Here is a 55808-nt window from a genome sequence, read left to right as displayed (position 1 = left end):
CCGCGTGCGCTGCCGCCTGAATCGCTCACATCCGGACTCGCCTTCCACCGGCTGGTGTTCGCGCGCCGCCGCACCGGATGGTGGACGCCGCTGGTCGTCGGTGCGCTGGGGACCGCCTTCTACTTCGCGATGGTGACGCTCATCGCGGTCGGCGTCGGGGTCGCGACGCTCTGGGACCCGACGCTCGCCGACGCGGTGCTCCGCTTCGATGCGGGTGAGGCCTTCGACCTCACCGACCCCGGTCGCCTCCTCGTCGCCCTCGGCACGATCGCGCTCATGCTGCCGGCGTACCTCCTCGCGTCGCGGATCGTGAACGGCCGCCGGCTCGGCCTCGTCTCGTCCGCGGCGGGGCGGCTGCGGTGGCGCTGGATGCTGCTGTGCACCGTGATCGCGGCGATCATCGCCGTCGCCCTCTCGACGCTGTCCCTCCTGCTGCCGGCGGAGGAGGGCGCCGGAGACGGCGTCGTCGACCCGGCCGCCAACCCGATGCTGTGGGCGAGTCTCGCCGTCATCCTCGTGGCGGTGCCGCTGCAGGCTGCGGCCGAGGAGTACGTCTTCCGCGGGTACCTGCAGCAGGCCGTCGGCCGCTGGCTCCGGCATCCCGCGTTCGCGATCCTGCTGCCGGTCCCGCTCTTCGTGATCGGGCACCTCTACGACCCGCTCGGCCAGGTGACCGTGGGGCTCTTCGCCATCGCCACGGGCTGGCTCACGTGGCGCACCGGCGGCCTCGAGGCGGCGATCGCGCTGCACGTGGTGAACAACCTCACGGCGTTCCTGCTCGGGCTGTCCGGTCAGTCCGACATCAACGAGACCGCGCCGAGCTGGTTCAGCATCGTGTTCTCGGTCGTCATCGTCGTGGCGTTCGCGGGCGCCGTCGAGTGGCTGCTGCGCCGTCGCCCGCTGCCGCGGACGCTCGTGCTGACGCCGCCGACGTCCGTACCCGCTTACGACGCGGGCGCGAGGCTGTCGGCATCCAGGATCGTGTAGCTGTAGCCCTGCTCCGCGAGGAAGCGCTGCCGGTTCTGGGCGAAGTCCTGGTCGACCGTGTCACGGGCGATGAGCGTGTAGAAGCTCGCGGTGTGACCGTTGGACTTGGGTCGCAGGAGCCGTCCCAGGCGCTGCGCCTCCTCCTGCCGGGAGCCGAACGATCCCGACACCTGGATGGCGACGGACGCGTCGGGCAGGTCGATGGAGAAGTTCGCGACCTTCGAGACGATGAGCACCGGCACCTCGCCGGTGCGGAACGCCTGGAACAGCTCGGCACGCTCGTCGACGGGGGTCGCACCGGTGATCTTCGGGGCGCCGAGCGCGTCGGCGAGCACGTCGATCTGGTCGAGGTACTGCCCGATCACGAGGATCTGCTCGCCGGGGTGGCGCTCGATGAGCTCGCGCACGACCCCGATCTTCGCCTCTGCAGTGGCCGCCAGCCGGTAGCGCTCGTCGTCGGCCGCCGCGGCGTATTCCAGACGGTCGGATGCGGGGAGGTCTACGCGCACCTCGTAGCAGACGGCCGGGGAGATGAAGCCCTGCGCCTCGATCTCCTTCCACGGTGCGTCGAAGCGCTTGGGGCCGATGAGGCTGAACACGTCGCCTTCGCGGCCGTCCTCCCGCACGAGCGTGGCGGTGAGGCCGAGGCGGCGGCGGGCCTGCAGGTCGGCGGTCAGCTTGAAGACGGGCGCCGGGAGCAGGTGCACCTCGTCGTAGACGATCAGCCCCCAGTCCAGCGCGTCCAGCAGTGAGAGGTGTGCGTACTTCCCCTGCCGCTTGGCGGTGAGGATCTGGTAGGTCGCGATCGTGACCGGCTTGATCTCCTTGACCTGACCGGAGTACTCGCCGATCTCTTCGGGAGTCAGCGACGTGCGCTTGAGCAGCTCGTCGCGCCACTGCCGCGCCGAGACGGTGTTGGTCACGAGGATGAGGGTGGTCGTCTTCGTGTCGGCCATCGCCGCCGCGCCGACGAGGGTCTTGCCGGCGCCGCAGGGGAGCACGACGACACCCGATCCGCCCTGGGTGAAGATGTCGACGGCCTGCCGCTGGTAGGGGCGCAGGGTCCAGCCGTCCTCGTGCAGGTCGATCTCGTGCGGGGTGCCGGGCGTGTAGCCGGCGAGGTCTTCGGCGGGCCAGCCGATCTTCAGCAGCTCCTGCTTGATGTGGCCGCGCGCCCACGCGTCGATCTCGTGCGCGTCGGGGGAGGGACGGCCGATCAGCAGCGGCTGGATGCGCTTGTTGCGGGCGACTTCGGCCAGCACGGCGGGGTCGGAGCCGCGCAGGATCAGGCGATCCTCGTCGTCGCGTTCGATGACGAGCCGGCCGTAGCGGCCGACCGTCTCGCGGATGTCGACCGACACCGACGGCGGCACCGGGAATCGCGACCACCGGTCGAGGGTGGCGAGCATGTCGTCGGCCTGGTGTCCCGCCGCCCGCGCGTTCCACAGCCCGAGGCGGGTGATGCGGTAGGTGTGGATGTGCTCGGGTGCGCGTTCGAGCTCGGCGAAGATCGCGAGCTCGTGACGCGCGTTCTCCGCGTCCTTGTGCGCGACTTCGAGCAGCACGGTGCGGTCGCTTTGCACGATGAGGGGGCCGTCAGCCATAACGGACGAGTCTAGCCGCCGTGGCCGAGGGTGGCTCCCGGCGGTCAGGCCGGACGCAGGCCGGTGATGCTCGAGACCGGGAGGGTGCGCTCGACGTCGGCCGCGCGGTCGCGGCCGCGCAGGCGTCCGCCGCCCATGCCCGCCGCCTCGACGGTGAACTCGCGCTGCGAGCCGTCGGGCAGCTGCACGGTGACGACGATGGTCGCGCGGGAGCGCACCGCGAGTTCGAGCTCCCGGCCGAGCCATCCGGCGCCGGTGTCCTGTTGCTGCGCGGCCTGCAGCCGTGCGATGAGCGGTCCGTGGTCGACCGAGACCTGCGAGGGTCCGTCGTCATCGGCGAGGCGGTGCCGGTCGAGCGTCAGCCGCGCGCCGTCGCCGTCGACCGCGACGACGGGGTAGCGCGCGTCGGCGAGCATCCAGAACGTCGTCTCGCTGCCGGCGCGGGAGGCGAGCTCGTCGCCCTCGAAGCGCAGCCCCAGGGGGCGCAGCGCCTGGTCGACCGCGATGGTGCGCAGCAGGTCGGGGTCGGCGCTGGCGACGCGGGCACCCCCGGCCTCGCCGGGACCCACCCGGATCGTGCCGTGCCGCGCGGCGGCGCGGTCGATCTCGTAGGCGAGAGGTTGCGGAAGCCCGGTCAGCGACAGCGCGGTGAGGAACTCGCGCAGCGACTGCGCCGACTCGCCCGCGTTCAACGCGGCGTTGAGCGTCTCGGACGTGAAGCGGTAGCTCGAGGCCTGCGCCCGCGACTCGCGGCGCGACATCGCCCGCAGCCGCAGGTCGAGGGCGGGCAGCAGCGGACCCGGCGCGATGGCGGTCAGGTCGTTCTGTAGGAAGACGCGGTCGACCTCGGGGGGCAGCAGGGCGCCGAGAGCCTCGAGGTCGGCATCCGCGCCCCGCGAGAGTGCGGCGGCGAACCCCGCGGGCCGGTCGCCGTCGCCCAGCAGCGCCCATCGGCGGAAGAGCGCGCGCAGCCGCGCGGCCTGCGGCGGCCAGAGCGGGTCGTACGGGAAGGCCGCGGTCCAATCCTCGGCCGGGATCCACCCGCCGTCGGGGGAGCGCAGCGCCGCGGGGAGCGCTTCGCGCAGCCGCCGGGCCACGTCGTGCCAGCGCGTGAGGGTCGCGCTGGCGAGCCAGTCGCGGCCGGCGGGGGTGACCAGCCACAGCCGGTCGGCCGCCGCAGCGAGTCCCGCCGTCACGGCGATGCCGAGCAGGTCGTCGGCGGCGTCGGCGTCGTCGGCGGCGCCGGTCTCGACGAGGCGGCGGCGGTCGGCGGCCCCGAGCGCGCCCGACCCGATGCGGGCCAGCGGTGCGGTGAGGGCCGTCTGCAGGATGTCGGCGAGCGAGGCGGAGGCCGCGAACGCGCGCTCCGCGGCGTGCGCGTCGCTCTCGGCCGCGGGGTCTTCGGCGGGCGTGTTCCCGGCGGCCGTGCCGACGGCATCCGGGTGGGCGGGTGCGGTCGCATCGGTGGTGGTCGTGGCAGTGACGCGCGGGAGTGCGGCGAAGGCGTCGAGCACCGACGCGAAGGGCCGTCCGTCGGCGTCGAGCAGCCCTGCGGCGGCGAGGTCGCCGCGGGCGGGCTCCGTCACGGGCCTGCCGGATGCCGATGCCGCCGTCAGTGCGTCGGCCTCGGCGGCGCTCAGCCGCGACAGATGCCGGGTGAGGGATGCGGGCTCGAGCAGTGCCTCGGCGGCGTCGAAGAAGTCCGGCCAGGGCGCGGACGCGGGGACGCGGCGCAGTGTGAACAGACGGGTCAGAGCGGCGTCGTCCGCGGCCGCCAGCTGTTCGGCGAGGGCGCGCGCGTCCGAGGCTGCCACGACTCAGCGGCCTCGGCCGGCCCGCGCCTTTCGGATGAAGGTCATGATGAGCACGGTCAGCAGCATCGCGAAGGCGAGGATCGGTGCGAAGTAGACGACGACGCCCACCGCGGGCCACATGCCCGAGGCCATGTCGGCGCCGGACGAGGACCCGATCATGATCGCGAGGAACGCGACGATCGACAGGACGAGCAGACCCAACGACATGAACGCGAGGATGCGGTCGATTCGGCGGACGGGGAGGTCCTCACCGGGGGGCTGAGTGCTCATCCGTCTCAGCCTAGTGCGTCGCGTCGGTGCCGTAGGCTGGATGCCGGGGCCGGCGTGGCTCCGGTATCACCCTGCCCGCGGACGCGGGCGTACTCCAGCGAGGTTCTCAGATGCCCACCGGCAAGGTCAGGTACTACGACGAGGCGAAGGGCTTCGGCTTCATCACCGCCGAGGACGGTCAGGACGTGTTCCTGCATGCCACGGCGCTCCCCGCCGGCGCGGTCGTGAAGACCGGCACCCGTCTGGAGTTCGGTGTCGCCGACGGTCGCAAGGGGCCGCAGGCGCTCTCGGTGCGCGTCATCGAGGCGCCGGTGAGCCTGGCCAAGCGCAATCGCGCGAAGGCCGACGACATGGCGATCATCGTCGAGGACCTCGTGAAGCTGCTCGACGGCATCGGCGGCGACCTGCGCCGAGGGAACTACCCGCAGGGCGCGCAGGCGAAGAAGGTCGCCGCGATCCTGCGCAAGGTTGCCGATGACCTCGACGCCTGAGACTCCGGAGTCGCTCGAGGCGCCCGATCAGCGCCTGCTCGACGCGCACGACCTCGCGCGCGCCGCGCTGCGGGAGATCACCGCCGACGCCACGGTCGGCGATGTCGCGGGTCACTCCGTCGAGCCCGACGGCGTGGTCTCGCTGCGCTTCCACAATCGTCTGCCGGCCTACCCCGGCTGGTTCTGGACCGTGAGCCTCGCCGTCGTCGAGGACGCCGAGCCGACCGTGCTCGAGGTCGAGCTGCTCCCCGGCGAAGGTGCGCTGCTCGCGCCCGAGTGGGTGCCGTGGGCGGTGCGTCTGGCCGACTACCAGGCCGCGCAGGCGGCGCTGGCCGAGTCGGCCGACGACGAGGACGCCGACCTGGACGACGACGAGGGCGACGACCTCGACGAGGCGGACGACGACGGCGACGATCTCGACGACGTGGATGCCGAGGACTTCGACGAGGACGGTTCGCCGATCCTGCACGCCGGAGACCTCGACGGCGTCGACATCGACGAACTGGACGAGGACGCGAACGACGACACGGACGACGACACCGAGGACGACGACGCGGATGCGGACGACGACCTCGACGAGCTCGACGACGACGCCGAGCCCGATGACACCGACGACGACGAGGCCGGGTCCGACGAGGAGTGACCCGCCGGACCCGCGCGCTCAGGCCGTGATCTCGAATCCGGCGGCCAGCAGCGCCTCGTCGCGCGAGGACGGCCCGACCAGCAGGTCGAACGCGCCCGGCTCCACGATGCGCTCGCCGCGCGCGTCGACGATCGAGCACGCCCCCGTCCGTCACCCCTCGGCTGAGCCGAGCGGCCCGGCGCGGGGCGGGCGTCAGCCCTTGAGCGCGTCGACCGTGTACTCGATGCAGCGGATGAGCTGGCGCACGTCGTCGGGCTCGATGGAGACGAACGTCGCCACGCGCAGCTGGTTGCGGCCGAGCTTGCGGTAGGGCTCGGTGTCGACGATGCCGTTGCTGCGCAGGCTCGCGGCGACCGCCGCCGCCTCGACCGTGTCGTCGAAGTCGATCGTGGCCACGACGGGGGAGCGGTGGGCCGGGTCGGCGACGAACGGCGTCGCGTACGCGGTGCTGTCCGCCCACTCGTAGAGCGCCGACGAGGACTCGCGCGTGCGCGCCGACGCCCAGCCGAGGCCGCCGTTGTCGTTGATCCACTCGAGCTGCTTGTCGAGCAGGTGCAGCGTCGCGACGGCCGGAGTGTTGAGCGTCTGGTTCAGGCGGGAGTTGTCGAGCGCGTTCTTCAGGCTCAGGAACTCCGGGATGTAGCGTCCGGATGCCGCGATCCGCTCGATCCGCTCGATCGCGGCGGGGGAGACCGCGGCGAACCACAGCCCGCCGTCGGAGCCGAGGTTCTTCTGCGGGGCGAAGTAGTAGACATCGCACTGCGAGACGGAGAAGTTGATGCCGCCGGCTGCGCTCGTCGCGTCGATGACCGTCAGGGCGCCCTCGTCGCCGGCGACCCGCTCGACGGGGGCGGACACGCCGGTGGAGGTCTCGTTGTGCGGCCAGGCGTACACGTCGACGCCCTCGACCGGCTCGGCGGCGACGCGCGAGCCCGCGTCGGCCTTGCGCACGTCGGGGGCCTCGAGCCACGGGGTCTTCGCGGCGGCGGCGAACTTGCCGCCGAACTCGCCGAAGACGAGCGCCTGCGCGCGGGTGTCGACCAGGCCGAAGGCGGCGGCGTCCCAGAACGCCGTGGAGCCGCCGTTGCCGGCGATGATCTCGTAGCCCTCGGGCAGGCGCAGCAGGTCGGACAGGCCGGCGCGCACCTGGCCGACGAGGCTCTTGATCGGCGCCTGGCGGTGCGACGTGCCCATGAGCACCGAGCCCGGACCGGCGAGCGAGGCGAGCTGCTCCGCGCGGATCTTGGACGGGCCGCATCCGAAGCGTCCGTCGGCGGGCAGGATCTCGCGGGGCAGCGTGATGTGGGCCATGTCCCGATCCTAGGGGGCGCGACCCGATGCGCACGGCCGCGCGGCCGTTACAAACGATAGGCTGGGCGGGCTGTTTCGCGACCCCTATCGAGGCCTGAGATGACCGATCTGATCGACACCACCGAGATGTACCTGCGCACCGTCCTCGAACTCGAGGAGGAGGGCATCGTCCCCCTGCGCGCACGCATCTCCGAGCGCCTCGGCCACTCCGGACCGACCGTGTCGCAGACCGTCGGGCGGATGGAGCGCGACGGGCTGATCATCGTCTCCGACGACCGCTCGCTCGAACTGACGGATGCCGGCCGGCAGAAGGCCGTCGACGTCATGCGCAAGCACCGCCTCGCCGAGCGCCTGCTCAGCGACGTCATCGGCCTGGACTGGGCATACGTCCACGATGAGGCGTGCCGGTGGGAGCACGTCATGAGCGAGCACGTCGAGCGCCGGCTGCTCGAGCTGCTCGACCACCCCACCGAGTCGCCCTACGGCAACCCGATCCCCGGACTCGACCAGCTCGGCGACGCGCCGGCGCGCACGTTCGACGAGGGCGTCGTCGGACTCGTCCGGCTGCTCGGCACGCTCGACGGTCCGGTCACGGCGACCGTGCGCCGCCTCGCCGAGCCGGTGCAGGTCGACCCCGAACTGCTCGGGCAGCTGCGCACCGCGGGCATCGTGCCCGGCGGCGTGGGCACCTTCCAGTTCAGCGAGGGATACGTGCTGGCGCGGATGGACGGCGGCGACGAAGGGCTCGAGCTGCCGGTGGAAGTGGCATCCCACATCTTCGTGGTCGACGCGCGCGCCGAAAACTGAGGATCCGCGCAAAGAGCTCTGGGCAACACGAACGTAACGTGACTTATTCGTTACCTTCGGGTAGCCTCGGGGAAGTCCGTCGGCGAGAAGCCCGCCACAGGACCGCCACCCGGATTGCCTCATCGGTTCGTCGTTCGCGTGGTGAAGCCCTACGCCTGTGCCCCACACAGTGCGACACACATAGTGCCGACGAACCAGCGCCTGACCGGTGCGGAGGCGCCGGAGGAACTATTGGCTGAACAGTACGACCCGTCCGAAGACGCACCCGAAACGTCGACGACGGTCCCCACCCGACGCGATCGCGCGCGCCGCGCCCCCGTCCGCACGACGGCAGCGAAGACGCCCGCGACGACCGCGCCCCCCGCCCGTCCCTCCTCCCGCGGCGTCAAGCATCACGCGCGCAGCTTCTTCACCGTCGCCGCCGTCGCGGGCCTGGTCGCCACCGTCGCGATCCCCGCCTTCGCCGCGACCCGCACCGATCCGGCCGAGGCCGTCACGATCCAGCAGGTCGCCGCCGACAACGCGCAGTCGCTCGTCGTCGCCTCCGAGGCCTCGCCGGCCGCCTTCGACCGCGGCGGCTACAGCGCGACGACCCCCGAGGAGATCGCGAAGACCAAGGCCGAGGAAGCAGCCAAGGCCGCCCTCGCGGCACGTGTCGCCTCGAACGCCGCGTCGTCGGCCGCCTACACCGGAGCGATCGCGCAGTCCATCGCCGCCTCCGGCGAGGTCGTGCGCCCCCTCACGCACTTCGACAACTTCGGCGCTCCCTACGCCGGCCACAAGGGCATCGACTACATGGTCGGCCGCGGCACCCCGATCTACGCCATCGCCGACGGCGTCGTGGTCGCCTCGACCGAGAACGGTCCGGGCTGGGGCGTCTACGTGAAGATCGCCCACAACATCGGCGGCACCTCGGTGACCTCGCTCTACGCGCACATGCTCTACGGCAGCCGCACCGTCCAGGTCGGCGACACCGTGACGGCGGGCCAGCTCATCGGCCAGGTCTCCGACACCGGTCGCGCCTACGGCACCCACCTCCACCTCGAGATCTACGTCAACGGCGCGTGGGCCAACGCGGAGTCGTGGCTGCAGGCCAACGCCCGCTGACCGCCCGCCTCTGATCGCACGGATGCCGCGTGCCCGCACTCGCGGACACGCGGCATCCGTTCATCTGTCGTTGGGCCCCGGTGTCCGCGGCGTGCATTAGCCTGTTCCCGACGCTCGCGTGAGCCGAGGGGGAGCCGACATGGACGCACGACCCCGCATTCGAACCCTGGATGCGTTAGGCCGTCATGTCCTCCGGCATCGTGTGCACGGAACCCGCGACATCCGTCGTGGTCATCAAGGCGCTGTCATCATGACAGCGCCTTTTTTCGTGCCTGCGCCTGGGTTCGCGCGTCGTCGCAGTCGGACAACCGCTGAAGCCGTCACGGCCGTTCGAGAGGACACCCATGCGCACTCTGGTGCTGAACGCAGGATATGAACCGTTGGCCATCGTGTCGTTCAAGCGGGCCCTCGTGCTCGTCATGAACGACAAGGCCACCGTCGTCGAACGTGTCGACGGCGATCCCGTCTGGGGGACGCGGGGGGCGCACGACCGCCCCGCCGTCATCCTGCTGAGCCGTTATGTGCGCGTGCCGGGAGGCAGACGCGTGCCGGTGACCCGTCGCGGCGTGCTCCGCCGCGACGCTCACCGCTGCGGATACTGCGGCAAGACCGCCTCGACGATCGACCACGTGCTGCCGCGCTCGCGCGGCGGGGCGGACTCCTGGGAGAACCTCGTCGCGTGCTGCCTTCGCTGCAACAACGTCAAGGGCGACCGCACCCCCCAGGAGATGGACTGGGAGCTGCGTTTCCTGCCGCAGCCGCCGCACGGTGCGCACTGGACGGTGCGCGGCACCGAGCGCAGCGATCCGGCGTGGGAACCCTACCTCTCGCTCGCAGCCTAGGCGTCAGCCGGCCGGAGCGCGTTCAGCCGGGGAGGGTCGTGCGTGCCCAACCCGCCTCTTCGCGCGTGTACGCGATGCGGCGGCTCGCGGCATCCGGGTTGGACACCCAGAACACCAGCCGATGGGGCGTGACGGCGAATCCCACCCATTCCTCCGGGGGCGTGAACACGGGCTGCTCGGCACCGCCGTGCGCGCTCAGGAAGTTCCGCCACCGCGCGCGCCGCTCGGCGAGTGGCCGCTGCGCGAACTCCGCCGTGTTCTGCCAGGCGAGCTGCTGCAGATACGGAGAGCGGTGCCGGTAGGCCGCGTCGGATTCGGTGCGAGGCGAGCGCCGCGCCGTTCCCTGGACGATGAGTTGGCGCGTGACACCGGGCCACAGGATGGTGAGAGCGACCCCGGGTGAGGCGGCTAGCTCGGCGACCTTGCGGCTGTTCGCATCGGTGTGGAAGAAGAAGCGCTCGCCGTCGTAATCGCTGAGCATCGTGGTCCGAGCGTCGGGAAGGCCGTCGAGGCCCACGGTCGACACCGTCATCAGCATGCGGTCCTCGCCGGGCCCGGGCAGCCACGCCGCGGCGAGGGCGAGGGGGTCGGCCGCCGGTGTGTCGGACTGCACAGGATCGGTGTCGTGATCGATCACGACGGCGGTGGGCGGAATGCCGGGGGAGTACGAGGCGGTCACCTGAACACGAACCCGTCGATCTCGGCCAGCGCCTCGCACACGAAGTCCACGCCTCGCTCGTAGAGCGTCTCGCCGTGGACGGCGTTGGCGCCGGTCGCGTCGCCGATCACGCCCTCGGGGCCGAAGTCGTCGCTGGTCCAGCCGAACATGACGGGTTTGCGGTTGAAGCCGACGTGGGTGAGACCGGCGATGTGCTCGGGGATGTTCCTGGCCGGCATGTCGGGCGCGACCAAGTGCGGCGCCAGGTGCATCACCAGCGAAGTCTCGGAGAAGCCGCCGTGGATGCCCTGCCCCATCTCGTCGGGGCGTCCGTCCCGACCGTCGCCGGAGCCGGAGGCCGTGGCCGGCATCGAGAACGTGCGCAGGCCGAATCTGCGGCGGAGCTCCCGGTTGGCCCACCCCAGCAGCATGACGTTGCCCCCGTGACCGTTGACGAAGACGACCGTTCGCGCGGGGGTCGCCGCGATGGACTGACCGATGTCGACGAGCGTGTCGAGCACCGTGGTGCCCTCGAGCCACACGGTGCCCGGTGCCCAATGGTGTTCGTCCGACTTGGCGTAGCTGATCGTCGGCAGCACCCAGGCATCGATCCCCTCGGCGGCGACCCTTTCCACCGCCGCGGTGGCGATCGCCTCTGCGACGAGGGCGTCCGTGCGCAGCGGCAGATGGGGGCCGTGGTGCTCGATCGCACCGATGGGTACGATGGCGATCGAGCGTTCCGTGAGGGCCGCCGTGAGCGCGGGCCCGGACAGGTCGGCCCACTGACGGGACCGGGGCGTGAACGGGGGCGTGAGCGGCGCCGTGGTCATCGGATCGCTCCCTTCACCGGACCGGCGTAGTCGGGGTTGAGCTTGCCGGGGTTCAGAAGACCCCGAGGATCGGTGCGGCGGGCGAGCTCGATCGTCTCGGGCAGGCGAAAGTCCACGTTCCACTGGTGGGGGCTGTGCACTCCCACGCCGAGGTCGGTGAGTGCCGCGATGCCGGCGGCGACGCGTTCCGGGCTCTCGTAGACACCGGCGAGCATGCCGATGGGGCGAAGCCCGGACGCCTCGATGTGCAGGTGCGCGCCCGAGTAGACGGCCATGACCTCGTCGTGGCGATCGATGAGGGCGTCGCCGCCCACCTCGACGTGGAAATACACGCCCGGTTCCGACTTCTGCAGCCACTCGATCGGGTGGTTGTAGCTGAGTACCGAGATCGCGGCCGACACCTGGGGCCCTTCGCGGACGTCCTCGACGCGCCCGCCGGCGGCGGTGATGATCTGCGACGCTTCCGCGATGAGGCTCGCGTCGATGATGGTGCGCAGAGAGCTGCGACCCTCGGGGAAGGCGGGGTCCGGCGGGAGCTGGGCCGACACGTGCGGGTCGTCGGCGGAGACGAGGCGCGGCGTCGGGCTCAGGGCCGCGAGGCGCTGCAGGACCGACATCGAGCCCGCGAAGTCCTCGAACGACGCGTAGAGGCCCCGCCAGTCGTTCGCCGGCTCGAGCCGCACCGTCGCCCGGGCGATGATGCCCGCGGTGCCGTAGTTGTGGACGTACCCGAGCGCATCATCGCCCTCGACGTGCAGGAGCGCGCCCTCGGATGCCGGGGTCACGACATCGAGGGCCAGGACGAAGCCCTCGTGGTTCGAGCCGTGCGCGATGGATCCCGTGCCGCCGGATCCGCCGGACAGGAACCCGCCGAGGGTCGAGTGGACGGTGGAGGGGTACATCCACAGTTGCTGGCCGTGCCGGCGCGCGGCGAGCTCGAGCGTCGCCATCGGCGCCCCCGCCTCGGCGGTGATCCAGCCGTCGCCGACCTCGACGACAGCCCGGGCGCGTGAGGTGTCGAGCACGAGACCGCCGGGCATGGGGATCGCCTGGCCGTAGTTCCCGGTGCCCTTGCCGCGCGGCGTGACCGACGCGCCGTGGGCGACGGCGATGCGTACCGTCTCGGCGATCTGCTCGGCATCCGCGGGAAACGCGACGAGATCGGCGACACCGAGCGGGAGCTGCTCGGCGATGATGGGCGACATGCGCGCGCCGTCGACCGACGCCTTCTCGCGCTGACGCGGATCGGCGGAGACGCCGCGGGGGCCCAACGCCGCGGCCAGCGCGGCTTCGAGGGCGGCGTAGTCAGGGCCCGGTGCGGCATCGGATGCCGCGGGCTCGAGGATGTCGGTGGGAGTCGCGCCGGTCATCTCGGTTTCCTTTCGTGTGTCATAGTCTTCAGTCATGTCCGATGCCGTCTCTTCGCGCCGTGGTGGCGCGGCGGCGAGCGCATCGGGGGTCGAGCGGGCGGACGATGGGCCGGCCTCGGCGTCGCGTGCGCTGGGGGCGAGGATCCGGGCGCTGCGGCAGAGTCAACGGCTCACGCTCACCCAGGTCGCGACGCAGGCAGAGCTGTCGCACTCGTTCCTCAGCCAGGTCGAGCGCGGGTTGGAGCGGATGAGCATGACGTCGCTGTTCCGCGTCGCGCAGGCGCTCGGGACCACGCAACAGGCTCTTCTCACCGACGACGCCGACACCGAGCCGCGGGGGGCGGGCACGTTCCACGTCTTCCGGGCGAGCGAGGCGACGCCGCTCGATGCCGGCGGAAGCCCTCTGAGAGTGCTGGCCCGCGACCACCCTCGGTTCGTGCCCATGGTGATGTCGGGGAGCTTCACGGAGGACCTGTGGTGGGTGCACGACGAGGAGGAGTTCGTCTACGTGCTCGAGGGGCGCCTGACCGTCGTGTTGGATGCCGAGGAGTTCGTTCTCGACGTCGGCGACGCCGTGTATTACCAGGGAGGCATACGTCATCGCTGGCGGACCGACCCGGATCGGCCCGTCCAGGTGCTCACCGTGAAGGAAGGTCGTGCGGGGGCCCACTGAACGGCCGCTCACGATCCGCCTCCGAGCGCGCGCGCGACCGTGGCGAGGTCGGCGGCATAGGCCGCTTCGCCGCCTGGACGCGCGCCGCCGGCGATGACCACCCCTCCGACGACGCCGGTCTCGATCAGGGCCCTGCCGTACTCGACAGCGAGCCGAATGCCCTCCGCCCGCACGTCCCGCGCGGCGAAGAGTCGATCGATGAACCCGGAAGGGAGCTTCGCGGCGTGGAACGAGGCGAGTAGCCGAGCGCCCTCTCGGTCGACGACCAGGGGCACGCCCGGAAGGACCGGCGCGGTTGCGCCGGCTCGGCGGCACAGCGCGACGAAGGCGGCGACCTCCTCGGCATCCCCGGCGTACTGCGTGAGGCACATCCGGCCACCGGCGCGCTGTTTCTCGGCGACCCGGGCGCCGCGCTCGGCGAGCGGGGGAGCCGCGGGGGACTCGGCGAACGAGGTCAGAATCCCCAGGCCGGCGGCGCGCGGGAGCGTCGTGGTGGACTCGAGGTCGAATACGGGGCGGGCGTCGGGTCGATCGCCCGTCTGGGTGTGATCGCCCGTGACGCAGTGCACGCCAGCGACCCCCAGCGCGCGCAGCGACCGAAGCTCGCGCTCCAGCGCCGTGCGGTTGCGGTCACGGGTGTTGAAGCCCATCCACAGGCGCAGACCGGTCGCGCCGATCAGCGCTGCGCGGTACGACGGCGGGAACTGCACACGCGCGCGTCCGGCGTCGCCAGACAGGACGGCGTCGGTGCTTCCGGTCAGCGCCTCGGCCGACGGCCCGACGGCATCGGATCGCAGAGCGCGAACGGGAAAGCCGGTGAAGACGAGCGGGCGCTTGGCCGCGATCGCCGACAGCTCGCGTCCCGCCGTCGTCGCCACCTCGGCCGGGCCGCCGGCGGGGGGCTCGGCGGACCAGCGGATGGGGAGGTCCCGGTGCAGGAAGACACAGGGGGTCGGGTCGACTTCGCACGTGCCGTCTCCGTTGACGCCGCCGCAGGGGCCGTAGGTCATCGACTTGGGGCACCCGGCGATGCGTGTCGCGGGGAGCGAGGGCGTCCTCTCCTGGGTGTGCACGCTCATGCTGCCCCCGCCTCGTCGGCGCGCGACCCGATCCCGGCGCGCAGACGGGCGGCCGTGGTGGCCACCGCGTCGACGGCCGCGAGTCCCGAGGCGTCCGCCCCGGCCGTGCCGTGATCGGAGATCGCCGAGAGGTGGATGCCCGCGACGCCCGGGATCGTGAGTGCCCGCCGTGCCCAGGCGACGGCGGAGCGGATGCCGGCCTCGACCGGATCGTCCGCACTCGTCACCGCCGCGACGATGTCGGCTGGAAGTGCGGCGCCCGGAAGGGCGGCGAGCCGCCGCGCGGCGGCCGCAGAGATGACCACGGGCACCGATGCCAAGACAGGTATCGGTGCTGCGGTCGCGGCGACGGCGGCGGTGAATCGCGTGATCGCGGAGATGTCTCCGCACAGGTTGAGGATGCCGAGCTCTGCGCCGGCGCGCGCCTTCACCGCGAGGCGGGCCGGCCGGTACTCGACCGGCGGCGCGGTCGGTTGCTCGGCGACGGCGACGAAGAGGCCGGCGCGACGGGCGAGGGCGGCCAGGCGGGTCGCGTCGAGGTCGAACACCGGGCGGGCCTGCGGCAGCGCGGTCGATGCGGGATGGTCGCCCGTGACCGCGAGCACGCCGGAGACGCCCAGATCGGCGAGGGCGGCGAGCTCGCCTTCGAGTGCGACCCGGTTGCGATCGCGGCACGTCAGGCCGGCGAGCACGCGCGACCCGGCGGTCGTGAGCAGAAGCGCCTTGTGCGTGGGGCTGAGGGCGTCGCGGAGACCCGGCGGCTCTCCCGCGATCACGGCGGTCAGCTCCCGCAGGCGAGCGCCGGCCTCGGTGATCACTGCGGGGTCGGCCGACCGGATCGGCAGATCGGCGGTGATCACCCCGCCCGCCTCGACGAGCACCGCGAACTCGTCAGCCGCGGCGGTGCGTGGCCGGGCATGGAGCATGTCTCCGCTGTCATAGGCGGCAGCCGGGGCCTGCACGTCGTCCGGCGAGAACGCGAGGCCGTTCAGGGCGGCGGCATGGTCGACGAACGAGCAGCGGATGCCGGGGACTTCACACCCTCCGTCGAGCGTTACGCCGCCGCACGGACCGTACACCATACTCTTCGGACAGCGCTGCGTCGCGTCCCGCAGGGGGAGAGGAGCGGTCATGGGTATTCCTCTCGCGCTCATCAGGACCGTCGGGCATTGTTGGCCTCACCAACAATGCCACTGTAGGAGGCCACCGTTTCGTCAGTGTTACGGTCGCGTGTGCGTCGATGTCGCCGTGGAAATCCACGGCGGGCGCGACCCTAAAGTGGGGCCATGCCGACGCCCGATTTCGCCCTCGCCCCACTCGACGACTGGTTGCAGCGGCTCTCGGCGCCCGTGCCGGACCCGGGTGGTGGAATGGCCGCCGGGGTCGTGGTGGCCACGGGCGCGGCGCTGGTCGCCATGGCCGCCGGCTACGCGCAGGCGGAGGGTTCGGCCGACGTCGTCGCCGCGGCGACACGGGTTCGCGACGACGCGCTGGCGGCAGCGGAGCACGACGGTCGTATGTCCGGCTTGCTCGTCGCCGCCTTCCGGCGCCCCCTCGCCGACCCGGGCCGCGGAGCCGCGTTGCGCGCGGCGACCGTCCAGGCGGCCGAGGCCGGCGTCGTCCTGGTCGCGCTCGCGGCATCCCTCGACGGTCACCTCCGCTGGCTGGAGAGGTTCGGCGAACCTCGCCTGGCCCCGGATGTTGCCGTCGCCGGGCGCATGCTCGCCTGCGGCATCCGTTCGACCGCCGTCAACATCCGGGGCAACACCGCGAGCGCCGCCGAATCGGGCGCCGACGCCCTCACGGTGCATCGCCTGCGCGATGCGATCGGCGACGCGCAAGATGCCGCCGCGCGCCTCGACGCGCTGGCCGAGCGCGTCACCGCTTCCTTGTGACGACGTAGCGATGCCCCGACTCCCGCGAGGAGTCAGGGCATCGCCGGGACCGTGAGTCAGTTCATCTTGATGGAGGTGTCGATGAACTGGTTCGTGTAGAGCTCGGACGGGTCGATCGCCGATGCCGCATCCTGCGTGATGCTGCCGGCGCTGACGAGGATCGGCGCGAAGTCCGACACGATCGATGACATGCGGTCGGGGTCGAACTGCCCGAACACACCCGACGCCTTGTCGTTGGCGACGAGGCCGAGCTTCTTCTGCTGCTCGACGGAGAACTGCGCCACGCCCTCGGAGTAGGTCCAGCCGGTGTCGTACTGCTCGACCAGGTCGAGGATCACGGAGTTGCCGTGCTCGGGGGAGTCGAGGAAGTCGATCTGCGACTGCTGCATGATCGGAACGAGCTTCTTCAGGCAATCCGCCTGGTCGGTGACGTCGGCCTTGCGCACCGCGAGCGGCTCGGGGTAGACGCTGTAGCCGAGCTCGGAGAGCAGCTGGTAGCCGACGTCCTTGCCCCACTGCGAGATCTCGTTCTTGTAGATGTAAGGCTCCGCGGTGGCGAAGCCCTGCTGCAGGATCTTCGGGTCGGAGACGAAGCGCTGGGGAGTGCCTTCGTAGCTCGTGTCGATCTGCGACGCCGTGATGATGCCCTGCGACAGCAGCAGGTTTGGGATGACGTCGCCCGAGGTGACGATCGGGTCGCCGCCGGCCGCAGCCGCTTTGATCGTCGTCGCGCCGTCGTGGCTTGCCGGATCCCACATGAGGATCTGTGGGCTGTAGGTCAGCTGCGAGGTCACCGCGACGGTCGGTTGATCGGCATTCGCCACGATCGCCGCGTCGGTGTTCACGGCGCCGATGAGGATGTCGGGGTCGAGGTACATCAATGCCGGCACCGGCTGGAAGTTGACGGCGGGCCCGCCGGAGCGGACCTCGATCTTCACCCCGGTATCCGTGCCGTCGACGACGAGCGGGCCGGTCACGGTCTTCTTGTCTGTGTCGACGGTGTAACCGTCGCCGACGAGGTTGTACATGGCGCCGTGCTCCGATTCGGGCTGCCAGTCCTGCTGCATGACGATCGTCGCCGGGCAGACGCTCGCAAGGTCGAGCGGACCACCCTTCTCTGCCACGGCGGCTGTCGAGGTGGTCTCCGGCGCCGCGGCGTCGGAGCTGGAGCATCCCGCAACGGCGGCGACGGTCGCGGTGAGCGCGCCGACCGCGACGGCTCGTGCGATCATCCGGCGGGAGAGGGAAGCGGGCTGTGACACGGTGTCCTCCTTGAGGGCTTCGGGTGCGATACGGGACAAACGGGTAGTGCGTGTTGTGTGGTGCGGGCGGGGAAGAAGAGGTCGCTCAGCGTGTGGCGACGCCGAACAGGCGACCGACCACGACACGGTCGAGCGTGGCGAAGATCGAGAAGACGATCACACCGAACAGCGCGGTGAAGATGATCGCGAGGAACAGCGGCTCCATGTTCAGACGCAGCGTGTAGGTACGCAGCAGTCCGCCGATGCCCTGGCTGCCCTGCTGGAAGAAGAAGTCGCCGACGATCGCTCCGATGACGGCGAGGCCCGCCGACTGACGCAGACCGGTGAAGATCGACGGGATGGCGGCCGGCAGCATGAGCTTGGTCATCCGTTGCCACTTGGTCGCCTTCTGCAGCGTGAACAGATCGTGGGCGGCGGGGGTGGCCGATTGCATGCCGAACAGCGTGTTGGAGATCATCGGGAACACCGCGATGATGACGCAGACCACGATGCGAGCGGGCAGTCCGTAGCCCATCCAGATGCCGATCAGCGGCGTGAGGGCGAGGATCGGGATGGTCTGCAGAATGACCGCATACGGGTAGAGGATCTTCTCGGCGAGGACCCACTGCGACATGACGATCGCCCACCCCATGCCGATGACGACGGCGATCGCGAGGCCGATGAGGGCGACGGTGATGGTCTGACCGAGCGCGGCGATCATCGGTCCGATCACCTTGTCGTTGCCGATCGTCTCCGCCAGCACCTGGTGCGGCGGCGGCAGCAGGAACCGGCGACTCTCGCTGAGCAGCAGATACGACACGGCGTACCAGATCGCGATGATGCCGACGAGCGCCGCCAGGATCGGCATGGCCCGCGCCCAGGCGCTGCGGGCGACCGACCCGGCACTGCGGGTGCGAGGGCGTCGCGCGGCCATCGCAGCGGTCGTCGTCTCGGTGGATGCCGCGGTGTTCACCGTCCCGGACGAGGGCGTGTCGGCGAGCGACGCGGGGGCTTTCAGGGCGAGGTTCTGACTCACGAGTGGGCCTCCAAAGCGTGCGAGAGGTGTCCGACGATGCGCCCGAACTCGGGTTCGTAGCGCAGCTCGGGTGATCGGGGGTAGGACCAGGGGAGCTCGATGTCGTCGACGATGCGGCCGGGCCGTCCGCTCATCACCAGAACGCGGCTGGAGAGGTACACGGCCTCGGAGATCGAGTGCGTGATGAACATGGCGGCGAACCCCTTGAGCTGGAAGAGGCGCTGCAGTTCCGTCTGCATCTTCAGACGGGTGATCTCGTCGAGCGCGCCGAAGGGCTCGTCGAAGAGGGCGAGCTGCGGCTCCGCCACGAGAGCACGTGCGATCGAGACGCGCATGCGCATGCCGCCGGACAGTGCGCGAGGGTGCTGATCCTCGAAGCCCTTCAGCCCGACGAGGTCGAGGGCCTCAGAGGCGCGTCGGCGTCGCTCCGCCGCCCCGACGCCGGCGAGCTCTCCGACCAGTTCGACGTTGCGCTGGGCCGTCCGCCACTCGAGCAGGGTCGCCTCCTGGAAGACGAAGCTCGTCGTGTCGGCGTGAACGTCGACCACGCCCTCGGTGGCATCGTCGAGCCCGGCGGCCAGCCGGAGCAGCGTCGACTTGCCGCAGCCGGATGGACCGACGACGGACACGAACTCGCCCGGACGGACACCGAACGAGATGTCCTCCAGCGCGCGTGTGCCGGTGGCGAACACCTTGGCCACGTCGGTGAAGGCGAGGGTCGGCGCCGGGGTGGCGCCGACCGATGTCGACGCCGTGGCCGGCGCGGTGGTGTCGATCGTGGTGCTCATATCAGTGCTCCCTCGGTGGTCGGGGTGGAGGGCGGGGCGGGCAGGGCGGAAAGGTCGAGCACGCTGTCGACCACGCGGCGGCGAACGGCGACGACGCGCCCGTCGCGGATCACGATGCGGTCCGGTGCCCGCTCGGCGAGCGCCTCGGCGACGTGGGCGGCGCGGACGAGCACGACATCGGCGACATCGCCGACACGACCCCGTGCGGGCGGCAGGCCGAAGGCGGCGCGTCCCCCGCTGGAGCTGACGTGCCATGCCTCGGCGGGGGTGAGGTGACCGGCGATGACGAGTTCGGAGGCGACGTCGACCATGTCGGCGTTGCCGAGCGGGTTGAACGGGTCCTGCACGTTGTCGCCCCCGGCGGCGAGCGTGACGCCGGCTGCGATGATCTCGCGCAGGGGAGGGATGCCGCGGGGGGTGGCGACCGGGTGCTGCCAGCCCTGCAGATACAGGTTGGTCAGCGGGTTGGTGATGATCGAGATGCCTGCGTCGGCGACGGCGGCGAGCGTGCGGCGGCGGGTCTCGGCATCCTGCGTCGACAGGCTCACGCAGTGCCCGGCGGAGCGGATCACCTCGGCGGGCCAGTGGCGCGTGCGGGCGGCGAGTTCGGCGAGGCCCATGGATGTCGGATCGAGCGTCTCGTCGGTGTGGAGGTCGATGCCGAGACCGAACTCCTCGGCGAACGCGGCGGCGCGCTCGAGGTCGGCACTCGGATCGTCGGCGAGGTGGGGGAAGCCTCCGATGAGATCGACGCCGAGGGCCACCGCTGCGCGCCCGAGGTCGTCGGGGCCGTCGGACGCGCCGGGGCTCGCGACGATCTGCAGGTCGACGACGCCGGCGAACTCGGCGCGCAGCTCGACGAGCGCGCGTACGCCGCGGAGGGGATCGTCGCCCAGGTGGTAGTTAGTGTGCGAGCGGACGGCCGTGACCCCGGCATGCAGCGCAGCGATCAGGTGTCGTCGGGCGCCGACCTTGATGTCGTCGGAGGAGTGGTTCTCGCCGTGATCGATCCAACAGGCGATCGCGTCGTCGAGGGATCCCTCGGGCTGGCCGAACGAGGTCCAGGTATAGCCCTTGTCCAGGTGCGCGTGCAGATCCGCGAGCGGTGGCAACGCGATCCAACCGGACGCGTCGACGGTCTCGCCGAGAACGTCGCCGGTGGACTCCGACGCGGCCGCATCGACGACGAAGCCTTCTTCGAAGGCCAGGCTCTCGCCGATCTCGCCGCTCGGGGTGAGGCCCGTCAGGGCGGCGATGCGCTGGCCGGGCTTGAGGAGTTCGGCATCCATCGGGTCGTCCTCCTCGTGCTCTGTCGTGTCGCGGGGTGTTGTTGGTATGGCCAACATCGGGTGAGAATCAGTAAACGCTCGACGTGTTTCCTGGCAGGCCTGTCGGGATTGCGGCCGTGTTAAATCCGCGCAACGAGTGCGGCCGACCGGCGCCCCCGCGCACGAGGACGCCCTGCGAGCGGAGAGAGTGGGATCTATGAGCTACTTCAGTGACGTCGAACGCGACCTCGTGGTCGCTGCCCGTACCGAATTGGCCCACGGCGTCGTGGCCCTGGACCTCGTCGCGCACAACGGTCGCGACTTGCCCGCCTGGGAGCCTGGATCGCACGTCGATCTGATCTTCTCCGACGCGCGCACGCCGGCGGCCGAGCGTGTGGAACGTCAGTATTCGCTCTGCGGTGATGCCGCCGACCGCTCGACGTGGCGCGTCGCGGTGTTGCGCGAGGACGAGGGGCGCGGCGGTTCGGTGCGCGTGCACGACGAGGTGCAGGTCGGGAAGCGGCTGCGCGTGCGCGGACCCCGCAATCACTTCAGCTGCGAGATCGTCCCGGGAAAGACGCATCGATTCGTCGCGGGCGGCATCGGGATCACGCCGATTCTCGGCATGGTCCGCGCCGCCGCACACGCGGGCGTGGACTGGACGCTCGACTACGCCGGGCGGTCGCTGTCGACGATGGCGTTCGTCGATGAGCTGCGCGCCCTCGATGCCGGCCAGGGGCGAGTGCGCCTGTATCCCGCCGACGCCGGTGCGCGCCTCGATGTGGCTGGGGTGGTGGATGCCGCCGGTGAGGGTGACCTCGTCTACGCGTGCGGGCCCGCCCGCCTGATCGCCGCGCTTGAAGAGGGTTTCGCGGACGCCGGCCGCACTGAGGCGCTGCGGGTCGAACGGTTCGAGGCGATTGAATACGGAGAACCGGTCTGGCCGGATCCGTTCGAGGTCGAGCTCGCCCTGTCCGGAGACGTCGTCACCGTGCAGCCCGGACAGTCGGTGCTCGAGGCGATCGAGGAGCAGAGCCCGGCGACCATGGTGCTCTCCAGTTGCCGTCGCGGCACCTGCGGCACCTGTGAGGTGCCGGTCCTTGAGGGGCAGATCGAGCACCGCGACTCCGTGCTCACCCCCCTCGAGCGCGAGCAGAGCGCGAGCATGATGGTGTGCGTGTCGCGCGCGGCGTGCGCGCGCATCGTGATCGACGCCTGACCGTCGTCGTCGCGGTATGGCGTCGACCGCGGGTGGAGTGGGCGTGCGATCAGCGGCCGACGCGCTCCCGGAGGGCGGCGGTGAGGGCGGCCTCGTCGGCGGTGATGAGCCGGTAGTCACGGACGACGACGCGCCCGGCGACCACCACGTGCCGGGGACGGCGCCCCGGATGGGCCCACAGCAGCCCGGCGACCGGGTCGGCGACGCCGGCGTCGGCGACTCCGGAGACGTCCCAGACGCAGAAATCGCCCGCGCTTCCCGGCGACAGGATGCCGAGGTCCGCGCGGCCGAGCCCGGCACCCCCTCCGGAGGTGGCCATGGCGAGCACGTCGCGTGCGGGGAGGGCGGCTCCGACCAGGCCCGACACCTGCATCGCGAGGCGGGCGTCGGCGAGGAGGTGACCGGCGTCGTTGGAGCCGCCGCCGGAGGTGCCGAGGCCCACGTCGATGCCGGCCTCCTGCAGTCGGCGCACTGGTGCGATGCCCCACCCCATCGGCACGTCGCAGCCCGGGGCATGGGTCGCGGTGACGCCGGCGGCGGCGAGTCGCATGACCTCCTCGTCGGTGACGTCGCAGAGGTGCGCGATCGTCACACCGGGCTCGAGCCAGCCCCATTCTGCGAGGAGGTCCAGGGGGCGGCGGCCGTAACGGGTCAGGGCTATTTCGGTGTCGACCTGCTCGTTCGCCTGAGTGCGCCGTCGCAGACCATAGCGCCGGGCTACCTCGGCGAGGGCGCGGAAGGTCTCCTCCGTATCGGAGTGCACGCCCGCAGGGCCGACGGCCAGCTGCAGCATGCCGTCGGCGCTCGTGCCTCCGGGTGAAGACGCCGCGTCGGGCAGCAGAGCGCGCACGATCTCCTCCGCGCTCGCCGCCGCGGCATCCGGGGCGTCGCGTGCCGAGCCGCGCACGAACACGAGTCGGGCGCCGAGGGTGGATGAGGCAGCGGCGACCGCGCGCGCGATGGCCACGGTGTCGCCGACCGGATCGTCGCTGGTCGTCGGGTCGGGCCAGTTGAGCTGGTGATCGGCGACCGTGGTCACCCCGCAGAGCAGCGACTCGGCGATGCCGACCCCTGCGGTCGCGCCGGCCAGCGAGGCCTCGATGCGGGCGGCGGCGTACGCGGTCGCCATCGCGGGCAGCCAGTCGCGCATCGGTACGCCACGGGTTCCCGGCAGCGTGCGGAACCCTGACTGCAGCAGGTGGTGGTGTGCGTTGACGAGGCCGGGGGTGACGATGCCGCCCTCCGCGTCGAGGATCGTAGGGGTGCCCGTGTCGTCGGCGTTGGTGACGACCCGTCCGTCGCGGATCAGGAGGTCGCCGCCGCGGTCCCCCGTCGGATCGTCGAAGCGTTCCACGATGCGCGAGGCGCCGGTGAGGGTGAGCGAGCCGGTCATGCTGTCCGTCCTATCAGCCGCATGTTTCGGGTAGATGTGCGCGGTGGTGAGCAATGTCCTAGGGCAGCCTTATCTTCGAGAAAGCGCATTGAAGTAATCGAATGAATATTCTAATCTGTCGAGATGAGGTCGATCATGGGGAACGTCGCCGTCGCTGACGTCGCGGGCACCGTCGACGCTCTGCGCGCACAGGTGGAACGCCTGCAGGGTCGCCGCATCGAGGGTCCCGTGCTGCCCGTGCCGTCGGCCCTCGCGAACCTGCTGCCCGGCGGCGGGCTGCGCCCCGGGGCGTCGTACTCCCTCGGGCGATCGATGTCGCTGCTGTTCGCGCTGTTCGCCCGTCCCTCGCAGGACGGCGCCTGGTGCGCGGCGGTGGGCATGCCGCACCTCGGCGCCGAGGCGGCCCGCGCGGCGGGCGTCGACCTGTCGCGGCTGGTGCTGATCCCCGAGCCGGGCGAGCGCTGGCTCGCGGTGACCGCGGCGATCGCCGACGTGCTGCCCGTAGTCGCCGTGCGCCCGCCCGCGCGCGCGAAGGACGGCGACATCGCCCGCCTCGCGGCGCGCATGCGCGAACGCGAGGCGGTGCTGCTCGTGCAGGGGCCGTGGCCGCAGACCGAGGCGATGATCGACATCGGCGATCCGTCCTGGACGGGGCTCGGTGACGGCTGGGGCCTGCTCGAAGAGCGCGAGCTGACCGTCACCGTGACCAGTCGTCGGCACCCCGCGCCGCGGACGGGGCGCGTGCTGCTGCCGGATGCCCGGGGAGGGGTGTCTGCGGCGACCGTCACTGTGCCCGCGGCCCTGCCCCTGCGGGCGGTGGGCTGACCCGTGGCTGCGTCTCGTGGGCATCCTCGGCGTTCCCCACTCCCCGACTTCTGCATCGGAGCGCACGCCGCCATGGCCGGGCATCGACTGCTCACCCGTGATCGCGGACGCTATGCCACCTGTTTTCCGAGTATCGTCGTCATCACCCCGGAGTGACAGGACGTAGATCATAGATTCGATTCTCGCCTTTCCTTCATAGAACAAAAGTTCTAAAGTGAAGAGATGGGTACGAAGGTCGGGGTTGCGCCGCGCAACCTCGTGGTGTGGCTGCCGGACTGGCCGATCGTCGCCCTCACCCGCGACGGCGACGATCCGCTCGATGCGGCGGCGCCGATCGCCGTGTTCGCGAAGAACGCGGTCGTGGCGTGCTCCGCGGCGGCGCGGGCAGAGGGGGTGCGTCGCGGGCTGCGGCGACGTGACGCCCAATCGCGCTGCCCGCAGCTGATCGTCGTCGAGGCAGATCCGGTGCGCGATCAGCGTGCCTTCGCGCCCGTGATCGCCGCCGTCGAAGAGGCGGCGCCCCGGGTGCAGCTGATCCAGCCGGGTCTCGTCGCGCTGCACGCGAAGGGGCCGGCGCGGTACTACGGCGGCGAGGCGGCCGCCGCGACGGTGCTCTCGGGCGTCGTCGCCGCGCTCGGGATCGACGACGTGCGCGTCGGCGTCGCCGACGGCACGTTCACCGCCGAGCAGGCGGCGCGGGTCGGCACCCGCGCGGCCGATCCCGTGCGGGTCGTGCCGGCGGGTGGTGCCGCCGCCTTCCTCGCGCCGCTGTCGGTGTCGGTGCTCGAGGACGAGACCGTGGGGCTCTTCGCGCGTCTGGGCGTGCAGACGCTCGGCCAGGTCGCGGCGCTCGGCCCGGATCGACTCCGCGAGCGCTTCGGCGCCCGCGGCACGAGGCTGCACGCGCTGGCATCCGGTCACGACCCCCGCCCCGTGACGGCGCGGACGCCCCCGCCCGAGCTGCACCGCGAGGTGTCGTTCGAACCGTCCGTCGCCCTGGCCGACCAGGTCGCGTTCGGGGTGCGCGTGCCCGCCGAGGAGTTCACCGCGCGCCTGGGCGCCCTCGATCTGGTGTGCACCGAGCTGCGCGTCGTGCTGACGGGGGAGCACGGGGAGCGCACCGACCGCGTGTGGCTGCACCCGGACGCGTTCGATGCCGCCGCCGTCGTCGACCGGGTGCGCTGGCAGCTCGCCGAGCAGGGCGGCGCGGGCCTGCGCAGCGCCGTCGCGCGGGTGCGGATCGAGCCCGCGGGGGTGGATGCCGCCGCGCACCACACGGCGCGGCTGTTCGGGTCGGGCCCCGAAGAGCGGGTGCACCACGTGCTGTCGCGGGTGCAGGCGATGCTCGGCCACCAGGGGGTGCTCGTGCCCGAGGTGGGCGGCGGGCGCTGGCTCGCCGAGCGGCAGCGCCTTGTTCCGTGGGGTGACCGGGTCGACGCGGGGGCGTCTGCCGACCGTCCCTGGCCGGGGAGCCTGCCCGGGCCGCTGCCGGCGACGGTGTTCCCCGCCGGGCTGCCGGTCGCCGTGCTCGACGACGACGGCGACATGGTGGCCGTCGATGCCCGCGGCGAGCTGACCGGAGACCCGGCGTGGGTCACGGGGCTCGGCGCGCCGGGGTCGTCGGCGGCACGGCGGCGCCGCGGCATCCGCTCCTGGGCAGGACCCTGGCCCGTCATCGAGCGGGGGTGGGATGCCGAGCGCGCGCGTCACGCGCACCGCTTCCAGGTCGTCGACGAGACCGAGCGGGCGTGGCTGCTGGTGTGCGAGGCGGGGGGCTGGCTCGCCGAGGGGGTGTACGACTGATGGGCTTCCACAACCCGTCGGTGACGTGGTCTGAGATGGAGCGGCTGCTGAGCGGTCGTCAGCGCGAGCCCGACGGCGGCGACGGGCCTGCGTTCTCACGCAAGCGCGGCAAGTACGAACCTCCCCCGATCACGCGCCCCGATGGCGCCGTGCCGTACGCCGAGCTGCACGCGCACTCGTCGTATTCGTTCCTCGACGGGGCGTCGGCGCCGGCCGAGCTCGCCGAAGAGGCGGAGCGGCTCGGCCTGCACGCCCTCGCGATCACCGACCACGACGGGTTCTACGGCATCGCGCGGTTCGCCGAGGCGGCCGAGCAGCTGCACGTGCGCACCGTGTTCGGGGCGGAGCTGTCGCTGGGTCTCGACGCGCCGCAGAACGGCCGGGCCGACCCGGTGGGGTCACACCTGCTCGTGCTCGCGCGGGGGGAGGAGGGCTACCACCGGCTCGCGGCGGCGATCACGCACGCGCAGCTGAGCGGCGGTGAGAAGGGCCGCCCCCGCTACGACCTCGACGAGCTGGCCGAGCGGGCGGGCGGGCACTGGGCGATTCTGACCGGGTGCCGCAAGGGGGCCGTGCGGCAGGCGCTGGCGGTCGGCGGCGCGGCGGGAGCGCGCGCTGCGGCGGAGGAGCTCGACCGGCTCGTCGCACGGTTCGGGGCGGATGCCGTGAACGTCGAGCTGATCGATCACGGCGGGCCTGCCGACTCGCGCGACAACGACGTGCTGACCGCTCTCGCCCGGGAGCGCGGTGTGCCGATCCTCGCGACGAACAACGTGCACTACGCCGTGCCCGAGAAGATGCATCTCGCGGCGGCGGTCGCGGCGGTGCGGGCGAATCGGGGTCTCGACGAGCTCGACGGCTGGCTGCCAGCGCACGGCAGCGCCCACCTGCGGTCGGGCGCCGAGATGAGCCGCCGCTTCCGCCGCCATCCCGGGGCGATCGCCCGCACCGTGACGCTCGCCGACGAGCTGGCCTTTCCGCTGCGGCGCGCGAAGCCCGCCCTGCCGAAGCTGCCGGTGCCCGAGGGGCACACGCCGATGTCGTGGCTCGAGAAGCTCGTGTGGGATGCCGTGCCGCGCAAGTACCCCGACGCGACGGACGCCGACCGGGCGCGCATCGAGCGGGAGTTGTCGGTGATCGCGCAGAAGGACTTCCCGGGGTACTTCCTCATCGTGCACGGGATCGTCGCCGAGGCCCGGCGCCGCGGCATCCTGTGCCAGGGGCGCGGGTCGGCGGCCAACAGCGCCGTCTGCTATCTGCTGGACATCACCGCGATCGACTCGATCTTCTACAAGCTGCCGTTCGAGCGGTTCCTCTCCGCGATGCGCGAGGAAGAGCCCGACATCGACGTCGACTTCGACTCGGACCGGCGCGAGGAGATCATCCAGTGGGTGTTCCAGACGTACGGGCGCGAGCGGGCGGCGCAGGTCGCGAACGTCATCCAGTACCGGCCCAAGAACGCGGTGCGCGACATGGCGAAGGCCCTCGGGCACTCCCCGGGCCAGCAGGACGCGTGGTCGAAGCAGGTGGAGCGGTGGGACGGGCCGGTCGCGGGGGCGCACGACATCCCCGATCGGGTGCTCGAGTACGCCGCGGAGCTGATGAAGGCGCCGCGGCACCTCGGCATCCACTCCGGCGGCATGGTGCTGACCGAGCGGCCCGTCGGCGAGGTCGTGCCGATCGAGCACGCCCGCATGGAGGAGCGCACCGTCATCCAGTGGGACAAGGACGACGCCGCGTGGATGGGGCTTGTGAAGTTCGACCTGCTGGGGCTCGGCATGCTCGCCGCGCTGCAGTACTGCTTCGACATGATCGCCGAGGCGACGGGGGAGCGGTGGGAGCTGGCGACGCTGCCCAAGGAGGAGCAGGCCGTCTACGACATGCTGTGCCGGGCGGATTCGATCGGGGTGTTCCAGGTCGAGTCACGCGCGCAGATGGGCCTGCTGCCACGCCTGCAGCCCCGCCGGTTCTACGACCTCGTCATCGAGATCGCCCTCATCCGTCCCGGCCCCATCCAGGGCGGTGCGGTGCACCCCTACGTGCGGCGCAAGCTCGGGCACGAGACGGTCACGTACGCGCACGAGAAGCTGCGACCGGTGCTCGAGCGCACGCTCGGCATCCCGGTGTTCCAGGAGCAGCTCATGCAGATGGGCATGGCCGTCGGCGGGCTCAGCGGTGAGGATGCCGACCTGCTGCGGCGGGCGATGGGCTCCAAGCGTGGCATCGAACGGATCGAGTCGCTGCGCAAGAAGCTCTACGAGGGGATGGCCGAGCACGGCCTCGTCGACGAGGTCGCCGACGACATCTACGCGAAGATCCAGGCGTTCGCGAACTTCGGCTTCGCCGAGAGCCACTCCCTGTCGTTCGGGCTGCTGGTCTACGCGTCGTCGTGGCTGAAGCTGCACTATCCGGGCGTGTTCCTGGCGGCGCTGCTGCGCGCCCAGCCGATGGGCTTCTACTCGCCGGCGACGCTCACCGCCGACGCCCGCCGGCACGGGGTGGTGGTGCGCCGCCCCGACATCCACGCCTCCGGCGCCGACGCCGTGATGGAGCCGCTCGACGCGGATGCCGCCCCCGGCGCCGACCGCGGCCCCACCGGACTGCAGGCCTGCACCGCCCTGCACCAGCCGCCGGTGCCGCCGTTCGACCCGGCCGCCCCCGACGAGTCGGCCGCGCACCGCCGCGACGGCGCGTTCGCGGTGCGGTTGGGGCTGGCCACCGTCACCGGTGTCGGCGCGGCCCTCGCGCAGCGGATCGTCGACAGCCGTACCGCAGACGGCCCGTTCCGCGACCTCCGCGACCTCGTGCGTCGCACCGGGGCGACGGCCGCGCAGGTCGAGGCGCTCTCGACGGCGGGGGCGTTCGAGAGCATGGGGATCAGCCGGCGCGAGGGGATGTGGCTCGCGGGCGACGCCGCACAGGACCGGGCCGAGTTCCTGCCCGGCACCCTCGTCGCCGTGCAACCGCCGCTTTTCGGCGACCAGTCGAGCTACGACATCCTCGCCGCCGACCTGTGGGCGACCGGCATCTCCGCCGACGACCACCCGCTCACCCACTTCCGGGCGCAGCTCGACGCCCGCGGGGTGCTGACCTCGCGGGAGCTGCGCAGCCACGAGACCGGGCGGCGGGTGGAGGTGGCCGGGCTCGTCACGCACAAGCAACGGCCGGCGACGGCATCCGGGGTCACCTTCGTCAACCTCGAAGACGAGCACGGGCTCGTGAACATCATCTGCTCGGTGGGGGTGTGGAACCGCTATCGCCGGGTGCTGCGCGACAGCCCCGCGCTCATCGCGCGCGGCATCCTGGAGCGCTCGCCGGAGGGGGTGACCAACCTGCTCGCCGATCGCTTCGACGATCTGCGCGTCGGCGTGCAGCACCGCTCCCGCGACTTCCGCTGAGGCGCGAGGCGAGGGATACAGAACGACGGCGCCCCGGGGCACGAGGTCCCGGGGCGCCGTCGCGCGTGTGCGTGAGGCTCAGCTCTGCTGGGCGAGCGCGAAGCCGATGGAGCCGTCGCCGTCGACGCGTGCGTCGAGCACGCGGTCGTCGAGCTGCACCGTGGCGACCGGGTCGACGAACACCCGGGCACCGCCTTCCTCGACGACGACGTCGCCCTTCTCGGGGGCGGGGGCGAGGCTCACCGCGTAACCGGCGCCGGGCTCGGCCGCCTCGCTGATGCGGAGGCCGCCGGTGTCGGTGGGGAGCTGGGCCGTCAGGTTCTTGACGGCGGTCGTGGCGTTCTCGGTGAGTGTGAGCATGGCTCTTCCTTCCGTGGATTGCTGCGGACCGGCCACGATTCCGAGAATCCGGGGCGCATGCAACCTGCGACACGGCGTGGCCGGGGACTCACACCGGATACGGAGGTTCGCGCTGTCAAGGGCCGAGACCGGGCATCGGGCTCGGCGTAGCGTGAGGGCATGGCCAACGTCGCAGACTTCTTCATCGACACGCTCACCTCCGCCGGGGTCACCCGCGTCTGGGGGCTTCCGGGGGATTCGCTCAACGCGTTCACCGACGCGCTGCGCCGTCACAGCGACAGACGCGGGGGCGGCGGCATCCGCTGGATGCACATGCGACACGAGGAGGCGGCGGCCTTCGCGGCGGGCGCGGATGCCGAGCTCACGGGGCGGCTGGCTGTGGTCGCCGGTTCGTGCGGTCCGGGCAACCTGCACTTCATCAACGGACTGTTCGACGCCAACCGGACGCGGGTCCCGGTGCTGGCGATCGCCTCGCATATCCCGAGCGAGGAGGTCGGGAGCTCGTACTTCCAGGAAACGCATCCGCAGGAGCTGTTCCGCGAGTGCTCGGTGTACTGCGAGCTCGTGAGCGACCCGGCGCAGCTGCCATGGGTGTTGGAGATCGCGATGCGCACCGCCGTCGAGCGTCGCGGGGTCGCGGTCGTCGTCGTTCCCGGCGACGTCTTCTTCCAGGACGCACCGGAACGCCGTCCGTCGGCGCCGATCATCGCGTCGCGGTCGACGACGCTGCCGGATGCCGAGAGTCTGGCCGAGGCGGCTGCGGTGCTCAACGGCGCCGAGAACGTCACCATCCTCGCCGGCGCCGGCGTGGCCGGGGCGCACGACGAGGTGGTCGCGCTCGCCGCGAAGCTGCAGGCGCCTGTCGTGCACGCGCTGCGCGGCAAGGAGCACATCGAGTGGGAGAACCCGTACGACGTCGGGATGACCGGGCTGCTCGGCTTCGCGTCGGGGTATCGGGCGATGGAGCGGTGCGACGCGCTGCTCATGCTGGGCACCGACTTCCCGTATCGGCAGTTCTATCCCGCGAAGGCACGCATCGTGCAGGTCGACATCCGCGGGGAGCAGCTCGGCCGACGCACTCCGATCGATGTCGGCCTCGTCGGCGGGGTGCGCGAGACGGCGGCGGCGCTTCTGCCGCTCATCGACGAGGGGCGGGATGACAGCCACGTCACCGACAGCGTCGAGCACTACCGCAAGACGCGCCGGAACCTTGACGAGTTGGCGGTCGACGACGGCGAGGAACCGATCCATCCGCAGTATCTCGCGCGGCTGCTCGACGAGCTCGCCGCCGACGACGCGGTCTTCACGGCGGATGTCGGAAGCCCCGTGATCTGGGCGTCGCGCTATCTGACCATGAATGGGAGGCGGCGGCTGCTCGGTTCGTTCCTGCACGGGTCGATGGCGAACGCGCTGCCGCAGGCGCTCGGCGCTCAGGCGGAGGACGGCGGCCGCCAGGTCGTCTCGCTGTCGGGCGACGGCGGACTCGCGATGCTGATGGGCGATCTGCTGTCGATCCGGCAGAACGACCTGCCCGTGAAGATCGTCGTCTTCGACAACTCGTCGCTGAACTTCGTCGAGGTGGAGATGAAGGCGGCCGGCATCGTGAACTTCGGCACGGAGCTGGACAATCCGAGCTTCGCGGCGATCGCGGAGGCCGTCGGCATCACGGGCATCCGGGTGGATAAAGCCTCGGAACTGCGTCCGGCGCTCGAGCGGGCGCTCGCCGCCGAGGGACCGGTGCTGGTCGATGTCGTGACGGCGCGGCAGGAGTTGTCGATGCCTCCCGCCATCACCGCGGCACAGGCGAAGGGCTTCACGCTGTGGGCGCTGCGCACGGTCATGTCGGGGCGCGGCGACGAGCTGCTCGACCTCGCCGACACCAACCTGTGGCGGCGCCTGTTCCACTGACGCGCGCCCGGGGGCGACCGTGGTCGCCGGCGATCGTGACACCTTCGGTCGGAGCTCAGAATGGTGGCGGATCCGCGTCGAGTTCGAACCCGGTCGGACTCGTCCAGCTCAGGCGACCCTCGTCATCGCGGTTCATTGCCCAGGGTGTGCCGTCCTTGACGGAATGGTGGCGCTCGCAGAGCGGTCCGAGGTTGGAGGCGGCCGTCGCACCTCCGTCCGCCCAGCGGATGCGATGGTCGATGTCGCACAGTCGGGACGGTCGTGTGCACCCGGGGGCGAGGCAGTACGGATGCCGGGCGGTCAGCCAGCGGCGAAGGGCGCGCGGTACGCGATAGGCGCGGCGTTCGACGTCGAGCACCGTACCGCGGACCGGATCGGTCAGCACTCGGTACCACTCGGACGCGCCGGCAGCGAGGGTCCGGGCGGTGTCCTGATCGATCGGTCCGTATCCGTCGAGGGTGGCGGGAGCGTCGCCTGCGCCGAGCAGTGTCAGCACGGGGATGGTCAGGTGGACGGTCGTGGTGACGGTTGCGGCCGGGAAAGCCGGCTCATCACGCTCGGTGGGGACCTGGTCGGAGCCACCGTGTACGAGGAGGTCGCAGAAGACATCGGCGCGCAGCTGCGCCGTCGTTCGGGTCTCATCCGTCTGCGACGCAAGGTGCCGCGCGGTCGCATCGAGACGTTCCTCGGCGAGGCGACCGAAGCTCGCGGGGATGAAGGCGGTGACGCAGACCATGCCGTCGTCATCGCCGTGGAATCGGACGTCGCGGTCTGCGGCTGCGCGGGCATGACGTTCTTCACGTGATTCCGGGTGGGCGCGGTCGCGAATGGTGCGCACCCGCTGTCGAAAACGCCCTGGCGCGAGTCGTTGCGCGGCGTCCGCAGCGACCTCGTCGAACCGTTCCCAGGCGTCGCGGGCGTCTGCGGGGAGGGTGTCCGCGGCGTGGGCGGCGGCAGCGACGTTCTGCTCGGAGATCGCCCCGTCCACAGCGGCGCGCCACAGCCGGGGGCACCGCTCCTCAAGGGTCTTCGCCTTGTGCGCGCGGCTCCTCACCTGGAGATCGGAGAGCTGGGTGCGTGCTCCGAGGTCGAGCGCGGCCGATCGGACGGCAAGGTCACGGCGACGTGCTCGGACGGCAGCGTTCGAGAGGCCGCTCGGGTCGCGCCAGAGCGGATCGAGAGTCGGATCGGGGCCCACCCACTGTTCGGGGGAGCGGGCGGCATCCGCGAGGACCGCGGCGAACGCGGCGTCGGTGCGCGAGGACAGCGATCGGGCTTGCCGCGCCAGCGCGACCGCCTGTTCGATCGGATCGAAGGGCATCGTCTCAGCAAACTCGCCGTCGACATCCTCGCCGGGTATCCCGCGGCGTTCGAGATCGGCGAGGAACGTCTGCCAGTAGGCCTCGACATACTCGGGATCCGCCCACAGGCTATCCTCGAAGGCGACCTCCGTATTGGTCGAAAGATCCATATCTGAACGCTACGCAGGGGTTCCGACATTCGATCAAATGATCCACGCGGGAACGGATGGCGAAGGCGCACCGTCTACAATCGAACCGCCAGCCTCTGTAGCTCAGTGGAAGAGCCACTCCGTCCTAAGGAGCGGGTCGGGGGTTCGAATCCCTCCAGGGGCATCTCCCTTTCCAGCGTCACAAGGTCCGCGTCATGAACACCGAAAGGGGGTCCTCGACGTAGTCGCCATACGGCCCGCACGGGGCGAAGCCCTCCGACGAGTACAGCGTCCGCGCGGGCAGGAACTCGACCGATGACCCCGTCTCGAGCCAGACGTTCGCGAACCCGGCGGCGCGCGCCTCGGCGAGGATGTGTCGCAGGATCCCGCGCCCCGCGCCCGTGCCGCGGTGGCCGTCCGCGACCCGCATCGACTTCAGCTCGGCGTTCTCCGCATCCAACCGCTTGAGGGCGCCGACGCCGATGACCTCATCACCGATACGCACCGTCCAGACGGTGAGCGACGGATGCCGCAGCGCCTCCAGATCGAGCGCGTGCACGCACTCGCCGGGCGTAGCCCGCATCCCTGCCAGGTGTGCGGCGAGCAGGCGCTGGGTCGCGGCCCCCGACAGGTCGTCGACGACGATCTGCATCAGCGTCCCTGCCGCTTCTTGTAGGGCTTCGGCTGACCCTTCACGATCGGGGCCCGGCCCTTGCCCTTCGATGCCTTGGCCTTTCCGCCCGCGGGGCTCACCGCCTTCGCAGCAGGCTCGGGTGCATCGGCGATGCGGCGACGCGCCTCCTCGAGCAGCAGGCGACCGGCCGGCGTGAGGGTCTGAGCGCCCTTGGCCCCCGCCAGTACGGGGTGACCGACCTCGTCGTCGAGCTTCCCGACCGTCGTGTACAGCGACGCGAGCGGGATGCCCAACGCGTCAGCGGTGCGCGGGAAGTGCAGGTCGTGCTCGACGAGGGCGACGAAGCGTCGGAGCAGGGCGATCTTCATACGACGATCCTCGCAGGCCGTCGCGGCGTGCCGGATGCCGTCCACGCCGAAATGCGAGAGGGTCGGAACATGCCCGCGATGGACGCCGACAGTCTCGCCGAGCTGCGGAGCCTGCGCGCCCGCGCCTACGGCCCCTCCGCCGACATCCAGGCTGACCCCGCGGCCCGACGCCGGCTCGACGAGCTGGAGGCGCGACAGGCGGGCGCCGCGCCGCATCCGGGGGAGCGCCCGAAGCGTGACCACACCGCCCCGGACGATGCGCACGGGCGCACCGCGGCCGCTCAGGGCAGCGCTCCGTCGGCGAACGGCGTGGGCCGCTCGTCGGCGGATCTGGCGCAGAACCCGTCGACCACCCCGACGCCGGAGCCGCCCGCGCCCGCCCATTCCGATCCCTCCCATACGGGCGACCCGCCCACCGACGCGGAGAACGCCCCACCGCGACTGACCCTTCGCCTGAAACTCCTCTGGGCCTTCACGGTCGTCGCGGCCGCAGCGGTCGCCGTCGCCATCACCTGGACCCTCACGTACTTCGCGCCCATCTCGATGTCGCACGGCGCCGAGCAGGTCGCGACGCTCGAGCCCACCGACCGCGTCGAGGTCCCGAGCGGGTGGGGCGGCGCCGGTGCGAGTTCGCTCGTGTGGGACTACGACGGTCTCGTCGCCTTCGAGACGATGCAGGGGTATGTCGGCATGAATGGCGGCGAGGATTGCTTCGCCGTGGTCGTCGGCGAGAGCATCCCCGAGGAGTTCGACCCCAGCGACGGCTGGGGTTTCGGAAACGGCTTCTGGTCGGGCTGCGGCGTCGGTACCTTCCCGGCGACGGTGGAGATCTTCGTCGGCAGCGATGTGCCGCCGGAGATCCGCGATCGTTTCCCCGACGGCAGTGCGCTGCAGTTCGTCCGCGACGGCGATCGCATCGGCGTCTTCCTCGACCGCGGCGACGGATCCTGAATCCGGGTCCCGACCGGCGCCATGCCTGGCAGAGTGGGAGCATGCCCGAGGAACCCGGCGAGCTGGCTGCCCTCCGCGCCCGCGCCTACGGACCGCACGCCGACATCACCGCCGATCCCGAGGCGCTCCGGCGTCTGACGATTCTCGAAGAAGGAGCGCGTCGCGCGCGCACCGCGCCGCCCGCGCCGCCGATCGTCGATGCGATTCCGGATGCCGTCGCCGCGGCGTCCGCTTCGCGCGCCGTATCCGCGCCGCAGTCGCGCCCCGAAGCACTCACGCGCGCCCCGGTGGAGATCGCGCCCGACGGGGTGGCTGCGCTCGAATCGGCCGTCGCCGCCGCATCCGACACCGCGCCGCCGCGTCGCCGCTGGTCGACGGCGGCCCTCGCCACGGCGGTCACCGGTGCCGCCGTGCTCGGGGCGGCCGTCGCGGTGCCGGCGACGCTGATACTCGCACCCACCGGGCCGCAGCCGGTCGCCGTGCTGCACGTCGACGCCAACGCCGACGTCGGCGAGATGTTCGCCGAAGCCGGCGGCGGCGATGCCGTGCGCTACGACGACTTCTACGGCATGGAGGTGACCGGCGGCTCCTATCAGGAGACCGGAGGGCGCTGCCTCATGATCGTCTTCGACCCGGGTGGTGCTCCCGGATCGGCCACCGGCAACTGCGCCGCCGAAGGACTGGAGCCGTGGATCGACGTCCCCGTCGACGGTCAGCTCAGCGGCGAGGTGCAGGCGCGCTACCAGGCGGGATCCACGCTGCGGTTCGCGCTGTCGGGCGACGAGGTGCACGTCTTCGTGTCCCGAGGCGGCGGCGCCTGACGCCGCATCCGTTTTCCACGGCCGTGTCGCCCGGGCGGGGAGGGGCCGCGGCGCTACCGTCGGAGGCGTGAACGATCAGCCCATCGTCGTCGACGGCGAGTCCGACCCCTCGGTCGTGCTCGGCTACGACTGACAGACGCCCCCACTCGCCGCGCGAGCTCCGGAGACGACGCTCAGTTCGCGGCGTCGTACGCGTCGAGCACCGCCGCGGGAACGCGGCCGCGCTCGGACACCGTGTAGCCGTTCTTCGCGGCCCACTCGCGCACCGGACCGTAGTCGCGCTGGCCGGAGCGGCGCTGCGTGCGCGCCCCCGAGCCGCGGGTCGACGGCGTTGAGGCGGTACGAGCAGAGACCTGACGCCCCGCCGAGATGTACGGCGCGAGGGCGTCACGCAGCCCAGCGGCGTTCTCATCGGTGAGGTCGATCTCGTACGCGGTGCCGTCGAGGGAGAACAGCACGGTCTCGCCCGACCCGACCTCCAAGACGGTGCCGTCCAGGTCGTCGACGAGCTGATGCACGATTCTGCGGGTCATGCCCGAAGCCTAGTGGCGCCGCCCCGGGAAGCGGCCGATCAGGGCAGAAGTCCGGCGCGCCGCGCCCGCGCGACCGCGGCGTGGCGGGTCGAGGCGTCGAGCTTGGACATCGCCGACTGCAGGTAGGACTTCACGGTGCCCTCCTTCAGCGAGAGCGTCGCCGCGATCTCGGCGTTCGTCGAGCCGAGTGCCGCACAGGCGAGCACGTCGACCTCGCGCGGCGACAGGCGCACATCCAGCTGGAGGTCGGCCGGCTCGCCGTCGTGGGAGAGCGCGGCGAGGCGCTGCTCCAGAGCGGCCAGCCGGGTGCGGATGCCGGCATCCGAGACGTCGGCGGCGATGCTCCTCAGCTCCGCGTAGGTCTCGCGCAGCTCTTCGCGGGCACGAGGGTCGAGCCCGCTCTCGGCGGGCGAGGTGGCGAAGGTCAGCCGGCGCTCGACCTCGTCGTGCACGCGCAGTTCCGTCGCGAGGTCGGACGCTACCTGCACGGCCGTGCGGGCCGTCGCCTCACCGAAGCGCGACGTGTGCCACGAGCCGCAGTACAGCACGCTGCGGGTGCGTCCCGATACGACGACCGGCACCGCGAACAGGGTCGCGATGCCCTCGCCGAGGATGACGCGGTCGTAGTCGTGGGTGATGTGGCGTGACGAGCGGTAGTCGAGCGCGAGGCGCGGGCGGCGCTCCACCATCGCGCGGCCGCCGAGACCGCGGGTGGCGCGGACGACGAGACCGGCCAGGTGCGGGGTGCGGTTGCCGACGACGGCCGTCATCTCGACGGTGTCGTGCGCTTCGTAGCCACCGAAGGCGACAGGGAGCCCGGTGCGGGTGGCGAGATCGCCGACCGCGCGGGCGAGGAGATCGGCCTCGGATGCGAGGCCCGGGGATGCCATCGCGTGCTACCTACTTCCGGGGGTGACATCCGCGTCACCCGTTTTCGTAGCGTCGACGTTACCACGCGGCCAGGCGACGACGCCCGGCCGGGGGAGCCCTCGGCTCCCCGCGCACGTCATGAGGCAAGGAGGCCACATGTCCACATCCACCGATGGTTCCCCTCCCGGCATCGACTACGTCGCCGTCGAGGAATCACCCCGATTCGACGAGCTGAAGCGCAAGCACCGCAGCTTCGTCTGGCCGCTCACGGTCGCCTTCCTGCTCTGGTACTTCGCCTACGTGCTGCTGTCGTCGTTCGCGACGGAGTTCGTCTCCACCCGGGTGTGGGGCGACATCACGATCGGCCTGCTGCTGGGCCTCGGCCAGTTCGTCACGACCTTCGCGATCACCATGTGGTACGTGTCCTACGCGAACCGCAAGCTCGACCCCCTCTCTGCGGAGATCCGCACTGATCTCGAGAAGCAGGAGGCCGGCGCATGAGCGACGTCTTCGCGGGTCTGGCCGAGACCGTCACCAGCGCGGTCGAGACGGTCGAGAACAACCCCGTCCTCAACATCTCGATCTTCGGCGCGTTCGTGGCCGTGACGATGTTCATCGTCATCCGCGCCAGCCGCAACAACAAGACGGCGGCCGACTACTACGCCGCCGGACGCTCGTTCACGGGGCCGCAGAACGGCTTCGCGATCTCGGGCGACTACCTGTCGGCCGCGTCGTTCCTCGGCATCTGCGGCGCCATCGCCGTCAACGGCTACGACGGGTTCCTCTACTCGATCGGGTTCCTCGTCGCCTGGCTCGTCGCCCTGCTGCTCGTCGCCGAGCTCATGCGCAACACCGGCAAGTTCACGATGGCCGACGTGCTCGCCTTCCGGCTCAAGCAGGCCCCGGTGCGGATGGCGGCGGCCATCACGACCCTCGCCGTCTGCTTCTTCTACCTGCTGGCGCAGATGGCGGGCGCCGGTGGCCTCGTCTCGCTGCTGCTGGGCATCAACGACGCCATCGGGCAGTCGGTCGTCGTCGCCGTCGTCGGCGTGCTCATGATCGTCTACGTGCTCATCGGCGGGATGAAGGGCACGACCTGGGTGCAGATCGTCAAGGCGTTCCTGCTCATCGGCGGCGCGCTCGTGATGACGATCTGGGTGCTCGCGCTCAACGGCTTCAACCTCAACACGCTGCTCGAGAGCGCGGTCGCCGCCTCGACGAGCGACCCGAAGGACGCGATCCTCGGCCCGGGCCTGCAATACGGCAAGAACCCGTGGGACTTCGTCTCGCTGGCCATCGCGCTCGTGCTCGGCACTGCCGGCCTGCCGCACGTGCTCATGCGCTTCTACACGGTGCCCACCGCGAAGGAGGCCCGCCGCTCGGTCGTCTGGGCGATCTGGCTGATCGGCCTGTTCTACCTGCTGACCCTCGTGCTCGGCTACGGCGCCGGTGCGCTCGTCGGCCCCGACGCGATCAAGGCGGCCCCGGGGGGCGTCAACTCCGCAGCCCCGTTGCTGGCTCTCGCGCTCGGCGGGCCACTGCTGCTCGGGTTCATCTCGGCGGTGGCCTTCGCGACGATCCTCGCGGTCGTGGCCGGTCTCACGATCACCGCGGCCGCCTCGTTCGCGCACGACATCTACGCGAACGTCGTGAAGAAGGGGAACGTGCCGCCGGACGGCGAGGTCAAGGTCGCGCGCCGCACCGTGCTGGTCATCGGCGTGCTCGCGATCGTCGGCGGCATCGGCGTGCAGGGACAGAACGTCGCGTTCCTCGTCGCCCTCGCCTTCGCCGTCGCGGCGTCGGCGAACTTGCCGACGATCATCTACTCGCTGTTCTGGCGCCGGTTCTCCACGCGCGGCGCGGTGTGGAGCATGTACGGCGGGCTCGCTGCGGCGGTCATCCTCATCGTGCTCTCGCCCGTGTTCTGGGGCACCGAGACCAGCGTGTTCAAGAACGTCGGCACGGCGATCTGGCCGTTGAACAACCCCGGCATCGTGTCGATCCCGCTCGGATTCTTCCTCGGGTGGCTGGGGACGGTCACCTCTTCGCGCAAGGAGGATCCGGTCAAGGCCGCCGAGATGGAGGTGCGCTCGCTCACCGGCTACGGCGCCGAGAAGGCCGTCGACCACTAGCGGACACCACCGCGAAAGCGGAGCGCGGCGGGCGGCCTACACGCCTGCCGCGCTCCGTCTTTCCCCCGGACGGCGGTTCGGGTGTCACCGTCCGGATGCCGCGACGCGGTCTTCGAGGTCGAGCAGGAAGCGCTTGGTCTCGGGGTGGCCGCCGTACTCGCCGATCGACCCGTCGGATCGCACGACCCGGTGGGCGGGGAGCACGAGCGAGATCGCGGTGCGCGCGCACGCCGAACCCACGGCACGATGGGCACCGGGGGAGCCCGCGTGCACGGCGATCTCCCCGTACGAGGCCGTCTCGCCGTACGGTATCTCCTGCACCGCCTGCAGCGCGCGCTTGGTGAACCCCTCGGCGAACCACCAGTCGATCGCGACGTCGAAGTCGCGGCGGTCGCCGGCGAAGTACTCGTCGAGCTGCGCGGCGACGCCCGCCGCGGGACCGTCGTCGGGCACCGGGACGGCGCGCAGGGCGAGGCCGATCTCGACGAGCGCGTCGTCGTCCGGACCGTCGAGCAGCTGCAGGGACGCGAGCCCGGCATCCGTCATGACGATGAGCGCGGAGCCGACCGGCGTCGGGTGCACGGTGTACGTGGGTGAGGACATGCCCCCATCATGGCCGCGCCGTCCCCACCCGAAGCGCTCGCCGCCGGCATCCGTGGATCGATCTTTCGAAGCTCCGCCGGGGGAGGAGGATCGCCCAATCCGGCCGAATGCGCGGGTCTACCCGGCGTTTCGCCCGCGCGCGCTTAGGGTGTGTCGTGTGTGGCGAGGAGATGGTGGCGCCGTGCGAGGCGTGGAAGATGTCGCGTACGACGATTCGGCGACCCCCGGTGCGGTGACCCCGTCGGGGATCGACCTGCGCGAGCCCGGCGTCGTCGTCAGTCATGTCGCAGAGCCCGAGCGCGCGCGCATCCGCGAGGAGTCGGCCCAGCTCGGCGGGCGGTCGACCCTGCTGCACTACAGCGACGAGGGCGATGCCGGCATCGACATCACCAAGGCCCACCCCGGCAGCCTCCCGCAGTTCATCACCGGACGCTCGACGCTGCTGTCGGGCCTGTTCCGCGACGAGGTCGCGCTGCTGACGGCCCGTCGCGCCGCCGACCGCATCGTCGCCAAGGACGTCGAGTTGCGCACCGCCCGCGGCCTGGATGCCGTGCACCTCGCCGTCGGCATCGCCGGATGGCGCATCGGCGGCGTCGTCTACTCGGCCCCCGTGCTGCTGCGTCCGCTGCTGATCCGTCGCCACCACACCGACATCGAGCTCAAGCTGCGCGGCGCGTTCGTCATCAACCCCGAACTGGTCACCGCCGCGCGCACGCACTTCGGCATCTCCCTCGACGGCCGGGCGCTCGCCGCCCTCGCCCACGACGACGGCGTCTTCAAGCCGCAGCCGGTCATCGACCACCTGCGCGCCCTCACGGCGCACATCCCCACCTTCACGGTGCAGCCGCGCTTGGTGGTCTCCACGTTCGCCGACGTGTCCGGCGACATGGAGCGCGACGCCGCCCGCCTCGACCACCCGGTGCTCAACGCCCTGGCCGGTCACCTCGCCGACCGTGAGAACCTCGCCCTCGTGCGCAGCGTCCCCGATCTGGTGAGCGCCGACGAGCGGCCACCCGCATCCGATCGCCTGCTGCTGGACGCCGACGCCGAGCAGGAGCAGGTGCTCGCCCGTATTGCTGCGGGGCAGTCCCTCGCCGTGCACACCCTGCCCGGCACCGGCGGCACGCAGACCGTCATCAACGCGATCGGCGAGCTCGTGCGCACCGGCAAGCGGGTGCTCGTCGTCAGCACGCGGCGGTCCACCCTCGACGGGGTGCGTCACCGCCTGGCCGGAATCGGCCTGCAGGGCCTGGCCGTCACCCCCGGACAGCTGCACCGCGACCTCGTGCGCGCGATCTCGCGCAACGAGAAGGCGACGCCGCCCAAGGTCGCCGAGGTCGACGATGCGCTCGTGCGCCTGCGCTCGGTGCTGCGCGACTACCGCGCATCGCTCACGCAGCGCCATCCAGCCCTCGGCATCTCGCCGCTGGAGGCGCTGCGCACCCTCGCCACGATCGGATCGACCACTCCGGCTCCGAGCGCGCAGACCCGCTTCGACGTCGGCGTGCTGCAGTCGCTCTCGAGCCGGCGCGGCGAAGCGGCCGATGCGCTCTCGACCGCGGCGCGGCTGGGCGAGTTCCGCTTCGGGCCCGACGATTCGCCGTGGTACGGCGTCGCCTTTCCGACCACCGACGCCGCCCGCGCGGCCCACGCGCTCGCCCGCCGACTGCACCGCACCGACGTGCCGGCGATCCTCGAGCGCGGCTATGAGCTGATCGCGCAGACGCGGATGCGGCCGTTCGGCACGATCGCCGAGCTCGCCGCGTACCTGCGGCTTCTGCAGGGGATCCGGGGCTCGCTCGACCGCTTCAGCCCGACCGTGTTCGAGCGGCCGCTGGGCGAGCTCATCCAGGCCCATGCGGTGCGCCGCGACGCGCCGGCGATGACGAGCGCGAACCGGCGACGGCTCAAGCGCCTGTCGAAGGAGTACGTGCGTCCCGGCATGCACGTGACCGACATGCACGAGGCGCTCTCCCGCGTGCAGCAGCAGCGTGCGCAGTGGCAGCAGGTCGTCGAATCGGGCGTGACCCCCGAGGTGCCGCTGGGCCTCGACGACGTCGCGACCGCCCTGCAGCGCGTGGATGCCGACCTGCGCGAACTCGACTCGGTGCTGGGGCGGCAGATCCCGCTGGCGGCGACCCCGATCCCGCAGCTGCTGCGCACCCTCGCCGACCTCGCCGCCGACTCCGACGTGTTCGACAACCTCGTCGAGCGTGCGCAGCTGCGCGACCGTCTCGCGCAGCTCGGGCTCGACACCCTGCTCACCGAGCTGTCGATGCGGCACGTCGCCGAGGAGCGCGTGGCCGCCGAGTTCGAGTTCGTGTGGTGGCAGTCGGCCCTCGAGGCGATGCTGCGCAGCGACCGCGCGCTGCTGGGCGCCAACACCGCCGTCGTCGACCGTCTCGAGCGCGACTACCGGCTGGTCGACGAGGCCCACGCCGGGTTCGCCGGCCCGCAGCTGGCCGCCGAGCTCGCGACGCGCTGGAAGATCGCGATCGTCGACGAGGCGGGCGAGACGGCCGCGCTGAAGTCGGCGCTGCGCGCCGGCACGGCGACCGCCGCCGAGATCCTCGCGACGGCGCCGCGACTGCTGCGCACCGTCGCGCCGGTCTGGCTCGCCTCGCCCTACGAGGTGCCCCAGATCCCCGACGCGGAGGCCTTCGACGTGCTGCTGCTCGTCGACGCCGCGGCCGTCTGCGTCACCGAGGCGGCGCCGGCCCTGCGCCGCGCGCGCCAGGTGGTCGCCTTCGGCGACCCCGTCACGCAGAAGCCGACCCCGTTCCGTGTCGGCGCCGGCCGCGCCGACGACGACGAGCCCGAGGTGCCGTTCGACCAGACGAGCGTGTTCGAGCGCCTCGCCGACCTCGTGCCGGTCGAGACGCTCACCCGTAGCTACCGCGCCGGTGGCGAAGACCTCGCGCAGCTCGTCAACGACGCGTTCTACGGCGGCGAGATCGTGTCGTTCCCGTGGGCGGGCTCCTACCTCGGCCGCGGCAGCCTCTCCGTCGACTACGTCGAGGGCGGCACCGGAACCCCCGATCCCGAAACCGGCGCCGTCGAGAGCCCCGACGCCGAGGTCGCCCGTGTCGTGAGCCTCGTCGTCGAGCACGCCGTCAACCGGCCGACCGAGTCGCTCATGGTCGTCACCGCATCGACCAAGCACGCCGAGCGCGTGCGCGCCGCCGTCGCCGAGGCGTTCGCCGGCCGCTCCGACGTCGCGGAGTTCGTCTCCCGCGACACCGCCGAGCCGTTCGCCGTGCTGGGACTGGAGGAGTCGGTCGCCGAGAGCCGCGACCGCGTCGTGTTCTCGCTCGGGTTCGGGCTCACCAAGCACGGCCGTGTGCTCACCGACTTCGGCGACCTGTCCCGCGAAGACGGCGAGCGTCTGCTGACGGTCGGGATGACGCGGGCACGCCGCTCGATGGTCATCGTGTCCTCCATCCGCCCGTCCGCCTTCGACGAGGGACGCCTGCAGTACGGCGCCGCGACACTCATGTCGATCCTCGGCGGGATCGCCGCCCGGGCGCGGGAGGCGCGGCTGGAAGACCTGGCCGACCCGCTGACCCTCTCGCTCGCCCAGCAGCTGCGCAGCCTCGGCATCTCGGTCGACGTCGACTACCGCGGCATCCTGCCGCTCGTCGCGCAGTACCAGGGCAAGGCCGTGGTCGTCGAGAGCGATCCGGAGACGACGGGGGAGTCGCTGCGCGAGTCGCTGCGCCTGCGCCCGCAGATGCTGCGCCGGCTCGGCTGGCACTACGTGCGCGTGCACTCGTTCGACCTCTACAGCGACCCCGCGGGTGTCGCGGCGCGCATCGCCGGCATCCTCGGGGCGCCGCCGGACACACCGAGTGCCCAGGTGCCGACGCAACCGCTCGACGGCCTGCGGTGACCGACGAAAGAGGCCGGCAGCGCATCGAGCGGATGCCGGGGCGCCGTCGCGCGCGCCTCACCCCCGCACCGGGGACGGATGCCGAACCCGCCGCCGAACCGGACGCGGATTCCGCGACCTCCGCGCAGAAGGACGCGGGACCCAACGACGACCGGATGCGTCGCGAGGTCCCGCCCCACTACTGAAGAGCGCTCAGGCGCGCGGCGGCGTCTGGTTCTGCTGCAGCAGGTCGCGGATCTGGATGAGGATCTCCTGCTCGGTGGGCAGCGGCTCCTCCACGGTCTCGACGACGCCGGCCTTCGCGGCCTGACGCTCCTTCCAGCGGTTCATCGGGTAGACGAGCACGAAGTACACGACGACGGCGACGGCGAGGAAGCTGATGGCCGCGCTGATGATCGATCCGATCGCGAAATCGGAGGTGTTGCCGAACAGCGTCGGCACCGAGATCACCCACTTGTCGAGGTTGCCGGTCTGGAACACGAGCCCGATCAGCGGGTTGATGAAACCCGCGACGAGCGCGTTGATGATGGCGGTGAACGCGGCGCCGATGACGACCGCGACGGCCAGGTCGATGACGTTGCCGCGGGTGATGAATTCCTTGAAGCCCTTGATCATGAGGTTCCCCCTCCGGTCTCCGGCTTCCGCCGGGTTACGACCCCGACGATGCGGGTGAGGCCTTCGCCTCGGACTTCGATGATGTCGAAGAACCGGCGGACGCGCTACCCGCCGCGGGCGAACCCGTCGAGCGCGAATCGGTGCGGTAAAATCCCGAGCCGTTGAAGGTCACGCCGACCGTGCCGAACTGCTTGCGCAGCACTCCGCCGCACTCCGGGCACTCGGTCAGGGCGGCGTCGGAGAAGGACTGCACGGCGTCGAAGCGGTGGCCGCACTGCTTGCAGGCGTAGGCGTAGGTGGGCATTCGGTTCCTTCGGGAAGGGCCGCCGCTCAGGCGAGGCGGAGGGTCTGGGTCGGGGTGACGACGCCGGTCACGGCCTGATCGTGCAGATCGCGCGGGACCTCGTCGAGAAGCTCGGAGTCGAAGATGACAGCGTAGACCGGCGGGCACTTCTCCATGGATCCGAGGGTCTTGTCGAAGAACCCGCGACCCCACCCCAGCCGCATCCCGGAGCGGTCGACGGCGGCGGCGGGGATGAGGAGCAGGTCGACGTCGTTGAGGGCGAGCGGGCTCAGCACCTCGGCCACGGGCTCGGGCAGTCCGAACAGACCCTCCGCGATGTCGGCGTCGGATGTGGCCACCGCCCAGTCGAGCAGGCCGTCGGCGCGCGTGATCGGAAGGAGCACGCGGATGCCGCGGGCCACAGCATCCGCGACGAACGCGTGCGTGCCGGGCTCGGTCGGCGTCGACAGGAAGCACGACACCGAACGGGCGCCCGTGGCGGCGACGAGGGCGTCGAGCTGGGCCTTGACCCCGGCCTCGGCTTCTTCGAGCGCGGGCTGCGAACGCTGCTGTCGTCGCTCGCGCAGGTCGGCACGCAGGGCGCGCTTGGCGTTGTCGATGGCGCCGATCATCCTCCGATTGTAGGCGGGCCATTCGGGCCCGCTATCGTATGGCCCATGTCGAAGCGCGCTCAGAAGGCCGTCATCCCCGCCGCGGGACTCGGAACCCGATTCCTGCCCGCCACCAAGGCCCTCCCCAAGGAGATGCTGCCCGTGGTCGACAAGCCGGCGATCCAGTACGTCGTCGAAGAGGTGACCCGCTCGGGCATCCGCGACACGCTCGTCATCCTCGGCCGCAACAAGAATGCGATCTCCAACCACTTCGACTCGGTCCCCGAGCTGGAGACCAACCTCACCAACAAGGGCGACATCGAGAAGCTCCGCCGCGTGCAGCACTCGAGCGACCTCGCCGACATCCACTTCGTGCGCCAGGGCGAGCCCAAGGGCCTCGGCCACGCGGTGCTGCGCGCCAAGGCGCACGTCGGCGACGAGACGTTCGCCGTGCTGCTGGGCGATGACCTCATCGACGAGCGCGACACGCTGCTGGAGACGATGCTCGACCAGAACGAGCAGACCGGTCTCACGGTCGTCGCCCTCATGGAAGTCGACCCCGACCACATCCACATGTACGGCGTCGCCTCCGTCGAGCCCACCGACACCCCGGACGTCGTGAAGGTCACCGGTCTCGTCGAGAAGCCGAAGAAGGAGGACGCCCCCTCCAACCTCGCCGTCATCGGCCGCTACGTGCTCACCCCGAACGTCTTCTCGATCCTCGAGCGCACCGAACCGGGCAAGGGCGGGGAGATCCAGCTGACCGACGCGCTGCAGGAACTCGCCGTGACCGACGGCGTTCTCGGGGTCGTGTTCCGGGGACGCCGCTACGACACCGGCGATAGGGTGGACTACATCAAGGCCATCGTGCAGCTGGCGATCGACCGGGAGGACCTCGGCACCGACCTCAAGCCGTGGCTGAAGGACTTCGCGGCCCAGCTCTGAGCCTCGGCCCTCGAGGGAGGTGGTGAGGATGGACCTGACGGTTCCCCGCCGCTACGGGCCGACGTCGATCAGGCTCGTCCGCGCCCGCGACGCCCGCATCCTGCAGGCGGAGCTGCTCTCGAACCGCTCATGGCTGCGGCCCTGGGAGGCGACCAGTCCCGACGGTCCGGTGTCCTTCGACATGCGGCTGTCGATCCGGCGCCTACTGCAGCAGTACCGCGACGGCGGCGGCGTGCCGCTGGTCATGGAATACGACGGCGAGATCGCCGGGCAGCTGAACGTCTGGGGACTCGCGCGCGGGTCCCTCTCGTCGGCGACGATCGGTTACTGGGTGAGCGAGCGCTTCGCGGGACGCGGGATCACCCCGACGAGCGTCGCGCTCGCGACCGACCTGTGCTTCCAGGAGCTGCGGCTGCACCGCATGGAGATCTGCATCCGCCCCGAGAACACGGCGAGCCTGCGCGTCGTGCAGAAGCTCGGCTTCCGCTACGAGGGGCTGCGGCGGCGCTACATCCACATCGACGGGGACTGGCGTGACCACTACGCGTTCGCCCTCGTGCGCGACGAGGTCCCGGAGGGCGTCCTCAACCGCTGGATCGCCGGTCACGCCCCGCAGGACGCCGCGATCGTGCCGCCGGAACCTTCGAGTTCAACTCGAAGCTGAGACACGCGGGCGGATGCCGGGGCGACGCGGCATCCTGGCCCTACCTTTGAGCCCATGGGTGGACAGGTTCTCGGCGGTGGGGTGGTCGTCCTCGTCGCCGTCGTGCTGTGGCTCGTCTACCTGCTGCCGTCGTGGCACGGCCGCTACCGCTACGACGCCTCCGAGCGCAACGCGGTGCGTCTGAGTCAGGCGCTGCGGGTGCTCGCCGAGACGAGCGAGACCCCCGACGAGGTGCGACTGGAGCTCACCGCCCGCTCCGCCCTCGCCCAGCAGAGGCTCGCCCGCCGCACGCTCGCCGACAAGGAGCGCGCCGAGCAGGAGACGCAGCGACTCGCCGAAGAGGCCGAGCGCCGTCGCGTGCGCCTCGAGCAGGAGACCCGGCGGGCGCTCACCCGCGCTGAGGAACAGGCGCAGCGCGCCCAGGCCCTGGCCGAGGCGGCCGACGCCCGTCGGCGCGTGCTCGCCGAACGCGACCGCGCCCTCGCCGTGGCCGCCGCCGCGAAGGCCGCCCCCGCCGCCCGCCGCGCCCGTGCCCGTCGGCGCACGCGCCTCGTCGCGACCGTGCTCACCGTCGCGGCCGTCGCCGTCGCGGTCTGGGGTGGCCTCCTCTTCGCCGCCGGCGCCGCACCCACCATCCTGATCGCCGGCGTCGGGACGGTGCTGGCCGGCGCGATCGTGCTGCACCGGATGTCGGCCGTCCAGCGCCGGTCCGCCGTACGCGCCGTCGTCATCGCACCGGCGGCACGTCCGCTCGGCGACGTGCAGGACGTCGCCCTCGCCTCCGACCGCGCGTCGTGGACGCCCCGCGAGCTGCCCCGTCCGCTCACCGCATCGGCCGGCTCCCGCGCGGCGGCGGTGCTCGACGAGGCCGAGGCCCGCGACGCACTGCGCCGCGCGGCACGCGAGGAGGCCATGCGCGAACGCGCCGCACAGGCGGCCCCGCCGTCGATCGACACCGCCCGTCGGGCGCGCCCCGCAGCCCTCGCCGGACCCGCCGACGACGCCGCGATCGAAGCCCACGTGCGCGACCTGCTCGCCCGCCGAGCCTCGGGGCAGTGACCCCGCGCGTGGTCGGGACGCCGCGTCGCGCGTGCTAGTGTTGACGAGGTTCAAGGGCCTGTGGCGCAGTTGGTAGCGCGCTTCGTTCGCAATGAAGAGGTCAGGGGTTCGAATCCCCTCAGGTCCACCGCAGAAAGCCCCTCGGAAGAGGGGCTTTCGTCGTTTCCGGTGCTCTTTCTCACGGCGCATCCGCGTGGCGCGTGAGAAGACTGTTCACGGCGGGACACGAAGCCGGAAAACGGGGCGAAACAGCCGCGTCGTAGCGTCGCCTCATGACAGCGAGCACGCACACCGCAACGCGCCGCCTCGTGGTGGTGGGCGCCGGAATGGTCGCCCACCGCTTCGTCGAGAGCCTGCTCGACGGCACCGACGAGGCCTTCCAGGTGACCGTCCTCGGCGAGGAGGGGCGTGCCCCGTACGACCGCGTCGCCCTCACGAGTGTGCTCACCGGCGGCACCGTCGCCGGACTCACCCTCGACGAGGACGTCTTCGCCGACCCGCGGGTGCACTTCGCGCCCGCCGACCCGGTGCGGATGATCGACCGCGACGCGCGCGAGGTCGTCACGATGTCGGGGGAGCGGCATCCGTACGACCATCTGGTGCTGGCGACCGGCTCGTACGCCGCGCGGCTCGCCGTCGACGGATTCGACCTGCCGGGCTGCTTCGTCTACCGCACCGTCGACGACGTCGAGGGGCTCGCCGCCTTCGTCGCGGCGCGCTCCGCACAGCTCGGCCGCCCGCTCACCGGCTACGTCGTCGGCGGCGGGCTGCTCGGGCTCGAGGCCGCCGGTGCGCTGCAGGGCCTCGACGTGGAGTGCACGATCGTGCAGTCCAGCGACCGGCTCATGTCGGCCCAGCTCGATGCGCCGTCGGGAGGGATGCTGCGCCGGCTCATCGCCGCCCGCGGCATCGCGGTGCGCACCGAGACCATCACCACGTGCCTGCGGCCCGATCAGAGCGGCCAGATCGCGCAGCTGGAGTTCCGCGACGGCTCGACCGCGCCGGCCGACGTCGTCGTGTTCACGGTCGGGGTGCGGCCGCGAGACCAGCTCGCCCGCGACGCGCAGCTGGAGTGCGACCCGCGCGGCGGCGTGCGCATCGACGCGACGTGCGTCACGAGCGATGCGCACATCTCGGCGATCGGCGAGGTCGCGAGCTTCGACGGCGCCTCCGTCGGACTCGTCGCACCCGGCTACGCGATGGCCGAAGTAGCGGCGCGGCGCCTGCGCGGCGGGGAGGCGAGCTTCGGCGGCTACGACCTGTCGACCAAGCTGAAGCTCTCCGGCGTCGACGTCGCCAGCTTCGGCGACGCGTTCGCCACCACTCCCGGCGCCCTCGACGTCACCTACGCCGACCCGGTCGCCGGCGTCTACAAGAAGCTCGTCCTCTCCGACGACGCGAAGACACTGCTCGGCGGCATCCTCGTCGGCGACGCGTCCGCATACGGTGCGCTGCGTGCCCTCGTCGGCGCCGAGCTCGGTGGCGACCCCGCCGCGTACCTGCTGCCCGAGGGCGGGGTCGCCGCGCCCGGCGGCGATCTGCCCGACGAGGCCGTCGTCTGCTCCTGCTCGTCGGTGACCGCCGGCCGCATCCGCAGCGCCGTCCACGACGATGGCTGCGCCGACGCGGCCGCCGTGAAGGCGTGCACGAAGGCGGGGGCGACCTGCGGATCGTGCTCGGCGCTGGTGGGCCGCATCGTCGGCGCCGAACTCACCAAGCTCGGCCGCGAGGTCTCGAACGCGCTCTGCGAGCACTTCGACCTCTCACGGCGGCAGCTCTTCGACGCCGTTCGCGTCTCGGGGCTGACGACCTTCAGCGCCGTCATCGAACGGTTCGGCCGCGGTCGCGGCTGCGACATCTGCAAGCCGGCGCTCGCCAGCATCCTCGCCGTCCTCACCGGGACCCACGTGCTCGACGGCGAGAACGCGACACTGCAGGACACCAACGACCACGTCATGGCGAACCTGCAGAAGGACGGCACCTACTCGGTCGTCCCGCGGATGCCGGGTGGCGAGGTGACTCCCGACGGGCTGATCGTCATCGGCGAGATCGCCCGCGACTTCGGCCTGTACACGAAGATCACCGGCGGCCAGCGGGTCGACATGTTCGGCGCGCGCCTCGAGCAGCTGCCCGACATCTGGCGACGGCTCGTCGACGCCGGCTTCGAGTCCGGCCACGCCTACGGCAAATCGCTGCGCACGGTGAAATCCTGCGTCGGGTCGACGTGGTGCCGCTACGGGGTGCTCGACTCGGTGGGCATGGCCGTGACGCTCGAGCTGCGCTACCGGGGACTGCGCGCACCGCACAAGCTCAAGCTCGGCGTCTCCGGCTGTGCGCGCGAGTGCGCCGAGGCGCGATCGAAGGATGCCGGCATCATCGCGACGGAGGCCGGCTGGAACCTGTACGTCGGCGGCAACGGCGGCTTCACCCCGCGGCACGCGCAGCTGCTGGCCGAAGGCCTCGACGACGACGCGCTCATCACCGCCATCGACCGGTACTTCATGTACTACATCCGCACCGCCGACCGGCTGCAGCGCACGGCCCCGTGGGTGGAGGCGCTCGACGGCGGCATGGCGGGGCTGCGCGAGGTGATCTTCGACGACAGCCTCGGCATCTGTGGCGACCTCGACGCGGCGATGGCCCGTCACATCGACGGCTACGAGGACGAGTGGGCGGCCACGCTCGCCGACCCCGAGAAGCTGCGCCGCTTCGAGTCGTTCGTCAACGCCCCGACGACGCCCGACCCGTCACTCGGCTACGTCCCGGAGCGCGGTCAGGTGCGACCGGCGACCGCGGACGAGCGCGACGCCGGCGTGCTCATCGCCGGCACGACGCTGGAGGTGCGCCGATGACCCTCGACCTGCCGCGCACGGCGACGTGGCGACGCGTGTGCGCCGTCGCCGACCTCGAGATCGAGCGGGGGCGTGCCGCGCTGCTCGACGGCATCCAGGTCGCGCTCGTGCTCACCCGGGACGGCAGCGTGTACGCCGTCGACAACCGCGACCCGTACTCCGGCGCGCATGTGATCTCGCGCGGCATCGTCGGCACGCGGGGGAGCATCCCCACGATCGCCTCGCCGATGTACAAGCAGTCCTGGGACCTGCGCAGCGGGGTGTGCGTCGAGTCGCAGGGCAAGGAGCCGCGCCCGCTGCGCACCTGGCTCGTCGATGTGCGGGGCGGCGACGTGATGATCTTCTGGGAGGCCACGCCATGACGACGATCCTCGGAATCCCCCTCGCCGGCCGTGACGTGCTCATGGTCGGTGGCGGCGACGTGACCGCGCGCCGGCTGCGGCGCTTCGCCGCCGACGGCGCGCTCGTGCGCATCGTCGCGCCGGTGCTCGGTGCGGCCACCCGCGCGCTCGTCGACGGCGGCGCGGCGACGTGGACCCCAGCAGAGTTCCGGCCCGGGGCCGTCGAGGGGGCGTGGCTCGTCCACACCGCGACCGGGGACCCGCGCACCGACCTCGACGTGGTCGCCGCGTGCGAGCGGGCGCGCGTGCTGTGCATCAACGCTTCCGACGGCGCCCACGGCTCGGCGCGGCTGACGGCGCAGACACGCGCGGGGGACGTCGCGGTCGGCGTGGTCTCCGACGCGGGCGTCGACCCGCGCCGTTCGTCCCGTGTGCGCGACGCGATCGGGGCGCTGCTGGACGACGGCGCCCTTCCGGTGCGTCGCCGGCGGCGTCGCGGGCCGGGTCGCGTCGACCTCGTCGGCGGCGGCCCCGGGCCGCTCGACCTCATGACCGTGCGCGCGCGACGCCTCCTCGCCGAAGCGGACGTCGTCGTCGCCGACCGGCTCGGGCCGGCCGCCGAGATCCTGCCCCTCCTCGATGCGGAGGTGGAGTTCGTCGACGTCGGCAAGTCGCCCGGCTCGCACCCCGTGCCGCAGCAGGAGATCAACCGCATCCTGATCGCGCGCGCCCGCGAGGGCAAGCGGGTCGTACGGCTCAAGGGCGGCGACCCGTTCGTCTTCGGCCGCGGCGGCGAGGAGGTGCTCGCCTGCCTCGAAGCCGGCATCGCGGTCGACGTCGTGCCCGGAGTGAGCAGCGCCGTCTCGGTGCCGCAGGCCGCCGGCATCCCGGTCACCCATCGCGGCGTCGCGGCGGCCGTCCACATCGTCAACGGCCAGGCGGAGATCACCTCCACCACCCGTGCCGCCCTCGCCGATCCCGCCGTCACGACGGTCGTGCTCATGGGCGTGGCCGCCTTGCCGCGCCTCGTCGAGGCCGCGCTTACCGCGGGCGCGGGCGCGGAGACCCCGGTCGCGATCGTCGAGAGCGGCCACACCGGCGCACAGCGCACCACCCGCAGCAGTCTCGGCACCGTGGTCGCGGATGCCGCGGCGAGCGGTGTGCGCAACCCCGCCGTCATCGTCGTCGGCGACGTCGCGGCAGCCGGATTCCTGTACCCTTCGAGGTCATGGCAGGAGGCGGCGACCACGTGACCGCGACCACGCGCGCGCCGCTGTCGTCCGCGCTGCAGGGCTGCCAGATCGTCATCGCCGTCGACCGGCGTGCCGGGGAGCTGACCGCGGCGCTCGAACGCCACGGCGCCACCGTGCGCCAGGCTCCGGCGCTGAGCATCGTGCCCCACGTCGACGACGCCGCACTGCTGGCGACGACCCAGGCGATCATCGACGACCCGCCCGACATCGTCGTCGCCACGACCGGCATCGGGTTCCGGGGATGGATGGAAGCGGCGCTGGAGGCCGACCTCGCCACCGAGCTCACCGCGGCGTTGAGCTCCGCCGTCATCGTCGCCCGCGGCCCCAAGGCGCGCGGGGCGATCCAGCAGGCGGGCCTGGCTGCCGATTGGGTCGCAGAGTCGGAGACGTCGGCGGAACTCGGCGCCTACCTCGTCGAGGCGGGAGTGGAGGGCAAACGCATCGCGGTGCAGCATCACGGCTCCGGCTCCGACGGGCTCGACGAGCTGTTCCGCTCCCACGGCGCCGACGTCGTGAGCCTCACCGTCTACCGATGGGGACCGCCCGCGGATCCCGTCGCCGTGCAGCGTTCCGTGCAGCTCACCGGCGGGGGAGAGGTCGACGCCGTGCTGTTCACGTCGGCGCCGGGCGCCGCGGAATGGCTCGCGGCGGCCGAGCGTGAAGGCGTGCTCGACGAGGTGCGGCGCCGCAGCGCCGCGGGACGGCTCCTGCTCGCCTCCGTCGGCCCGATCACGGCGGAGCCGCTCGAGCGTGCCGGCCTGACGATCACCACGGCCGAGCGCGGCCGGCTCGGATCGCTCGTGCGCAGTGTCGTGCACCACTTCGGCGGCGAGGGCGCGGTGCGGGTCACGACGGTCGGCGGCGAGCTGTCGCTGCGCAGTGGCGGCGCCGTGCTCGACGGCAGGTTCATCCCGCTCTCGCGCACGGCCGTCGATCTGCTCGGACTGCTCCTCGAGCATCCGGGAGCCGTCGTCAGCCGAGCCCGGCTGCAGGGCGCGCTCTCCCGCGAAGGGCTCAGCCCCCACGCCGTCGAGATGGCCGTCGCGCGCGTGCGCGACGCGCTCGGCACCGCCGGAGTCATCAAGACCGTCGTCAAACGCGGATACCGCCTCGACCTGGTCGAGGACGACGAGTGACCCCGCTGATCGCCTGCGCGCACGGCACGCGCTCCGAGAAGGGTCGCGAGACCATCGCGGCGCTCGTCGCCGCCGTCGCGGACCTGCTGCCCGACGTCGACGTGCTGCCGGCGTTCGTCGACGTGCAGGAGCCGGAGATCGACGACGTCGTGGCGGTGGCGGCATCCGCGCCGGTGGTCGTCCCGGTGCTGCTCTCGCGCGGGTTCCACACCCGCGTCGACATCGCCCGCGCGGTCGGCTCGCGCGCGGGCAGCGTGCAGACCGCGCCGCTCGGCCCGCATCCGCTGCTCGCCGAGGTCGTCCGCGACCGGATCGCGGCGGCCGTCGACGTCGCGGGCGGTGACCACATCGTCTTCGCCGCCGCCGGTTCGACCGATCCGCGGGCGGTCGACGACGTCGAGGCGCAGGTCGCGCTGCTGCGCACTCTGGTGTCCGCGCCGGTGTCGATCGGCTATGCCGCCGGCGCCTCGCCGACCATCGCGGATGCCGTCGCCGCGGCGCGCGCGGCCGGCGCGACCCGGGTGATCGCCGCGAGCTACGTGCTCGCCCCCGGCTTCTTCGCCGACGTCGTCGTGCGCGCCGGGGCCGACGTCACGACCGACGTGCTCGGCGCCGACGAGCGGATCGCGCGCGTCGTCGTCGAGCGGTACCGGGCCGCCCTCGGCGCCGCGGCAGGCTAGGCCGGCGCCGCCTCGCGGGCGCGCAGGTCCTTGCGAAGGATCTTGCCCGACGCCGACTTCGGTACCGCCTCGATGAACTCCACACGGTGCACCTTCTTGTGCGGGGCGACATGGCCGGCGACGAAGTCCATCACCTCGTCGGCGGTGAGTGAGGCCTGCGGTGCCGCGACCACGAAGGCCTTGGGGATCTCTTCGCCGTCCTCGACCCGCACGCCGATCACAGCGGCGTCGAGGATCGCGGGATGCGACAGCAGCAGCGCCTCCAGTTCCGCCGGCGCCACCTGGTAGCCCTTGTACTTGATCAGCTCCTTGACCCGGTCGACGATCTGGAACCAGCCGCCCTCGTGGTAGACGGCGACGTCTCCGGTCTCGGTGTCGACGAGCTTGCACACCGTGTTCGGCAGCGCGGTGCCCACCGAGCTGACCGGGACGTCGTCGCGGTCGTGCGGCATGGCATGCGAGACGGGGCTCAGCTCACTCATCCCGTACCCCTGCATCATGCGCGCGCCGATGCGGCGTCCCGCCGTCTCCGCCGTCTCGCCGTCCAGGGGAGCGGCGCCCGAGAAGACCGTGTGCACCGAGGACAGGTCGTAGTCGCCGACCATCGGATGCTTGGCGAGGGCGACGGCGATGGGGGGAGCGATGTAGAGGTACGTGCACCGGTGCCGCTGGATGTTCTCGAGGAACCCGGCGAGGTCGAACTTCGGCATCGTGACGAGCGTCGCGCGTTGCCGCAGTGCGAGGTTCAGGAGCACCGTCATGCCGTAGATGTGGAAGAACGGCAGCACCGCCAGCATGCGATCGGTGTCCCGCAGATCGATGTTCACGCGGCACTGGGCGACGTTCGCGACGAGGTTGCGGTGGCTGAGCATGACGCCTTTCGGCTTGCCGGTCGTCCCCGACGAGTACGGCAGCACGGCGATCCGGTCCGCGGGATCGAAGATCACGGCGGGCGGCGCCCCACGCTCGGCGACGGCGTCGACCTGAGCGCGCAGCGCACCGTAGGTGGTCTCCGCTCCGGTGGCGCCGTCGATCAGCGCGACGCGGCCCAGGTCGTCGTCGGGTGCCGCCCATCCTGTCATCCGTTCGCCACGCTGTCACGAGCCGGAAACACGCGCGACACGCCCGGGATACCTTGGTGATTTGCCGAGGTGGCGGGATCCGCGTAATGTTCTTGTTGTTCGCCCCACAGGGAAGCGGAGAGGCTGAGGCCCCGCCCCTCAAGTGGTGAACGAAACCCCCTCAGAAGAGCTCGCAAGAGTGATTCGGCCCTCACGGGTGATGGGGTTCTGGACTCCTCCAGCAGACGGTCACGTCAGCGGCAGGGATCCGGTGGAGACATCGGATCGGCCGATTTGACAGACCTGGCGGATGGTGGTCTAGGATAGAGAAGTTGTCCTGCAGGTGAGGCCGAGAGGCTGAGCGGCGGGAGCATCCGATCCTTGAGAACTCAACAGCGTGCACTTGTCAAATGCCAAATAACCTCGACCCTGCTTCG

52 protein-coding genes and 2 tRNA genes (1 of these 54 running past the window's edge) are annotated in these 55808 nt (G+C 71.6%); 29 read left to right on the top strand and 25 right to left on the bottom strand.

The window, feature by feature from the left end; all coding sequences use genetic code 11:
- On the top strand, positions 1-987 hold the 3' portion of the coding sequence (locus C7474_RS09750; protein ID WP_121059525.1) for a CPBP family intramembrane glutamic endopeptidase. 9 nt of this gene lie to the left of the window's left edge; the window shows 987 of its 996 coding nt (coding positions 10-996); its start codon lies beyond the left edge, outside the window; the stop codon is at positions 985-987.
- Here the strand turns inward: C7474_RS09750 and C7474_RS09745 are convergent.
- Genes C7474_RS09745 through C7474_RS09735 form a run of 3 tightly spaced genes read right to left on the bottom strand, consistent with a single transcriptional unit; the run spans position 945 to position 4675 of the window.
- Positions 945-2591: a DNA repair helicase XPB gene (locus C7474_RS09745; protein ID WP_121059523.1), complete on the bottom strand. Its 1647-nt coding sequence runs from the start codon at positions 2589-2591 to the stop codon at positions 945-947. The genes C7474_RS09750 and C7474_RS09745 overlap by 43 nt on opposite strands.
- A gap of 44 nt (positions 2592-2635) precedes the next feature.
- Positions 2636-4405, bottom strand: a complete 1770-nt coding sequence (locus C7474_RS09740; RefSeq protein WP_121059521.1) for a helicase-associated domain-containing protein — start codon at positions 4403-4405, stop codon at positions 2636-2638.
- 3 nt (positions 4406-4408) lie between these two features.
- Complete coding sequence (locus tag C7474_RS09735; RefSeq protein ID WP_121059519.1) at positions 4409-4675, bottom strand: multidrug ABC transporter ATPase; 267 nt, start codon at positions 4673-4675, stop codon at positions 4409-4411.
- A 110-nt stretch (positions 4676-4785) separates the two neighbouring features.
- Here C7474_RS09735 and C7474_RS09730 point away from each other — a divergent pair, with 110 nt between their 5' ends.
- Both C7474_RS09730 and C7474_RS09725 read left to right on the top strand, forming a co-directional pair.
- Positions 4786-5166 (top strand): cold-shock protein, encoded by a 381-nt coding sequence (locus tag C7474_RS09730; protein ID WP_121059517.1) that lies wholly within the window; start codon positions 4786-4788, stop codon positions 5164-5166.
- The gene (locus tag C7474_RS09725; protein WP_121059515.1) at positions 5150-5809 is read left to right on the top strand and encodes a DUF3027 domain-containing protein; all 660 of its coding nucleotides are present in this window, start codon (positions 5150-5152) and stop codon (positions 5807-5809) included. The genes C7474_RS09730 and C7474_RS09725 overlap by 17 nt, the downstream gene beginning before the upstream one ends.
- 192 nt (positions 5810-6001) lie before the next feature.
- Here C7474_RS09725 and serC read toward each other — a convergent pair whose 3' ends face one another.
- Positions 6002-7120: a phosphoserine transaminase gene (gene serC, locus C7474_RS09715; protein ID WP_121059513.1), complete on the bottom strand. Its 1119-nt coding sequence runs from the start codon at positions 7118-7120 to the stop codon at positions 6002-6004.
- Positions 7121-7219: 99 nt separating this feature from the next.
- Here serC and C7474_RS09710 point away from each other — a divergent pair, with 99 nt between their 5' ends.
- The 3 genes from C7474_RS09710 (at position 7220) to C7474_RS09700 (ending at position 9876) form a co-directional block, all read left to right on the top strand.
- A complete protein-coding gene (locus C7474_RS09710; RefSeq protein ID WP_121059511.1) occupies positions 7220-7927 on the top strand; it encodes an iron-dependent transcriptional repressor DtxR in 708 nt (235 codons plus the stop codon).
- Positions 7928-8110: 183 nt separating this feature from the next.
- Positions 8111-9034, top strand: a complete 924-nt coding sequence (locus C7474_RS09705) for a M23 family metallopeptidase (RefSeq protein ID WP_241965199.1) — start codon at positions 8111-8113, stop codon at positions 9032-9034.
- A 344-nt stretch (positions 9035-9378) separates the two neighbouring features.
- Positions 9379-9876 carry an HNH endonuclease gene (locus C7474_RS09700; RefSeq protein WP_121059507.1) on the top strand — a complete coding sequence of 166 codons (498 nt, stop codon included), beginning with the start codon at positions 9379-9381 and terminating at the stop codon, positions 9874-9876.
- A 22-nt stretch (positions 9877-9898) separates the two neighbouring features.
- Here the strand turns inward: C7474_RS09700 and C7474_RS09695 are convergent, their stop codons facing one another.
- The 3 genes from C7474_RS09695 to C7474_RS09685 are packed head-to-tail and all read right to left on the bottom strand — an operon-like array spanning position 9899 to position 12734.
- The gene (locus tag C7474_RS09695; RefSeq protein ID WP_121059505.1) at positions 9899-10555 is read right to left on the bottom strand and encodes a pyridoxamine 5'-phosphate oxidase family protein; all 657 of its coding nucleotides are present in this window, start codon (positions 10553-10555) and stop codon (positions 9899-9901) included.
- A complete protein-coding gene (locus tag C7474_RS09690) occupies positions 10552-11364 on the bottom strand; it encodes a creatininase family protein (protein ID WP_121059503.1) in 813 nt (270 codons plus the stop codon). Before C7474_RS09690 ends, C7474_RS09695 begins: the two co-directional genes overlap by 4 nt.
- The gene (locus C7474_RS09685; protein WP_241965198.1) at positions 11361-12734 is read right to left on the bottom strand and encodes an FAD-binding oxidoreductase; all 1374 of its coding nucleotides are present in this window, start codon (positions 12732-12734) and stop codon (positions 11361-11363) included. The genes C7474_RS09690 and C7474_RS09685 overlap by 4 nt, the downstream gene beginning before the upstream one ends.
- 34 nt (positions 12735-12768) lie before the next feature.
- Between C7474_RS09685 and C7474_RS09680 the strand changes: the two genes are divergently transcribed.
- Positions 12769-13407: a helix-turn-helix domain-containing protein gene (locus tag C7474_RS09680; RefSeq protein WP_121059499.1), complete on the top strand. Its 639-nt coding sequence runs from the start codon at positions 12769-12771 to the stop codon at positions 13405-13407.
- Between the two features lie 8 nt (positions 13408-13415).
- On the opposite strand, the gene C7474_RS09675 is transcribed toward C7474_RS09680, so the two are convergent.
- Positions 13416-14486 carry a methylenetetrahydrofolate reductase C-terminal domain-containing protein gene (locus tag C7474_RS09675; protein WP_121059497.1) on the bottom strand — a complete coding sequence of 357 codons (1071 nt, stop codon included), beginning with the start codon at positions 14484-14486 and terminating at the stop codon, positions 13416-13418.
- Positions 14483-15619 carry a methylenetetrahydrofolate reductase C-terminal domain-containing protein gene (locus C7474_RS09670; RefSeq protein WP_121059495.1) on the bottom strand — a complete coding sequence of 379 codons (1137 nt, stop codon included), beginning with the start codon at positions 15617-15619 and terminating at the stop codon, positions 14483-14485. The genes C7474_RS09675 and C7474_RS09670 overlap by 4 nt, the downstream gene beginning before the upstream one ends.
- A gap of 153 nt (positions 15620-15772) precedes the next feature.
- Between C7474_RS09670 and C7474_RS09665 the strand changes: the two genes are divergently transcribed.
- The gene (locus C7474_RS09665) at positions 15773-16381 is read left to right on the top strand and encodes a cyclodeaminase/cyclohydrolase family protein (RefSeq protein WP_121059493.1); all 609 of its coding nucleotides are present in this window, start codon (positions 15773-15775) and stop codon (positions 16379-16381) included.
- Positions 16382-16437: 56 nt separating this feature from the next.
- On the opposite strand, the gene C7474_RS09660 is transcribed toward C7474_RS09665, so the two are convergent.
- The 4 genes from C7474_RS09660 to C7474_RS09645 all read right to left on the bottom strand — a co-directional run bounded on the left by C7474_RS09660 (position 16438) and on the right by C7474_RS09645 (position 20735).
- Positions 16438-17643 carry a hypothetical protein gene (locus C7474_RS09660; RefSeq protein WP_121059492.1) on the bottom strand — a complete coding sequence of 402 codons (1206 nt, stop codon included), beginning with the start codon at positions 17641-17643 and terminating at the stop codon, positions 16438-16440.
- Between the two features lie 85 nt (positions 17644-17728).
- Positions 17729-18658, bottom strand: a complete 930-nt coding sequence (locus C7474_RS09655) for an ABC transporter permease (protein WP_121059490.1) — start codon at positions 18656-18658, stop codon at positions 17729-17731.
- Entirely contained in the window at positions 18655-19446 is a 792-nt protein-coding gene (locus C7474_RS09650; protein WP_121059488.1) for an ABC transporter ATP-binding protein, read from the bottom strand. The genes C7474_RS09655 and C7474_RS09650 overlap by 4 nt, the downstream gene beginning before the upstream one ends.
- Entirely contained in the window at positions 19443-20735 is a 1293-nt protein-coding gene (locus C7474_RS09645) for an amidohydrolase family protein (protein WP_121059485.1), read from the bottom strand. Before C7474_RS09645 ends, C7474_RS09650 begins: the two co-directional genes overlap by 4 nt.
- A 196-nt stretch (positions 20736-20931) precedes the next feature.
- Between C7474_RS09645 and C7474_RS09640 the strand changes: the two genes are divergently transcribed.
- A complete protein-coding gene (locus tag C7474_RS09640; RefSeq protein ID WP_121059483.1) occupies positions 20932-21933 on the top strand; it encodes a PDR/VanB family oxidoreductase in 1002 nt (333 codons plus the stop codon).
- Between the two features lie 49 nt (positions 21934-21982).
- On the opposite strand, the gene C7474_RS09635 is transcribed toward C7474_RS09640, so the two are convergent.
- Complete coding sequence (locus C7474_RS09635) at positions 21983-23326, bottom strand: amidohydrolase family protein (RefSeq protein ID WP_121059481.1); 1344 nt, start codon at positions 23324-23326, stop codon at positions 21983-21985.
- A gap of 135 nt (positions 23327-23461) precedes the next feature.
- Here C7474_RS09635 and C7474_RS09630 point away from each other — a divergent pair, with 135 nt between their 5' ends.
- The 3 genes from C7474_RS09630 (at position 23462) to C7474_RS09615 (ending at position 29352) form a co-directional block, all read left to right on the top strand.
- On the top strand, positions 23462-24151 hold the full coding sequence (locus tag C7474_RS09630) for a hypothetical protein (protein WP_121059479.1): 690 nt from the start codon (positions 23462-23464) through the stop codon (positions 24149-24151).
- A 222-nt stretch (positions 24152-24373) separates the two neighbouring features.
- A complete protein-coding gene (locus C7474_RS09620) occupies positions 24374-25954 on the top strand; it encodes a Y-family DNA polymerase (RefSeq protein WP_121059477.1) in 1581 nt (526 codons plus the stop codon).
- A complete protein-coding gene (locus tag C7474_RS09615) occupies positions 25954-29352 on the top strand; it encodes an error-prone DNA polymerase (protein ID WP_121059475.1) in 3399 nt (1132 codons plus the stop codon). The genes C7474_RS09620 and C7474_RS09615 overlap by 1 nt, the downstream gene beginning before the upstream one ends.
- A 78-nt stretch (positions 29353-29430) precedes the next feature.
- On the opposite strand, the gene C7474_RS09610 is transcribed toward C7474_RS09615, so the two are convergent.
- Positions 29431-29712: a HesB/IscA family protein gene (locus tag C7474_RS09610; protein WP_121059473.1), complete on the bottom strand. Its 282-nt coding sequence runs from the start codon at positions 29710-29712 to the stop codon at positions 29431-29433.
- A 159-nt stretch (positions 29713-29871) separates the two neighbouring features.
- On the opposite strand from C7474_RS09610, the gene poxB reads away from it, so the two are divergent.
- Complete coding sequence (poxB, locus tag C7474_RS09605; protein ID WP_121059471.1) at positions 29872-31620, top strand: ubiquinone-dependent pyruvate dehydrogenase; 1749 nt, start codon at positions 29872-29874, stop codon at positions 31618-31620.
- A gap of 55 nt (positions 31621-31675) precedes the next feature.
- Here poxB and C7474_RS09600 read toward each other — a convergent pair whose 3' ends face one another.
- Positions 31676-33091 (bottom strand): HNH endonuclease signature motif containing protein, encoded by a 1416-nt coding sequence (locus tag C7474_RS09600; protein WP_121059469.1) that lies wholly within the window; start codon positions 33089-33091, stop codon positions 31676-31678.
- 91 nt (positions 33092-33182) lie between these two features.
- Here C7474_RS09600 and C7474_RS09595 point away from each other — a divergent pair.
- Positions 33183-33254 (top strand) — tRNA-Arg (locus tag C7474_RS09595).
- 15 nt (positions 33255-33269) lie between these two features.
- Here C7474_RS09595 and C7474_RS09590 read toward each other — a convergent pair.
- A complete protein-coding gene (locus tag C7474_RS09590; protein ID WP_121059467.1) occupies positions 33270-33722 on the bottom strand; it encodes a GNAT family N-acetyltransferase in 453 nt (150 codons plus the stop codon).
- A complete protein-coding gene (locus tag C7474_RS09585; protein WP_121059465.1) occupies positions 33722-34072 on the bottom strand; it encodes a LysR family transcriptional regulator in 351 nt (116 codons plus the stop codon). The genes C7474_RS09590 and C7474_RS09585 overlap by 1 nt, the downstream gene beginning before the upstream one ends.
- A gap of 69 nt (positions 34073-34141) precedes the next feature.
- Between C7474_RS09585 and C7474_RS09580 the strand changes: the two genes are divergently transcribed.
- Positions 34142-35023: a hypothetical protein gene (locus tag C7474_RS09580; RefSeq protein WP_121059463.1), complete on the top strand. Its 882-nt coding sequence runs from the start codon at positions 34142-34144 to the stop codon at positions 35021-35023.
- A 41-nt stretch (positions 35024-35064) separates the two neighbouring features.
- Positions 35065-35844, top strand: coding sequence for a hypothetical protein (locus C7474_RS09575; RefSeq protein ID WP_121059461.1), 780 nt, complete (start codon positions 35065-35067; stop codon positions 35842-35844).
- A gap of 173 nt (positions 35845-36017) precedes the next feature.
- Here the strand turns inward: C7474_RS09575 and C7474_RS09570 are convergent, their stop codons facing one another.
- Together C7474_RS09570 and C7474_RS09565 are read right to left on the bottom strand one after the other, a co-directional pair.
- Complete coding sequence (locus C7474_RS09570; RefSeq protein WP_121059459.1) at positions 36018-36377, bottom strand: histone-like nucleoid-structuring protein Lsr2; 360 nt, start codon at positions 36375-36377, stop codon at positions 36018-36020.
- Between the two features lie 38 nt (positions 36378-36415).
- Positions 36416-37267, bottom strand: coding sequence for a LuxR C-terminal-related transcriptional regulator (locus C7474_RS09565; RefSeq protein WP_121059457.1), 852 nt, complete (start codon positions 37265-37267; stop codon positions 36416-36418).
- Between the two features lie 136 nt (positions 37268-37403).
- On the opposite strand from C7474_RS09565, the gene C7474_RS09560 reads away from it, so the two are divergent.
- Both C7474_RS09560 and C7474_RS09555 read left to right on the top strand, forming a co-directional pair.
- On the top strand, positions 37404-37748 hold the full coding sequence (locus C7474_RS09560; RefSeq protein WP_121059455.1) for a DUF485 domain-containing protein: 345 nt from the start codon (positions 37404-37406) through the stop codon (positions 37746-37748).
- Positions 37745-39379: a solute symporter family protein gene (locus tag C7474_RS09555; protein WP_121059453.1), complete on the top strand. Its 1635-nt coding sequence runs from the start codon at positions 37745-37747 to the stop codon at positions 39377-39379. The genes C7474_RS09560 and C7474_RS09555 overlap by 4 nt, the downstream gene beginning before the upstream one ends.
- Positions 39380-39463: 84 nt before the next feature.
- Here the strand turns inward: C7474_RS09555 and C7474_RS09550 are convergent, their stop codons facing one another.
- Positions 39464-39982 carry a methylated-DNA--[protein]-cysteine S-methyltransferase gene (locus tag C7474_RS09550; RefSeq protein WP_121059451.1) on the bottom strand — a complete coding sequence of 173 codons (519 nt, stop codon included), beginning with the start codon at positions 39980-39982 and terminating at the stop codon, positions 39464-39466.
- 181 nt (positions 39983-40163) lie between these two features.
- Between C7474_RS09550 and C7474_RS09545 the strand changes: the two genes are divergently transcribed.
- Together C7474_RS09545 and C7474_RS14915 are read left to right on the top strand one after the other, a co-directional pair.
- Positions 40164-43871 carry an AAA family ATPase gene (locus C7474_RS09545; RefSeq protein WP_422385791.1) on the top strand — a complete coding sequence of 1236 codons (3708 nt, stop codon included), beginning with the start codon at positions 40164-40166 and terminating at the stop codon, positions 43869-43871.
- Positions 43868-44056 carry a hypothetical protein gene (locus C7474_RS14915; RefSeq protein WP_147436697.1) on the top strand — a complete coding sequence of 63 codons (189 nt, stop codon included), beginning with the start codon at positions 43868-43870 and terminating at the stop codon, positions 44054-44056. Before C7474_RS09545 ends, C7474_RS14915 begins: the two co-directional genes overlap by 4 nt.
- 7 nt (positions 44057-44063) lie before the next feature.
- On the opposite strand, the gene mscL is transcribed toward C7474_RS14915, so the two are convergent.
- The 3 genes from mscL to C7474_RS09530 are packed head-to-tail and all read right to left on the bottom strand — an operon-like array spanning position 44064 to position 45401.
- Positions 44064-44486, bottom strand: coding sequence for a large conductance mechanosensitive channel protein MscL (mscL, locus tag C7474_RS09540; protein WP_121059447.1), 423 nt, complete (start codon positions 44484-44486; stop codon positions 44064-44066).
- A 34-nt stretch (positions 44487-44520) separates the two neighbouring features.
- Positions 44521-44790 carry an FmdB family zinc ribbon protein gene (locus tag C7474_RS09535; RefSeq protein ID WP_121059445.1) on the bottom strand — a complete coding sequence of 90 codons (270 nt, stop codon included), beginning with the start codon at positions 44788-44790 and terminating at the stop codon, positions 44521-44523.
- A 26-nt stretch (positions 44791-44816) separates the two neighbouring features.
- Positions 44817-45401, bottom strand: coding sequence for a 5-formyltetrahydrofolate cyclo-ligase (locus C7474_RS09530; RefSeq protein WP_121059443.1), 585 nt, complete (start codon positions 45399-45401; stop codon positions 44817-44819).
- A gap of 45 nt (positions 45402-45446) precedes the next feature.
- Between C7474_RS09530 and galU the strand changes: the two genes are divergently transcribed.
- The 9 genes from galU (at position 45447) to C7474_RS09485 (ending at position 54310) form a co-directional block, all read left to right on the top strand.
- On the top strand, positions 45447-46325 hold the full coding sequence (gene galU, locus C7474_RS09525) for a UTP--glucose-1-phosphate uridylyltransferase GalU (RefSeq protein WP_121059441.1): 879 nt from the start codon (positions 45447-45449) through the stop codon (positions 46323-46325).
- Between the two features lie 28 nt (positions 46326-46353).
- Positions 46354-46989: a GNAT family N-acetyltransferase gene (locus C7474_RS09520; protein WP_121059439.1), complete on the top strand. Its 636-nt coding sequence runs from the start codon at positions 46354-46356 to the stop codon at positions 46987-46989.
- Between the two features lie 54 nt (positions 46990-47043).
- Positions 47044-48048: a coiled-coil domain-containing protein gene (locus C7474_RS09515; protein ID WP_121059437.1), complete on the top strand. Its 1005-nt coding sequence runs from the start codon at positions 47044-47046 to the stop codon at positions 48046-48048.
- 54 nt (positions 48049-48102) lie between these two features.
- Positions 48103-48175 (top strand) — tRNA-Ala (locus tag C7474_RS09510).
- A 145-nt stretch (positions 48176-48320) separates the two neighbouring features.
- Positions 48321-50900, top strand: coding sequence for a nitrite reductase large subunit NirB (nirB, locus tag C7474_RS09505; protein WP_121059435.1), 2580 nt, complete (start codon positions 48321-48323; stop codon positions 50898-50900).
- Positions 50897-51262, top strand: coding sequence for a nitrite reductase small subunit NirD (nirD, locus tag C7474_RS09500; RefSeq protein ID WP_121059433.1), 366 nt, complete (start codon positions 50897-50899; stop codon positions 51260-51262). Before nirB ends, nirD begins: the two co-directional genes overlap by 4 nt.
- A complete protein-coding gene (gene cobA / locus C7474_RS09495) occupies positions 51259-52494 on the top strand; it encodes a uroporphyrinogen-III C-methyltransferase (protein ID WP_121059431.1) in 1236 nt (411 codons plus the stop codon). Before nirD ends, cobA begins: the two co-directional genes overlap by 4 nt.
- On the top strand, positions 52491-53630 hold the full coding sequence (locus tag C7474_RS09490) for a uroporphyrinogen-III synthase (RefSeq protein WP_241965196.1): 1140 nt from the start codon (positions 52491-52493) through the stop codon (positions 53628-53630). The genes cobA and C7474_RS09490 overlap by 4 nt, the downstream gene beginning before the upstream one ends.
- Positions 53627-54310 (top strand): sirohydrochlorin chelatase, encoded by a 684-nt coding sequence (locus C7474_RS09485; protein WP_121059427.1) that lies wholly within the window; start codon positions 53627-53629, stop codon positions 54308-54310. Before C7474_RS09490 ends, C7474_RS09485 begins: the two co-directional genes overlap by 4 nt.
- Here C7474_RS09485 and C7474_RS09480 read toward each other — a convergent pair.
- Positions 54307-55392, bottom strand: a complete 1086-nt coding sequence (locus C7474_RS09480; protein WP_422385790.1) for an AMP-binding protein — start codon at positions 55390-55392, stop codon at positions 54307-54309. The two genes, C7474_RS09485 and C7474_RS09480, sit on opposite strands and share 4 nt — an antisense overlap.
- Positions 55393-55808: the final 416 nt, after the last annotated feature.

Source organism: Microbacterium telephonicum (genome assembly GCF_003651225.1).
In the GTDB taxonomy this organism is placed as follows: Bacteria; Actinomycetota; Actinomycetes; order Actinomycetales; family Microbacteriaceae; genus Microbacterium; species Microbacterium telephonicum.
The sequence above is the reverse complement of the archived record's forward strand: the minus strand, read 5'-3'. Positions and strand labels throughout refer to the sequence as shown.

Coding starts and splice junctions, on each gene's coding strand:
- C7474_RS09745 (WP_121059523.1), bottom strand. CDS start 2,591: ATGGCTGACGGCCCCCTCATCGTGCAAAGCGACCGCACCGTGCTGCTC.
- C7474_RS09735 (WP_121059519.1), bottom strand. CDS start 4,675: ATGAGCACTCAGCCCCCCGGTGAGGACCTCCCCGTCCGCCGAATCGAC.
- C7474_RS09730 (WP_121059517.1), top strand. CDS start 4,786: ATGCCCACCGGCAAGGTCAGGTACTACGACGAGGCGAAGGGCTTCGGC.
- C7474_RS09725 (WP_121059515.1), top strand. CDS start 5,150: ATGACCTCGACGCCTGAGACTCCGGAGTCGCTCGAGGCGCCCGATCAG.
- serC (WP_121059513.1), bottom strand. CDS start 7,120: ATGGCCCACATCACGCTGCCCCGCGAGATCCTGCCCGCCGACGGACGC.
- C7474_RS09710 (WP_121059511.1), top strand. CDS start 7,220: ATGACCGATCTGATCGACACCACCGAGATGTACCTGCGCACCGTCCTC.
- C7474_RS09700 (WP_121059507.1), top strand. CDS start 9,379: ATGCGCACTCTGGTGCTGAACGCAGGATATGAACCGTTGGCCATCGTG.
- C7474_RS09690 (WP_121059503.1), bottom strand. CDS start 11,364: ATGACCACGGCGCCGCTCACGCCCCCGTTCACGCCCCGGTCCCGTCAG.
- C7474_RS09685 (WP_241965198.1), bottom strand. CDS start 12,734: ATGACCGGCGCGACTCCCACCGACATCCTCGAGCCCGCGGCATCCGAT.
- C7474_RS09680 (WP_121059499.1), top strand. CDS start 12,769: ATGTCCGATGCCGTCTCTTCGCGCCGTGGTGGCGCGGCGGCGAGCGCA.
- C7474_RS09675 (WP_121059497.1), bottom strand. CDS start 14,486: ATGAGCGTGCACACCCAGGAGAGGACGCCCTCGCTCCCCGCGACACGC.
- C7474_RS09670 (WP_121059495.1), bottom strand. CDS start 15,619: ATGACCGCTCCTCTCCCCCTGCGGGACGCGACGCAGCGCTGTCCGAAG.
- C7474_RS09665 (WP_121059493.1), top strand. CDS start 15,773: ATGCCGACGCCCGATTTCGCCCTCGCCCCACTCGACGACTGGTTGCAG.
- C7474_RS09650 (WP_121059488.1), bottom strand. CDS start 19,446: ATGAGCACCACGATCGACACCACCGCGCCGGCCACGGCGTCGACATCG.
- C7474_RS09645 (WP_121059485.1), bottom strand. CDS start 20,735: ATGGATGCCGAACTCCTCAAGCCCGGCCAGCGCATCGCCGCCCTGACG.
- C7474_RS09640 (WP_121059483.1), top strand. CDS start 20,932: ATGAGCTACTTCAGTGACGTCGAACGCGACCTCGTGGTCGCTGCCCGT.
- C7474_RS09635 (WP_121059481.1), bottom strand. CDS start 23,326: ATGACCGGCTCGCTCACCCTCACCGGCGCCTCGCGCATCGTGGAACGC.
- C7474_RS09630 (WP_121059479.1), top strand. CDS start 23,462: ATGGGGAACGTCGCCGTCGCTGACGTCGCGGGCACCGTCGACGCTCTG.
- C7474_RS09620 (WP_121059477.1), top strand. CDS start 24,374: ATGGGTACGAAGGTCGGGGTTGCGCCGCGCAACCTCGTGGTGTGGCTG.
- C7474_RS09615 (WP_121059475.1), top strand. CDS start 25,954: ATGGGCTTCCACAACCCGTCGGTGACGTGGTCTGAGATGGAGCGGCTG.
- C7474_RS09610 (WP_121059473.1), bottom strand. CDS start 29,712: ATGCTCACACTCACCGAGAACGCCACGACCGCCGTCAAGAACCTGACG.
- poxB (WP_121059471.1), top strand. CDS start 29,872: ATGGCCAACGTCGCAGACTTCTTCATCGACACGCTCACCTCCGCCGGG.
- C7474_RS09600 (WP_121059469.1), bottom strand. CDS start 33,091: ATGGATCTTTCGACCAATACGGAGGTCGCCTTCGAGGATAGCCTGTGG.
- C7474_RS09590 (WP_121059467.1), bottom strand. CDS start 33,722: ATGCAGATCGTCGTCGACGACCTGTCGGGGGCCGCGACCCAGCGCCTG.
- C7474_RS09585 (WP_121059465.1), bottom strand. CDS start 34,072: ATGAAGATCGCCCTGCTCCGACGCTTCGTCGCCCTCGTCGAGCACGAC.
- C7474_RS09580 (WP_121059463.1), top strand. CDS start 34,142: ATGCCCGCGATGGACGCCGACAGTCTCGCCGAGCTGCGGAGCCTGCGC.
- C7474_RS09575 (WP_121059461.1), top strand. CDS start 35,065: ATGCCCGAGGAACCCGGCGAGCTGGCTGCCCTCCGCGCCCGCGCCTAC.
- C7474_RS09570 (WP_121059459.1), bottom strand. CDS start 36,377: ATGACCCGCAGAATCGTGCATCAGCTCGTCGACGACCTGGACGGCACC.
- C7474_RS09565 (WP_121059457.1), bottom strand. CDS start 37,267: ATGGCATCCCCGGGCCTCGCATCCGAGGCCGATCTCCTCGCCCGCGCG.
- C7474_RS09560 (WP_121059455.1), top strand. CDS start 37,404: ATGTCCACATCCACCGATGGTTCCCCTCCCGGCATCGACTACGTCGCC.
- C7474_RS09555 (WP_121059453.1), top strand. CDS start 37,745: ATGAGCGACGTCTTCGCGGGTCTGGCCGAGACCGTCACCAGCGCGGTC.
- C7474_RS09550 (WP_121059451.1), bottom strand. CDS start 39,982: ATGTCCTCACCCACGTACACCGTGCACCCGACGCCGGTCGGCTCCGCG.
- mscL (WP_121059447.1), bottom strand. CDS start 44,486: ATGATCAAGGGCTTCAAGGAATTCATCACCCGCGGCAACGTCATCGAC.
- C7474_RS09535 (WP_121059445.1), bottom strand. CDS start 44,790: ATGCCCACCTACGCCTACGCCTGCAAGCAGTGCGGCCACCGCTTCGAC.
- C7474_RS09530 (WP_121059443.1), bottom strand. CDS start 45,401: ATGATCGGCGCCATCGACAACGCCAAGCGCGCCCTGCGTGCCGACCTG.
- galU (WP_121059441.1), top strand. CDS start 45,447: ATGTCGAAGCGCGCTCAGAAGGCCGTCATCCCCGCCGCGGGACTCGGA.
- C7474_RS09520 (WP_121059439.1), top strand. CDS start 46,354: ATGGACCTGACGGTTCCCCGCCGCTACGGGCCGACGTCGATCAGGCTC.
- C7474_RS09515 (WP_121059437.1), top strand. CDS start 47,044: ATGGGTGGACAGGTTCTCGGCGGTGGGGTGGTCGTCCTCGTCGCCGTC.
- nirB (WP_121059435.1), top strand. CDS start 48,321: ATGACAGCGAGCACGCACACCGCAACGCGCCGCCTCGTGGTGGTGGGC.
- nirD (WP_121059433.1), top strand. CDS start 50,897: ATGACCCTCGACCTGCCGCGCACGGCGACGTGGCGACGCGTGTGCGCC.
- cobA (WP_121059431.1), top strand. CDS start 51,259: ATGACGACGATCCTCGGAATCCCCCTCGCCGGCCGTGACGTGCTCATG.
- C7474_RS09480 (WP_422385790.1), bottom strand. CDS start 55,392: ATGACAGGATGGGCGGCACCCGACGACGACCTGGGCCGCGTCGCGCTG.